This is a genomic window from Modicisalibacter muralis (genome assembly GCF_900102945.1).
Lineage (GTDB): Bacteria > Pseudomonadota > Gammaproteobacteria > Pseudomonadales > Halomonadaceae > Modicisalibacter > Modicisalibacter muralis.
Genome location: NZ_FNGI01000001.1, coordinates 461,374 through 519,044, shown reverse-complemented (window position 1 = coordinate 519,044; position 57,671 = coordinate 461,374). Strand labels below are relative to the sequence as shown.

The 57,671-nt window shown below is 61.7% G+C and carries 47 protein-coding genes and 4 tRNA genes (2 of these 51 only partly in view); 18 read left to right on the top strand and 33 right to left on the bottom strand.

From position 1 onward, the window contains the following. The 11 genes from BLR92_RS02440 to BLR92_RS02390 form a co-directional block, all read right to left on the bottom strand. Positions 1–827, bottom strand: the 5' portion of a protein-coding gene (locus BLR92_RS02440) for an NADP-dependent oxidoreductase (RefSeq protein ID WP_089725142.1). It extends 172 nt beyond the left edge of the window; the window shows 827 of its 999 coding nt (coding positions 1–827); the start codon lies at positions 825–827; its stop codon lies beyond the left edge, outside the window. 147 nt (positions 828–974) lie between these two features. Continuing rightward, positions 975–2,801, bottom strand: a complete 1,827-nt coding sequence (locus BLR92_RS02435) for a SurA N-terminal domain-containing protein (protein ID WP_089725140.1) — start codon at positions 2,799–2,801, stop codon at positions 975–977. Positions 2,802–3,022: 221 nt separating this feature from the next. Beyond that, entirely contained in the window at positions 3,023–3,295 is a 273-nt protein-coding gene (gene hupB, locus BLR92_RS02430; protein ID WP_089725138.1) for a nucleoid-associated protein HU-beta, read from the bottom strand. 177 nt (positions 3,296–3,472) lie between these two features. After that, on the bottom strand, positions 3,473–5,881 hold the full coding sequence (gene lon / locus BLR92_RS02425) for an endopeptidase La (RefSeq protein ID WP_089725137.1): 2,409 nt from the start codon (positions 5,879–5,881) through the stop codon (positions 3,473–3,475). A 189-nt stretch (positions 5,882–6,070) separates the two neighbouring features. Beyond that, positions 6,071–7,348 (bottom strand): ATP-dependent Clp protease ATP-binding subunit ClpX, encoded by a 1,278-nt coding sequence (clpX, locus tag BLR92_RS02420; protein ID WP_089725135.1) that lies wholly within the window; start codon positions 7,346–7,348, stop codon positions 6,071–6,073. A gap of 68 nt (positions 7,349–7,416) precedes the next feature. Further along, complete coding sequence (clpP, locus tag BLR92_RS02415; protein ID WP_089725132.1) at positions 7,417–8,037, bottom strand: ATP-dependent Clp endopeptidase proteolytic subunit ClpP; 621 nt, start codon at positions 8,035–8,037, stop codon at positions 7,417–7,419. A 112-nt stretch (positions 8,038–8,149) separates the two neighbouring features. Then, entirely contained in the window at positions 8,150–9,505 is a 1,356-nt protein-coding gene (gene tig / locus BLR92_RS02410; RefSeq protein ID WP_089725130.1) for a trigger factor, read from the bottom strand. A gap of 269 nt (positions 9,506–9,774) precedes the next feature. Beyond that, positions 9,775–9,849 (bottom strand) — tRNA-His (locus tag BLR92_RS02405). A gap of 34 nt (positions 9,850–9,883) precedes the next feature. Then, positions 9,884–9,958: transfer RNA gene (locus BLR92_RS02400), tRNA-His, on the bottom strand. Positions 9,959–10,032: 74 nt separating this feature from the next. After that, positions 10,033–10,109, bottom strand: a tRNA-Arg gene (locus BLR92_RS02395). 124 nt (positions 10,110–10,233) lie between these two features. Continuing rightward, a tRNA-Pro gene (locus BLR92_RS02390) sits at positions 10,234–10,310 on the bottom strand. 348 nt (positions 10,311–10,658) lie between these two features. Between BLR92_RS02390 and BLR92_RS02385 the strand changes: the two genes are divergently transcribed. Both BLR92_RS02385 and BLR92_RS19640 read left to right on the top strand, forming a co-directional pair. Continuing rightward, positions 10,659–12,050: an L-lactate MFS transporter gene (locus tag BLR92_RS02385; protein WP_089725128.1), complete on the top strand. Its 1,392-nt coding sequence runs from the start codon at positions 10,659–10,661 to the stop codon at positions 12,048–12,050. 3 nt (positions 12,051–12,053) lie between these two features. Next, positions 12,054–12,197, top strand: a complete 144-nt coding sequence (locus BLR92_RS19640; RefSeq protein ID WP_175488695.1) for an MFS transporter small subunit — start codon at positions 12,054–12,056, stop codon at positions 12,195–12,197. A 93-nt stretch (positions 12,198–12,290) separates the two neighbouring features. Here the strand turns inward: BLR92_RS19640 and BLR92_RS02380 are convergent, their stop codons facing one another. From BLR92_RS02380 to BLR92_RS02360, 5 genes are all read right to left on the bottom strand, one after another. Next, positions 12,291–13,055, bottom strand: coding sequence for an ABC transporter ATP-binding protein (locus BLR92_RS02380; RefSeq protein WP_089725127.1), 765 nt, complete (start codon positions 13,053–13,055; stop codon positions 12,291–12,293). Then, positions 13,045–13,806: an ABC transporter ATP-binding protein gene (locus BLR92_RS02375; RefSeq protein ID WP_175488694.1), complete on the bottom strand. Its 762-nt coding sequence runs from the start codon at positions 13,804–13,806 to the stop codon at positions 13,045–13,047. The genes BLR92_RS02380 and BLR92_RS02375 overlap by 11 nt, the downstream gene beginning before the upstream one ends. Before the next feature lie 2 nt (positions 13,807–13,808). Then, a complete protein-coding gene (locus BLR92_RS02370) occupies positions 13,809–14,807 on the bottom strand; it encodes a branched-chain amino acid ABC transporter permease (protein ID WP_089725123.1) in 999 nt (332 codons plus the stop codon). Then, the gene (locus BLR92_RS02365) at positions 14,804–15,670 is read right to left on the bottom strand and encodes a branched-chain amino acid ABC transporter permease (RefSeq protein ID WP_089725122.1); all 867 of its coding nucleotides are present in this window, start codon (positions 15,668–15,670) and stop codon (positions 14,804–14,806) included. The genes BLR92_RS02370 and BLR92_RS02365 overlap by 4 nt, the downstream gene beginning before the upstream one ends. Positions 15,671–15,791: 121 nt before the next feature. Next, on the bottom strand, positions 15,792–17,084 hold the full coding sequence (locus tag BLR92_RS02360) for an amino acid ABC transporter substrate-binding protein (protein WP_089725120.1): 1,293 nt from the start codon (positions 17,082–17,084) through the stop codon (positions 15,792–15,794). A gap of 242 nt (positions 17,085–17,326) precedes the next feature. Between BLR92_RS02360 and folD the strand changes: the two genes are divergently transcribed. The 5 genes from folD to BLR92_RS02335 all read left to right on the top strand — a co-directional run bounded on the left by folD (position 17,327) and on the right by BLR92_RS02335 (position 22,209). After that, positions 17,327–18,190 (top strand): bifunctional methylenetetrahydrofolate dehydrogenase/methenyltetrahydrofolate cyclohydrolase FolD, encoded by an 864-nt coding sequence (folD, locus tag BLR92_RS02355; RefSeq protein ID WP_089725118.1) that lies wholly within the window; start codon positions 17,327–17,329, stop codon positions 18,188–18,190. Between the two features lie 58 nt (positions 18,191–18,248). Next, complete coding sequence (locus BLR92_RS02350; protein WP_089725116.1) at positions 18,249–18,719, top strand: S-ribosylhomocysteine lyase; 471 nt, start codon at positions 18,249–18,251, stop codon at positions 18,717–18,719. Then, positions 18,719–19,444, top strand: coding sequence for a 5'-methylthioadenosine/S-adenosylhomocysteine nucleosidase (gene mtnN / locus BLR92_RS02345; protein ID WP_089725114.1), 726 nt, complete (start codon positions 18,719–18,721; stop codon positions 19,442–19,444). The genes BLR92_RS02350 and mtnN overlap by 1 nt, the downstream gene beginning before the upstream one ends. Positions 19,445–19,625: 181 nt before the next feature. Then, a complete protein-coding gene (nosP, locus tag BLR92_RS02340) occupies positions 19,626–20,843 on the top strand; it encodes a nitric oxide-sensing protein NosP (RefSeq protein ID WP_089725952.1) in 1,218 nt (405 codons plus the stop codon). Further along, entirely contained in the window at positions 20,800–22,209 is a 1,410-nt protein-coding gene (locus BLR92_RS02335; RefSeq protein WP_245703907.1) for an ATP-binding response regulator, read from the top strand. Before nosP ends, BLR92_RS02335 begins: the two co-directional genes overlap by 44 nt. Here BLR92_RS02335 and BLR92_RS02330 read toward each other — a convergent pair. After that, the gene (locus BLR92_RS02330; RefSeq protein ID WP_089725111.1) at positions 22,183–22,872 is read right to left on the bottom strand and encodes a response regulator; all 690 of its coding nucleotides are present in this window, start codon (positions 22,870–22,872) and stop codon (positions 22,183–22,185) included. The genes BLR92_RS02335 and BLR92_RS02330 overlap by 27 nt on opposite strands. A gap of 135 nt (positions 22,873–23,007) precedes the next feature. Here BLR92_RS02330 and exaC point away from each other — a divergent pair, with 135 nt between their 5' ends. Next, a complete protein-coding gene (exaC, locus tag BLR92_RS02325) occupies positions 23,008–24,528 on the top strand; it encodes an acetaldehyde dehydrogenase ExaC (protein ID WP_089725109.1) in 1,521 nt (506 codons plus the stop codon). Between the two features lie 123 nt (positions 24,529–24,651). After that, the gene (gene adhP, locus BLR92_RS02320) at positions 24,652–25,680 is read left to right on the top strand and encodes an alcohol dehydrogenase AdhP (RefSeq protein WP_175488693.1); all 1,029 of its coding nucleotides are present in this window, start codon (positions 24,652–24,654) and stop codon (positions 25,678–25,680) included. Between the two features lie 102 nt (positions 25,681–25,782). On the opposite strand, the gene cysS is transcribed toward adhP, so the two are convergent. Together cysS and BLR92_RS02310 are read right to left on the bottom strand one after the other, a co-directional pair. After that, positions 25,783–27,168, bottom strand: coding sequence for a cysteine--tRNA ligase (gene cysS, locus BLR92_RS02315; protein ID WP_089725107.1), 1,386 nt, complete (start codon positions 27,166–27,168; stop codon positions 25,783–25,785). 4 nt (positions 27,169–27,172) lie between these two features. Next, positions 27,173–28,852, bottom strand: a complete 1,680-nt coding sequence (locus tag BLR92_RS02310) for a glutamine--tRNA ligase/YqeY domain fusion protein (protein ID WP_089725105.1) — start codon at positions 28,850–28,852, stop codon at positions 27,173–27,175. A 300-nt stretch (positions 28,853–29,152) separates the two neighbouring features. On the opposite strand from BLR92_RS02310, the gene BLR92_RS02305 reads away from it, so the two are divergent. Both BLR92_RS02305 and BLR92_RS02300 read left to right on the top strand, forming a co-directional pair. Then, a complete protein-coding gene (locus tag BLR92_RS02305; RefSeq protein ID WP_089725103.1) occupies positions 29,153–29,647 on the top strand; it encodes a peptidylprolyl isomerase in 495 nt (164 codons plus the stop codon). Between the two features lie 231 nt (positions 29,648–29,878). Then, a complete protein-coding gene (locus BLR92_RS02300; protein WP_089725101.1) occupies positions 29,879–30,607 on the top strand; it encodes a UDP-2,3-diacylglucosamine diphosphatase in 729 nt (242 codons plus the stop codon). Between the two features lie 82 nt (positions 30,608–30,689). Here the strand turns inward: BLR92_RS02300 and BLR92_RS02295 are convergent, their stop codons facing one another. The 3 genes from BLR92_RS02295 to BLR92_RS02285 form a co-directional block, all read right to left on the bottom strand. Continuing rightward, positions 30,690–34,586, bottom strand: coding sequence for an ATP-binding protein (locus BLR92_RS02295; protein WP_089725099.1), 3,897 nt, complete (start codon positions 34,584–34,586; stop codon positions 30,690–30,692). Positions 34,587–34,650: 64 nt separating this feature from the next. Continuing rightward, positions 34,651–35,277, bottom strand: coding sequence for a MiaE family protein (miaE, locus tag BLR92_RS02290; protein WP_370659215.1), 627 nt, complete (start codon positions 35,275–35,277; stop codon positions 34,651–34,653). Next, the gene (locus BLR92_RS02285; protein ID WP_089725095.1) at positions 35,270–35,734 is read right to left on the bottom strand and encodes a DUF1289 domain-containing protein; all 465 of its coding nucleotides are present in this window, start codon (positions 35,732–35,734) and stop codon (positions 35,270–35,272) included. Before BLR92_RS02285 ends, miaE begins: the two co-directional genes overlap by 8 nt. Before the next feature lie 255 nt (positions 35,735–35,989). On the opposite strand from BLR92_RS02285, the gene acnB reads away from it, so the two are divergent. The 4 genes from acnB (at position 35,990) to BLR92_RS02265 (ending at position 42,008) form a co-directional block, all read left to right on the top strand. Further along, positions 35,990–38,593 carry a bifunctional aconitate hydratase 2/2-methylisocitrate dehydratase gene (gene acnB / locus BLR92_RS02280; protein ID WP_089725949.1) on the top strand — a complete coding sequence of 868 codons (2,604 nt, stop codon included), beginning with the start codon at positions 35,990–35,992 and terminating at the stop codon, positions 38,591–38,593. A 283-nt stretch (positions 38,594–38,876) separates the two neighbouring features. Further along, complete coding sequence (locus BLR92_RS02275; RefSeq protein WP_089725094.1) at positions 38,877–39,482, top strand: porin family protein; 606 nt, start codon at positions 38,877–38,879, stop codon at positions 39,480–39,482. A gap of 139 nt (positions 39,483–39,621) precedes the next feature. After that, a complete protein-coding gene (gene rraA, locus BLR92_RS02270) occupies positions 39,622–40,110 on the top strand; it encodes a ribonuclease E activity regulator RraA (RefSeq protein ID WP_089725092.1) in 489 nt (162 codons plus the stop codon). Between the two features lie 71 nt (positions 40,111–40,181). Then, a complete protein-coding gene (locus tag BLR92_RS02265) occupies positions 40,182–42,008 on the top strand; it encodes a glycerophosphodiester phosphodiesterase family protein (RefSeq protein ID WP_089725090.1) in 1,827 nt (608 codons plus the stop codon). A gap of 79 nt (positions 42,009–42,087) precedes the next feature. On the opposite strand, the gene ppsA is transcribed toward BLR92_RS02265, so the two are convergent. Next, on the bottom strand, positions 42,088–44,460 hold the full coding sequence (gene ppsA / locus BLR92_RS02260; protein WP_089725088.1) for a phosphoenolpyruvate synthase: 2,373 nt from the start codon (positions 44,458–44,460) through the stop codon (positions 42,088–42,090). A 232-nt stretch (positions 44,461–44,692) separates the two neighbouring features. Between ppsA and ppsR the strand changes: the two genes are divergently transcribed. Continuing rightward, positions 44,693–45,526 carry a posphoenolpyruvate synthetase regulatory kinase/phosphorylase PpsR gene (ppsR, locus tag BLR92_RS02255; protein WP_089725086.1) on the top strand — a complete coding sequence of 278 codons (834 nt, stop codon included), beginning with the start codon at positions 44,693–44,695 and terminating at the stop codon, positions 45,524–45,526. Here the strand turns inward: ppsR and BLR92_RS02250 are convergent. The 7 genes from BLR92_RS02250 to BLR92_RS02220 all read right to left on the bottom strand — a co-directional run bounded on the left by BLR92_RS02250 (position 45,523) and on the right by BLR92_RS02220 (position 52,687). Continuing rightward, positions 45,523–46,734 carry a CaiB/BaiF CoA transferase family protein gene (locus tag BLR92_RS02250; RefSeq protein ID WP_089725084.1) on the bottom strand — a complete coding sequence of 404 codons (1,212 nt, stop codon included), beginning with the start codon at positions 46,732–46,734 and terminating at the stop codon, positions 45,523–45,525. The genes ppsR and BLR92_RS02250 overlap by 4 nt on opposite strands. A 156-nt stretch (positions 46,735–46,890) precedes the next feature. Beyond that, a complete protein-coding gene (locus tag BLR92_RS02245) occupies positions 46,891–48,075 on the bottom strand; it encodes an acyl-CoA dehydrogenase (RefSeq protein ID WP_089725082.1) in 1,185 nt (394 codons plus the stop codon). 137 nt (positions 48,076–48,212) lie between these two features. Further along, positions 48,213–48,602 carry a rhodanese-like domain-containing protein gene (locus BLR92_RS02240; protein ID WP_089725080.1) on the bottom strand — a complete coding sequence of 130 codons (390 nt, stop codon included), beginning with the start codon at positions 48,600–48,602 and terminating at the stop codon, positions 48,213–48,215. A gap of 5 nt (positions 48,603–48,607) precedes the next feature. Beyond that, on the bottom strand, positions 48,608–49,510 hold the full coding sequence (mmsB, locus tag BLR92_RS02235; RefSeq protein WP_089725079.1) for a 3-hydroxyisobutyrate dehydrogenase: 903 nt from the start codon (positions 49,508–49,510) through the stop codon (positions 48,608–48,610). 54 nt (positions 49,511–49,564) lie between these two features. Beyond that, positions 49,565–50,674 (bottom strand): enoyl-CoA hydratase/isomerase family protein, encoded by a 1,110-nt coding sequence (locus BLR92_RS02230; RefSeq protein ID WP_089725077.1) that lies wholly within the window; start codon positions 50,672–50,674, stop codon positions 49,565–49,567. Positions 50,675–50,676: 2 nt separating this feature from the next. Next, positions 50,677–51,474: an enoyl-CoA hydratase gene (locus BLR92_RS02225; RefSeq protein ID WP_089725075.1), complete on the bottom strand. Its 798-nt coding sequence runs from the start codon at positions 51,472–51,474 to the stop codon at positions 50,677–50,679. 43 nt (positions 51,475–51,517) lie between these two features. Further along, entirely contained in the window at positions 51,518–52,687 is a 1,170-nt protein-coding gene (locus BLR92_RS02220; RefSeq protein WP_089725073.1) for an acyl-CoA dehydrogenase family protein, read from the bottom strand. A 185-nt stretch (positions 52,688–52,872) separates the two neighbouring features. On the opposite strand from BLR92_RS02220, the gene BLR92_RS02215 reads away from it, so the two are divergent. Further along, positions 52,873–53,337 (top strand): MerR family transcriptional regulator, encoded by a 465-nt coding sequence (locus BLR92_RS02215; protein ID WP_089725071.1) that lies wholly within the window; start codon positions 52,873–52,875, stop codon positions 53,335–53,337. Between the two features lie 37 nt (positions 53,338–53,374). Then, the gene (locus BLR92_RS02210; protein ID WP_089725069.1) at positions 53,375–55,078 is read left to right on the top strand and encodes an AMP-binding protein; all 1,704 of its coding nucleotides are present in this window, start codon (positions 53,375–53,377) and stop codon (positions 55,076–55,078) included. Positions 55,079–55,140: 62 nt separating this feature from the next. Here the strand turns inward: BLR92_RS02210 and BLR92_RS02205 are convergent, their stop codons facing one another. The 3 genes from BLR92_RS02205 to nagZ all read right to left on the bottom strand — a co-directional run. Continuing rightward, a complete protein-coding gene (locus BLR92_RS02205) occupies positions 55,141–55,869 on the bottom strand; it encodes an S-methyl-5'-thioinosine phosphorylase (RefSeq protein WP_089725067.1) in 729 nt (242 codons plus the stop codon). Positions 55,870–55,920: 51 nt separating this feature from the next. Further along, positions 55,921–56,499, bottom strand: coding sequence for a hypoxanthine-guanine phosphoribosyltransferase (locus BLR92_RS02200; protein ID WP_089725065.1), 579 nt, complete (start codon positions 56,497–56,499; stop codon positions 55,921–55,923). A 217-nt stretch (positions 56,500–56,716) separates the two neighbouring features. Then, a protein-coding gene (gene nagZ / locus BLR92_RS02195; RefSeq protein ID WP_089725063.1) for a beta-N-acetylhexosaminidase crosses the window boundary here: on the bottom strand, positions 56,717–57,671 show its 3' portion. Its footprint extends 83 nt past the window's final position; only the last 955 of its 1,038 coding nucleotides appear in the window; its start codon lies off the right edge, out of view; its stop codon occupies positions 56,717–56,719.

Here is a 57,671-nt window from a genome sequence, read left to right as displayed (position 1 = left end):
ACGATGAAGCCTTCCATGCGCACCCGGTTGATCAGGATATTGGCGATATTACGCGGGCCTTCACTTTCTCCCTGATCGTTGTAGCGGGCGATCATGCCGCACACCGCGATACGCGCGTAAGTGCGCAAGCAATTGAGTGCGGCCTCCAGAATCACGCCCCCGACGTTCTCGTAGTAAACGTCGAAGCCCTCCGGGCAGGCGCGCTGTAAATCCTGAGTCAGTTCGTCGGCGCTCTTGTCGCGATAACCGACGGCTTCGATACCACGCGATTCGAGCCAATCGAGTTTATCCTGGCTGCCGGCGATCCCCACGACCGTGCCACCCTTGGTCTTGGCCAGCTGTACCGCCAGCGATCCCACCGCGCCGCTGGCCGCGCTGACCAGCACATTCGCTCCTGGCTGCATCTCGGCGATTCGATTGAGGCCGCTCCAGGCGGTCATGCCGGGCATACCCAGCACACCAAGGTAAGCCTGCTCAGGCACCTTGAACGCGGGAAGCGTTTCCGCGTCCTGTGCGGGAAGCTGAGCGATGTCGCGCCAGCCGGCCATATGTCGGACCTTGTCGCCGGGCTTTAGACGCGAATCGCGAGATTCCACAACCTCGCCAATCGCCGCCCCTTGCAGTGGAGCATTGAGCTCGAACGGATCGATGTAGGTACGTACGCCGCTCATTCGACCGCGCATGTAGGGATCGACCGAGAGCCAGGTATTACGCACGCGAACCTCGCCTTCGCGTAGGTCCGGTAGCGCTTCTTCGCATAGCGCGAAGATAGCTTCGCGAGGCAGGCCGGTTGGGTATTCGGTGATGGTGTAGTAACGCGATTGCATGGTTCGCTCCTCATTCCCTGGAAACGGTGATCGAGATTACAAACTAGCGGTACCGATCATCCAGAGACAACAGGCTCGCCTATGAATATCCTGAAAAGCACGAGGGCGCGGCAATGTCGCGCCCTCGAGAATACCCAAGCGTCGCTGTTACAGCCGTTCGATCTCGGCCTCTTCGCGCAGGTCGTCCAGCAGTCCTTGAATGGCTGCCTGCGCGCGCAGGCGCTGTGCCAGTTGAACGACGAAGGCATCGGTCTGGCCGTCCGAGGACGCTTTCCCGGCACTGACCTCATTCAAGGCGATGAGCGCCACGCCCTGCTCGGTCGTTGCGCGACCATACACGACGTCGTCCTGCTCCGGCTTCGGCAAGCGGAAGGCCTCGCGCATGATCGGCTCGGGCACGTCGTTGCTTTCCTGGCGGGATACGGATTGTGCCCGTTGCCATTCGAGCTCCAACGTCTCGCCGTTACGCAAGGCTTCGGCCAGTTGAGCCGCGCGCTGACGCAGTGCGTCCTGGGTCGCTTGCTTGACGACCCTCTCACGCACCTGCTGGCGCACTTCATCCAGCGGTAGCGTGGTTTCCTCGCGATGCTCGGCCACGCGCAATACCAGGCGGCGCTGAGCGTCGAGTTCGATCACCTCACTGTTGTAACCTTCCTTGAGGACATCGGGGGCAAAGGCGGCGTCCATCACGCCGGGCTCGGACAGTACACCGCTGGCGCCGCCGCGTGAGGTCCAATCACTCTGCTGCAATGTCAGCCCGAGGCTATCGGCGACGCTGGCAAGGTCATCGGCGGCAAAGCTTTCGTCGATCAAGCGCTGGGCACGCTCGTTGAATTCGTCCTCGGCCTGCGCCAATGCAGCCTCGTCGCGCAGTTCATCGCGTATTTCCTCGAAAGGCGGCACGTTCATCTCGGTCACCTTGAGCAGGTGCAAGCCATTATCGGTCTCGACAATGTTGGAAACCTCGCCCTGATCGAGGGAGAACGCGGCTTCTTCGAATTCCTCGCCAAAGAAGCCACGCGTGATAATGCCCAGATCGCCGCCACTCTCGGCGGTCGTGGCATCATCGGAGTACTCGGCCGCCAGCGCCGCGAAACTCTCGCCGGCCGCCAGGCGATCGCGCACTTCCTGCAGGCGCGCCTCGGCCTCGGCGCGGGAGCGCTCGTCGCCAAAGGTCGCCATGATATGGGAAACGCGCGGTTCGGCGCTGTTCTGGCGCTCAGCGTAGGCGTCGCGCAGCGCCTGCTCGTCGACGTCGATTTGCTCGGCTATCTTGGCCTGGTCGAGAACTACGTACTCCAGCCGTACCTGTTCGGGACGCTGGAATTGCTGCTGGTGTTCGTCGTAATAGGCCTGGAGTTGCTCTTGTGTCACCTCGACCGGAGACTGCAGGTCCTCGCCAGTCAACACGTGGTAACGGAACGAGCGGGTTTGACGCTGCAATTCGAGTAACCGTTGGCGTTCGCTATCGAGCATGAAGCTGCTGGCCGCCAGGCCCTGCTGCACTTGCTGGCGGACCATGTCGGACTTCAACTGGGCGCGGAACGATAGTGGCGTATACCCGGCACTCGCCAGACGGTTGCGAAACAGGTCGGTCGAAAAGGCGCCGCTCTGATCCTGAAACTCGGGGAGGTTGACGATCAGCCGATCGAGCTGAGCCTCGGAGGCATGCAGACCGCCCTCCTCGGCGTACTGATCCAGTAGCTGCTGGGTCACCAATTGATTGATAATCTGACTGCGCGCCGCGTCTTCCTGCTCCGGCGGCACCTGGCCAGAGCGAATGGCGCGCTGCACCTGTATTTCCACCTGCTGACGGGTGATCGGCTCACCGTTGACTTCGGCAATGTTATCGCTGCCACTGGTAAACAACCCCACCACGGATTCGATACCGAACAGGGCGAGAGTGACAATGACCGCGCCGACGATGACCTTGGCGACCATACTCTGGGAGCGATCCCGGATACTTTGCAGCATGCTGGCCTCGAATGCTGGTTGTCGAAATTAACGTAAAGAAAAAAGGCGCATCGCTTACGCGATGCGCCTGGCAACTTAGTCGTGAACGTCAGGACGTGAACGGTAAGACGTGAATGGCAGCTACCGGCAAGATGAAGATGCTCAACGCCATTGGGGTCGATCATCAGCGTCTTGGTGTCACTGCCCAAGCCCCCACGTTTACGCTCGGGACGCCTCGAAACTCAGTTGACCGAGTCCTTGAGTGCCTTGCCGGCCTTGAAACCAGGTACCTTCGCTGCGCTGATGTTGATCGGCTTTCCGGTCTGCGGGTTGCGACCGGTACGCGCTGCGCGCTCCTTGACGGCAAAGGTGCCAAAGCCCACCAGGGCAACGGAATCCCCTTTCTTCAGGCTATCGGTAACAGATTCAATCATCGCATCCAGTGCGCGGCCTGCCGCTGCCTTGGGAATATCGGCAGATGCTGCGATGGCTTCGATCAGCTCGGATTTATTCACACTTCACCCCTTGACTGTTTCGGAAATTACTGGAAATCGGCGTGTCTATTCTGATGGCTTACGCGATCACAGCAAAGCACAATTTATAGCAATGCAGTGAAACTTCTGTCAAGCGATCAGCAGCGCCAAGCCCCGTCATATCAGGGTTTCAACCCCGATATAAAACACAAAATCGTTTCAATGTGTACTGATCATTGTGCGCGAAGAAGCAGAGTCATCGGGACGATTATCGTCACCGTTGGCCCCCGGCATACCAGCCAGCGCCACATCGAGTACCTCATCGATCCAGCGCATGGGCCGGATATCCAGTGCGTCCTTGATATTGTCCGGAACCTCCTTGAGGTCACGGCGATTCTCTTCTGGAATTAGCACCGTCTTTATACCACCGCGCCGGGCGGCCAGCAATTTCTCCTTTAGGCCACCAATCGGCATGACCTCGCCACGCAGGTTGACCTCGCCGGTCATCGCCACGTCGCAGCGCACCGCTCGCTCAGTGTAAGCCGAGACCATGGCGGTGACCATGGCGATACCCGCGCTGGGGCCATCCTTTGGCGTGGCCCCCTCGGGCACGTGTATGTGCAGGTCTTCCTTTTCGAAACGCTCGGGGTCTATGCCCATCGCCACCGCGCGGGCACGCACCACGGTGTGCGCCGCATCGACCGATTCCTTCATCACGTCGCCCAGCGAGCCGGTCTTGTTGACCCGCCCTTTGCCCGGCGTGACCACCGACTCGATATTGAGCAACTCGCCGCCCACCGAGGTCCAGGCCAGACCGGTTACACGGCCCACCTGGTTCTCCTGGTCGGCCAGGCCATAGCTGTAGCGGCGCACGCCGGCATAGATCTCGATGTCATCGGCGGACAACTCGTTTGCGGCCTGTGCGCCTTCCTTGCTCTCGTTCTCGAGGCGCGTGCGCAGGACCTTGCGGCACACCTTGGCGATCTGGCGTTCCAGTTCACGCACGCCCGCTTCGCGAGTGTAGTAGCGAATCAGCTCGAGCACCGCTTCATCGGTCAGGCTCAGCTCGTCATCCTTGAGGCCGTTGGCCTTGAGCTGCTTGGGTACCAGGTAGCGATTGGCGATGGCCAGCTTCTCGTCTTCGGTGTAACCCGGCAGGCGAATGATTTCCATGCGATCGAGCAACGGCCCGGGGATGTTCATCGAGTTGGCGGTACAGATGAACATGACATCGGACAGGTCGTAATCCAGTTCCAGATAGTGATCGCTGAACTTGTCATTCTGCTCGGGATCGAGCACCTCGAGCAGTGCCGAGGCGGGATCGCCACGATGGTCCATGCCGATCTTGTCGACTTCATCGAGCAGAAACAGCGGGTTTCTGACACCCGCCCGGCTCATGCGTTGGATCAATTTGCCCGGCAACGAACCGATGTAGGTGCGACGGTGGCCGCGAATTTCCGATTCGTCGCGCACGCCGCCCAGCGCCAGACGCACGTACTTGCGATTGGTGGCGCGCGCCAGCGACTGGCCGAGCGAGGTCTTGCCGACCCCGGGCGGACCCACCAGGCACAACACCGGCCCCTTGAGTTTCTTGACGCGTTTCTGAACCGCCAGGTATTCGAGCACACGCTCCTTGACCTCTTCGAGGCCATAATGGTCCTCGTCGAGCACGCTTACCGCGTGCGCCAGGTCGTGCTTGACCCGCGTGCGCTTCTTCCAGGGCACCGCCACCAACCAATCGAGATAGGAGCGCACCACCGTGGCTTCGGCGGAAGTCGGCGCCATCATCTTGAGCTTGCCGAGCTCCTGATTGGCTTTCTCGGCAGCTTCGGTGGGCATACCCGATTCCTTGATCGCCTGCTCGTACTTCTCGGCCTCGTTGGGCACATTCTCGAGCTCGCCCATCTCCTTCTGGATGGCCTTCATCTGCTCATTGAGATAGTACTCGCGCTGGGATTTCTCCATCTGGTCCTTGACCCGCGAGCGGATGCGCTTTTCGACCTGCAGCAGATCGATCTCGGATTCGATCAATGCCATCAGGTGCTCGATGCGATCGCGCACCCGGTCCATCTCCAGCAACTCCTGCTTGTCGCCGATCTTCAGCGACAAGTGCGCGCAGATGGTATCCACCAGGCGGCTGGGGTCCTCGATGCCCTGTAGCGAATTGAGAACCTCGTTGGGCACCTTCTTCGACAGCTTGACGTACTGCTCGAACTGATTGAGCAGCACCCGCACCAGCGATTCCTGCTCGCGTTCGGAAAGCGGCTGGCTCTCGCGCAGCATGACCTCGGCCATGCTGTAGCCCGAGTCGGTGGCGCCAACTGTGCGCACATCGGCACGCGACGTGCCCTCGATAAGCACCTTCACGGTGCCATCGGGTAGCTTGAGCAACTGCATGATCTCGGCCACGGTGCCTACCGAGAATAAATCGCCAGCATCGGGATCATCCTGGCCGGCTTCGCGCTGGGCGACCAACAACACACGCTTGTCGGCGTCCATGGCGACTTCCAGTGCCTGAATGGATTTCTCGCGCCCGACGAACAGGGGAATGACCATCTGGGGGTAGACGACCACATCCCGCAATGGCAGGAGAGGCAGGCTCAAGGTTTGTTCGGCGTTCTGCTGCATCGCAGACAGTTCCTCAAAATCGAATGATTGCTCGGTGAATGGAGCGAGTGATGGGGGCAAAAATGGCGCATTGCAACCGCCGTGACCGGTTGGCCCGGCTCTTTGCAACGCTCCTCGCAAATCGACTTGCAAGCCAGCGATGCAGATATGAAAAGGGGGCCTTGCGGCCCCCGCTGAACCGGGAAAGGATTACCCGCCCTTGTTCGCTACCTTGCTTTCCTGCTGTTTGGAGTAAATGAGCAACGGCTCGCTTTCGCCGGAAATCACCGATTCGTCGATCACCACCTTGCTGACGCCATCGAGCGAGGGAATCTCGTACATGGTGTCGAGCAGCACCGATTCGAGTATCGAGCGCAGCCCGCGCGCCCCGGTCTTGCGGGCCATGGCCTTGCGCGCCACCGCACGCAGCGCATCCTCGCGAAAATCGAGTTCGACGCTTTCCATCTCGAACAGCTTGGCGTACTGCTTGACCAGCGAGTTCTTGGGCTCGGTGAGTATCTGGACCAGCGCATCCTCGCTGAGCTCGGTGAGCGTGGCGATCACCGGCAGACGACCGACGAACTCGGGAATAAGGCCGAACTTGACCAGATCTTCCGGCTCGACGTCGGCCAGGATGTCGCCCACGCCCTTCTCCGAGTCCTTGCTCTTGACGGTGGCATTGAAGCCGATTCCACCCTTCTCGGCGCGATCGCGGATCACCTTGTCCAGGCCGGCGAAGGCCCCACCGACGATGAACAGGATGTTGCCGGTATCGACTTGCAAGAACTCCTGCTGCGGATGCTTGCGACCGCCCTGGGGCGGGACCGACGCCGTGGTGCCCTCGATCAGCTTGAGCAGCGCCTGCTGCACGCCCTCGCCCGAGACGTCACGGGTGATCGAAGGATTGTCGGACTTGCGCGAGATCTTGTCGATCTCGTCGATATAGACAATGCCCTTCTGGGCCTTTTCCACATCGTAATCGCACTTCTGCAACAGCTTCTGGATGATGTTCTCGACGTCCTCGCCCACATACCCGGCTTCGGTCAGGGTGGTGGCGTCGGCGATCGTGAACGGCACATTCAGCAGGCGCGCCAGTGTCTCGGCGAGCAGCGTCTTGCCGCTACCGGTCGGACCGATCAACAGAATGTTCGACTTGCCCAGCTCGACATCGTCGGCCTTTACGCCGGCACGAAGTCGCTTGTAGTGATTGTAGACCGCTACCGACAGGACCATCTTGGCGCGGTCCTGCCCGATCACGTAGTCGTCGAGGGTATGACGAATCTCACGCGGAACCGGCAAGCGATCCTCATCGCCCTCGGCGTCGGCCTCGAGGACTTCCTCGCGAATGATGTCGTTACACAGGTCGACACATTCATCGCAGATATAGACGGAAGGACCCGCGATCAGCTTGCGTACTTCGTTCTGGTTCTTACCGCAGAACGAACAGTACAGTAGCTTGCCCTCGTCTTTGCCTTTGCCGTCGGCCATTCGCGTACCTCTTTACGGCGGCGGCCGGTAACGACCGCCAGGATATGCATGGGTTATGAATTACGCTATCAGGATACCGGACGCTTATCCAGCACGGCATCGATCAAGCCGTACTCCGCGGCCTGGCCGCCTTCCATGAAGTTATCACGGTCGGTGTCCTTGGCGATGGTCTCGATATCCTGCCCGGTATGTTCGGCCAGAATCCTGTTCAGCTTATGGCGGATATTGAGAATTTCCTTGGTATGGATCTCGATATCCGATGCCTGACCTTGGTAGCCGCCCAGCGGCTGATGAATCATCATCCGCGAGTTGGGCAGGCAGAAGCGCTTGCCCTTGGCGCCGCCGGCCAGCAGGAACGCGCCCATGCTGGCCGCCTGACCGATGCACACGGTGGAAACGTCCGGCTTGATGAACTGCATGGTGTCGTAGATCGACATGCCCGCGGTCACCGAGCCGCCCGGTGAATTGATGTACAGGTGAACGTCCTTGTCGGGGTTCTCGGATTCAAGGAACAGTAACTGTGCCACCACCAGATTGGCCATGTAGTCTTCCACCGGCCCCACCAGGAAGATCACACGCTCTTTGAGCAGGCGCGAGTAAATATCATAGGCCCGCTCGCCGCGCGCATTCTGCTCGACCACCATCGGCACCAGGCCGCCGGCGTTTTGAATATCGAACTCGTTGCCCATTGTATGCCTACCTTTAATCCGGTGACTTGGTAACTCGTGCCCGCACAGTCCCACGAAGGGGCAGTGACCAGAGACCCGGCCGTAGCCGGGTCATGTTAAACGACAGCGACGATCAGGTCTTGTCGGAAGCGGTCTCGTCGTCGCTGTCTTCTTCACCGTCCTGCTGCTGTTGCGCGGCTTGCAGCGCCTGCTCGTAGGACATCTCTACATCCTTAACCTGTGCCTGCTCGAGCAGCTTGTCAACCGCCTTCTCTTCGAGAATGGCAGACTTGACCTGGTTCTTCATCTTCTCGTCCTTGAGGTAATACTCGATGACCTCCTCAGGCTGCTGATACTGCTGCGCGAGCTCCTCGACCTTGGCCTTGATCTCATCGTCGCTGGCATCGATCTCATGAACCTTGATCACCTCGGCCAGCAACAGACCGACCTGCACGCGACTCTTGGCCTGCTCGGCAAACAGCTCATTGGGTAGCTGGGAGACGTCGAAATCGTCACCGAGGCCGAACTGCTGTGCCGCCTGGCGCTTGAGCCCATCGGTTTCCTGCTCGATCAGCGAAGTCGGCACCGGAATATCATTGGCGGTCTTCAGAGCTTCGAGCGCCTGCTGCTTGACGCGGTTGTCGACGGCTTGCTGAACTTCGCGTTCCATGTTCTTGCGCACTTCACCATGGAACTTCTCGATGTCGCCATCCTCGACACCGAACTGCTTGATGAATTCGGCATCGACTTCTGGCAGTTTCTGGGCGCTGACCTGATGGACCTTGACCTGGAAGGTGGCCTCCTGACCGGCGAGATGCTCGGCCTGGTAGTCTTCGGGGAAGGTGACCTTGATCTCGGTTTCGTCATTCGCCTTCACGCCGGCAAGCTGTTCCTCGAAGCCGGGAATGAAGCTATTGGAACCCAGCACCAGCTCGTGCCCCTCGGCCTCGCCGCCTTCGAATGGCTCGTCACCGAGGAAGCCCTTGAAATCGACCTTGACCTGGTCGCCCTCGGCGGCCGCACGGTCCACCGCTTCCCAGGCCGCGTTCTGCTTGCGCAGGGTCTCGATCATCTGTTCGATATCGGCGTCGTTGACTGTCGCCACGGGGCGCTCGATTTCACTACCTTCGATGGAAGCCAGCTCGATCTCCGGATAAACCTCGAGCGTGGCAACGAACTCAAGATCCTTGCCCGACTCGTTGACGGTCGGCTCAATGGACGGATAACCGGCCGGGTTGAGGCTTTGCTCGGTGATCGCTGTAACGTAATGCTGACGCATCAGTTCGCCCACCACCTCGTTACGCACGTCACGACCATAGCGCTGCTTCACCACAGCCATCGGCACCCTGCCCTGACGAAAGCCGTTCAGGCGAACGTTCTTGGCGGTATCCTGAAGACGAGCGGCAACGGCCTGATCGACCTCGGCGGCCGGCACCTGCACCGTGACGCGGCGTGCGATCTGTGAAGTCGTTTCGACGGAAGCTTGCATGAATGGTCCTCTACCGACTGGGGGCGTTTGAGAGTGCGTTCAAAAGGAGGGATTTTAAGAACCCCGGCTCGCGCTGGCAAGCGCATCATGCCGCAATGAGTGGGGGCAGGTGACATTGCTTACAAGGGGCAGCGCTGAAAAATGCCATACCCGACGTACAATGTCCGTCAAGCAGGCGACCAAGTGGCAACAATAGCTTTGCAAACGTGAAGAAAAGGAAAGAGGTGTGAAACGCAGATAGGCAGATGGCGATACGGCGAAAACAGAAATGGGGTGGATGATGGGGATCGAACCCACGACCACCGGAGCCACAATCCGGGGCTCTACCACTGAGCTACACCCACCACTTCAACAGCAGCTTGATCGATCATCGCGATATGGGGTGGATGATGGGGATCGAACCCACGACCACCGGAGCCACAATCCGGAGCTCTACCACTGAGCTACACCCACCATATCGAAGCTATCGATCACCACGCTCCAGGCGCACGGGCCTGTCACTGTTGCCAGGCTCGCCCTGTCGGAACTGGCGCGCCCAGCAGGACTCGAACCTGCAACCTACGGCTTAGAAGGCCGTTGCTCTATCCGGTTGAGCTATGAGCGCGTATTCCCAACGAAAGAGACACTCCCCCGATGAAGGAAACCTCTTCGAGCAGAAGAGATATTACGGCCTCAAGGCGCCAACTGACAACCCCGTCGATCGATTTTACTCAACACAATCAACGAGTTGGTCGGGGTAGAGGGATTCGAACCCCCGACATCCTGCTCCCAAAGCAGGCGCGCTACCAGACTGCGCTATACCCCGTCGGACTATTGCCACGACCTCGATGGGCCCCCTCGGGGCCTCGTCAAGCGCTGCGTATTCTACGCAAGATTCCCCGCCGGTCAAGCATTAGCCTTACTCAAGGCTCCTGGAACCCGAACGAGAGACGCAAGAGGAATGGAGCCATGATATTGCTTGACTCGACTAGACATTAGCATGACTGACGCGAAAAACGCTTGCCGCTTGGACCGTGGCCTACTAAGCACAATACACGGGTACGCTCTACGCTCATTCACGCGTGGCACACCGACAGCACATTGCCTCGTACCTATTTTTCCGAGCCGAGCAGCCGCCAAATCCCACCCCTGTGCCTGCCTCGGGAGAGAGCCCATGTCGTTTCTAGATAAGAACAATATTATCGCCAAACCTGGTCACAGCCGCTGGCTGGTACCGCCGGCGGCGCTATGCGTACACCTATGCATCGGTCAAGCCTACGCCTTCAGCGTATTCAATTTGCCATTGACGCGGGTTCTCGGCGTAACAGAGTCGCTACCTGCCGATTGGGAACTTACCACCCTGGGCTGGATATTCAGCCTATCGATGGTTTTTCTCGGTCTATCCGCGGCATTCTGTGGAAGCTGGCTAGAACGAGTCGGGCCGCGCAAGGCCATGTTCACGGCGGCCTGCTGTTTCGGTAGCGGCTTTCTGCTATCGGCGATAGGCGTCTGGACGCACCTCGTCTGGCTAATCTATCTCGGCTACGGGGTGCTTGGCGGCATCGGCCTCGGCATTGGCTATATCTCGCCGGTCAAGACGCTGATCACGTGGTTCCCCGACCGCCCAGGCATGGCGACCGGCATGGCCATCATGGGCTTCGGTGGCGGCGCCATGATCGGCGCCCCCCTTGCCGTTGGCCTGATGAAATATTACTCCTCGCCGGAATCCGTCGGCGTGGCGGCCACGTTCGTCACCATGGGCATCATTTATTTCATCTTCATGTGTATCGGGGCAACCATCGTGCGCATACCGCGCAAGGGCTGGAAGCCCGCCGGTTTCGTCGAGGAAAAACAGCCGCAGAAGCTGGTTACCCGCAACCACGTGGATGTAAACCAGGCGATGAAGACGCCGCAGTTCTATCTACTCTGGTTCGTGCTGTTCCTGAACGTTACCGCCGGCATCGGCGTGCTCGGCCAGGCCTCGGCGATGTCGCAGGAAATGATGCCGGGTGCGATCGAGGCGGCAGCCGCCGCCGGTTTCGTCGGCCTGCTCAGCCTGTTCAACATGGGCGGACGCTTCGCCTGGGCATCGGTGTCCGATTACATCGGGCGCAAGAACACCTACATCATTTTCTTCGTTCTCGGCATGGCGCTGTACGCACTGGTACCGGGCACGGCGGCGATCGGCAGCGTGTTCCTGTACGTGCTGTGCTACTGCGTGATCATCAGCATGTATGGCGGGGGATTTTCGACCATACCGGCGTATCTCAAGGACATTTTCGGCACCATGCACGTGGGCGCCATCCATGGCCGCCTGCTGACCGCCTGGTCGGCCGCCGGCATCATGGGCCCGGTGCTGGTCAATTACATCCGCGCGGCGCAGATCGATGCCGGGGTAGATCCGGCGCAGGCCTATACCGTCACCATGTACATCATGGTGGGACTGCTGCTGATCGGCTTGATCTGCAACCTGTGCGTCAAGGCGGTAGATGCCAAACACCATTACGAGGATGCCTCCGATCGCGACCGGGGCAATACCGAAACCGCCAAACCAATGGAGGGCTGAGTCATGCACGATCAAAGAGATGAGAATGCAGTCGAACACGGCACATCGTCACCGATACTGATCGCGGCGGCTTGGGCGCTGGTCATGATCCCGCTGGCATGGGGCCTGTTATCCACGCTGCAAAAGGCGCTGCTGCTGTTTCCTTAGGCTTTTATCATGCATGCGATGTAATAACGGCGAGGCGCGTCCACGGTGGACGCGCCTCGCCGTTTAGGCCCCACCCTTACTCTCTTTTACCGCTCAACCACCCAAATAGGCGCGCCGGACACGTTCGTCGCGCAGCAGCTCGGCGCTTTCGCCCTGGTATTTGTTGTTGCCCATCTCGAGAACGTAACCACGGTGTGAGTTCTCGAGCGCCACGGCCGCGTTCTGCTCGACCATGAGAATCGCCACGCCGAGCCGGCGATTGACTTCAAGGATCGTCTCGAAAGTCAGATCGACGAGCTTCGGCGACAACCCGAGCGTCGGTTCGTCGAGGATCAACAGCTCCGGCGCGGTCATCAGGGCGCGAGCGATGGAAAGCATCTGCTGCTCGCCGCCACTCATCGTCTTGGCGGCTTGGCGTTTGCGCTCGGCGAGACGCGGAATGAGCTCGTAGGCACGCTCCCGCGCCGTGCGTTTTTTCTGCTCGTCGGTCAGAATCCAGGCGCCCATGTCGAGATGCTCGTCGACCGTCATGTCCGGGAATACCGCGTGCCCTTGCGGGACGAAGGAAATGCCACGGCGCACGGTCTTGTCCGGGCTCAGCGGCGTCAGGTCCGCGCCCTGGAAGCGAATACTGCCCTGCCATGCCGGCAGGAAACGCATGACTGCCTTCAGAAAGGTGGACTTGCCGCAACCGTTCGGGCCGATGATGGCGACGATCTCGCCGGCACGCACCTCCAGTGAAATACCGTGCAGAATTTCCTGGCGGCCATAGCCCGAGACGATATCCTCGACCATGAGGAAGTCGCCGTGAGCGTCGTCACCCGAACGCGGCGCGACGCGATCCGCTTCAAGCGCCATGACCGGCACGCCCCAGCGGGTGGGTGGATTTACCGAAATAGGCTTCGAGCACCTCCTCGTTCGCTTGAATCTCCTCCCCCGAACCCTCGGCGATCACGCTTCCAGCGCTCATGACCACGACCTTGTCGCAGTGGCCCATGACCAGGTTCATGTTGTGCTCGATGATCAGAAACGTCTTGCCCCAGGTGTCGCGAAGTTCATGGATGAACGCCAGCAGGCTCTTGAGCAGGGTCGGGTTGACGCCGGCGGCCGGCTCGTCCAGCAGGATCAACTCGGGATCGAGCATCAGGATGCGCGCGAGTTCCAGAAGTTTCTGCTGGCCATAGGATAGATCGCTCGCGTACTCATGGCGGCGGTCGACGAGATTCACCAGCTCCAGATACTCGCGGGCCCGCTCATGCAGCCGATGATCGCCGGGCGAAGCGACGAACATGTTTTCCATCAGCGTCATCTTGGGAAACACGCGAGTGAGCTGAAAGGTGCGCCCCAGTCCCTTGAGCGCTCGCTGATGCGGCTTCAGGGCGCTGATGTCCTCGCCTCTGAAGACGATCTGCCCCGAGTCCAACCGGGTCGCGCCGCTGGCAATGTCGAACAGCGTCGTCTTGCCGGCCCCATTGGGGCCGATCAGCCCCACGATCGCGCCTTTCTCGACCGCAAATGAGCAGTCATCTACGGCGCGCAGGCTGGCGAACGACTTGGTGACCGCGCGCGCCTCGAAAACCGGCGCTTGCATCATGTCGGCCTCGGGCACGGCTATATCCTCCGTGTCTTGGGCAGGAAACCGCGATCCTTGAGCCATTCGAGAAGCCCCTGCGGCATGAACAGGATCAGCGCCACCAGCACGACGCCGAACGTCGCCAGGTTGAGTCGCAGCACATGCGCCCAGATGTAGTCATTGAATAGCTCCAGCACCGTGCCACCGAGCACCGGACCCAGCACGGTGCCGATGCCGCCGAAGAAGGTCATGATGATCGGTATCACGGTGTACTTGATATGAAACGCATTGAACGGATCGATATAGCTTAGATACATGGCATGCAGCCCACCACCGAGACCGGCGAAGAAGGCACTCAGTACGAAGGCGCCGATCTTGAGGCGTGTGGTGTTGACACCCAGGTTCTCGGCGGCGCGCTCGTCTTCGCGAATCGACAGCAGGCGCAGACCGATTCGCGAATTGGCCAGGACATAGGTCACGACAACCACGGCAACCACCAACGCCAGCATGGCGAAGTACTTGGTCTCGAAGCCGATCTGCACAAACAGTGGAATGCCGGAACCGGCCCGGGTCAGCGGCTCCATGAAGGCGCTACTCATGATCACGCGCGTCCCCTCGGCGACCGCCAGCGTGGTGATGGTGAAATAGGGTCCCTTGATGCGCAGTAGCGGAACGCTAAGCACGGCCGCGTATGCGGCAGCGACGCAGCCACCCAGCGCGACGGCCAGGAACCATGGCGCGCCAAGATCGGCGATGGCGATCGCCGAGGCGTACATCCCGACACCGATAAAGGCCACGTGGGCGAAGTTGATATAGCCGGTAAAGCCGGACATCAAATTCCAACTCGCCGCCAGCAGCACGAAATACAACACCAGATAGAGCAGTGACAGCGTTCCCCGATTCACCAGCCAGGGCGCCGCCAGCATGAACGCGACGTAGACGGCGAAGATCGCCACGCCCAGCCATGAAAGCCACGCGACCCAGCTACTCCCTCCGCCGTGAACACTGCTATCCGCTCGCTCGCGCCGCGTACTCATCGGTCGGCCACGCTGGTGCCGAATAGCCCCGAGGGCCGGAAAATCATGATCGCGATCAGTAGCACGAAAGGCAGCGCCGGCGCGATGCGCGGCGAGAGCATGGCGGTACCGAAGCTCTCCAGAAGGCCGTAGGCAAAGGCGGCGACGAGGGCCCCGGCAACGCTGCCGAGCCCGCCAAGCACGACGATGGTGAAGGTCTTGGCCAGATACTCGAATCCCATGTAGGGATATATGAAGCCGGTCATGCTGATGAGCGTTCCGGCTGCGGCGGCGAGCGCGGCGCCAATGCCAAAAGCCAGGGTGCGCGCACGACGCACATCTATCCCGCAAGCGAGGGCAACGTCCTGATTCTGGGAGGTCGCGCGGATCGCCTTGCCCGGCGCGGTGAACTTGAGGAACGCGAACAGCGCACCGGTAAGAATGAGCGCCAGCACGAAACCGACGATATACGACTGCGACATCGTCACACCCAGGAATGTCACCGGCTCCGTCAGATAGGAAATGCCACGCAGCTTGGTGGTAAAGGCCACTTGGCTCGAATTCCAGATGATCAGCGACAGCCCGAAGGTCAGCATCAACGAGGCCAGCAGCGGCCGACCAACCACTCGTTCGATGACCAGCCTCTGCAGCCCGGCACCGAACAGGAAGAGGATCGCCATCGCCGGCAGCAGCGAGACGAGCGGGCTGAGGCCGAGCCAATCCCAGGCGAAGAAGGCGACATAGGCGCCGAGCATGGCGAAGTCGCCATGCGCGATGTTGATCACCCGCATGACGCCGAATACCAGACTCAGCCCGACCGCAACCAGGCTATAGATGGCACCGACCACCAGGCCGTTTGCCAGCAGTTGAAGAGGATGATCCACCGAGCCTCCTTAGCCGGCCGGCATGCGGAAAGAACCAAGCGAAAGCCCGAAAACCGCTCCCATGCCGACCGCCCTTTGTTATTGCCGGGGATCGATAACGGCCCCGGCTCTGTCGTGGCGCTCACTGGAAGGGATATATCCATTGGGCGTTGGCTGCCTCGTCCGGGTAGACGACCGCGTTTTCGAGCTTGCCGTCCGCCTCCTGTACCTGCAGCATGACGCGGTTCGCGGCTAGCTGTAGCCCGGAGTCCGGGGAGTCGAGTGGAGCAACCTCATAGAGGTTGAAGACGGTCGTGGTCTTCAGCTCGAACATGATGTCGCGGATCTTCTCGAAATCGTCGACGGTTCCGGCACGTCGCACCGCCTCCTCGAGAATTTGCGCGGCGCCATAACCGCCTGCGGAGTGGTACTCGGGCACCCCGCCATATTCGCTGCGGTAGGCCTCGACGTATTTCTGCGCGCCGGGGTAATTGACGTTTGGCGTCCAGTCGGCATCGCCGGTCACGGTCAATGCGGCCTTGCCCAACGTATCGCGATAATCGGGTAATGCCACCCCGACCAGCAGCGACAGAATATTGGGTTGGTAGCCCAGCGAGCGCGTGGCTCGAGTGATGCCGATGGCATCGGGCAGGTAGCCGCCGCCGGCGAGCACCGTGGCGCCCGAGTTCATCACCTGCTGAACGATAGGCGTCCAGTCGGTGATCTTTACCGGGTAAGCGGTGTCGAGAACGATCTGCAGCCCGTCCTCTTTCGCGCGTGCGCGCAGGGCCTTGGCCGCGTTGCGCGGAAACTCGCTGTCTTCGTAGATAATGGCGATCTTTTCGTCGCCGTGCTCCATCGCAACCTGGGTCAGCCCCGGCAGACGCCGACTACCCGGCGGCTGGACCTGAACCTGCCACTGTAGATTGCGGCCTTCCCAGATTGCCGTGCTTGAGGCCATCGGGTTCGGCGTCGGGATCTGCGCGTTCTCGATGATCGGAGCGACCGCATTGGTCACGGCACTCGAGTAGGGACCCAGCAGTAAGTCCACCTGACGGCTATGGATGAGTTCGTTGTAGAGCCGCACGCCCGTGGTCGGATCGCTACGGTCGTCAAGCACGATGAGTTCCACCGGCCGGCCCAACAAGCCGGGTTCGCCGCTGTTGGGCAAGTCCGCCTTGCCATAGCTGTGACCCAGTTCGTTGACGTGTTTGGCCCAGAGCATATAGCCCTTGTGCTGCTCCTCGCCGGAACGCGCGTACTTGCCCGTAAGCGAGATGGAGGCACCGATCCTGAGAGGTTTCTTCTGCTGGGCGAAGATGGTGGGTATATGGCCAGCGATGGCCGTGCCGATTGCGACGACACCAGTGGTCTTGATGAAGTTACGCCGGGTCAATCCGGTATCGTTCGATGGGACGTACTTGCGTGAGCACATGACTTCCCTCCCGAGGCCGGCGTTCGATGCACTGCCGACGCTTTATTGTTGTTACAGCTATGTCGAGCATCACGACAATTCACTCACTGCGTTAAAAAAACGTAGTTTGGCACCCCCGACTTGGTCAAGGTTCGGCCCAGCTTCGCGCCAGTGGGTCCCTAAAGCCGCTTTGACTGTAGCCGCTGCCATGCGAAAATCAGCGCCTCGTTTTCCGCTGCCGCCAAGTACGCAAGGATCTCTCGATGACCGCCCAACTGATCGACGGCAAGGCGATTGCCGCGCATGTACGCCAACAGGTCGCTCGCCAGGTAGCGGCTCGCCGCGAAGCCGGCGCCCGCATTCCCGGTCTTGCCGTGGTGCTGGTCGGCGAGGATCCGGCATCCGAAGTCTATGTGCGCAACAAGCACCGCGCCTGCGAGCAGGCCGGTATCCAATCCTTTCGCCATCAGTTGCCGACCGACACCACCCAGGCGGATCTCGAAGCGCTGGTCGATGAGTTGAATGCCGACCCGGTGATCGACGGCATCCTGGTACAGCTACCGCTGCCCGAGCATCTCGATGCGCGACCGATACTCGAGCGCATCCGTCCGGACAAGGACATCGACGGCTTCCACCCCTACAATCTCGGGCGACTCGCCCAGCGCCTGCCGGTGCTGCGCCCCTGCACGCCCAAGGGCATCATGACCCTGCTTCAGGAGAGCGATCTGGCGGTACGTGGCCTGAACGCCACGGTCGTCGGCGCTTCCAATATCGTCGGTCGTCCCATGGCGCTGGAGCTGATGCTGGCCGGCGCGACGACGACCGTTTGCCACCGTTTTACCCGCGATCTCGAGGCCCAGGTGCGGCGCGCCGAGCTGCTGGTGGTCGCGGTGGGCACGCCGGGCCTGGTCAAGGGAGAATGGGTCAAACAGGGCGCCATCGTCATCGACGTCGGCATCAACCGCCAGGACAGCGGCCAATTGATCGGTGACGTCGAATTCGCCCCCGCCGCCGAGCGCGCCAGCCATATCACCCCGGTACCCGGCGGCGTCGGCCCGATGACCGTGGCCTCGTTACTCGAAAACACCCTGTTCGCCGCCGAACTCCACGACGCCATGCAGGATTGAGTAGCAGAAGGTATAATCCCGCTCCCGATTTCCCATCTCAGCAAACACGGAGCGCCGGATGAGCGAACAGCAACCCATGAACGTCGAGAGCTTCAACCTGGATCATACCCAGGTGAAAGCCCCCTACGTGCGCCTCGCCGGCATCAAGACCGGGGTTCGTGGCGACGCGATTCACAAATACGACATGCGTTTTTGCCAACCCAACCAGGCGCACATGGAAATGCCCGCACTGCACTCCCTTGAGCACCTGATGGCCGAGCTGTCGCGCAACCACAGCGACAAGGTCGTCGATATCAGCCCGATGGGCTGCCAGACCGGTTTCTATGTGGCCATGATCAACCACGACGATTACGACGACGTGTTGAATCTGTTGGCCAAAACGCTGGAAGACGTGCTCGTGGCCGACGCCGTACCCGCCTGCAACGAGATGCAGTGCGGCTGGGCCGCCAGCCACAGCCTGGAAGGCGCTAAGGTTCTCGCTCGCGACTTTCTGGCCAAGCGCAGCGAATGGAATCAGGTGTTCGCCTGATGCAGAAAATCGGAATCATCGGCGCCATGGCCGAAGAGGTTGCCCTGCTCGCCTCGCATCTGGAAGATCGCCAGACTCGCCAGTACGTCGGCTCGACCTTCCATACCGGCCGCCTGCATGGCGTCGAGGTGGTCATTCTGCAATCCGGCATCGGCAAGGTGAACGCCGCCATCGGCACCACCCTGCTGCTCGACATGTACCATCCCGAAGTGATCATCAATACCGGCTCGGCCGGCGGTTTCGGTAGCGAGCTCGAAGTCGGCGACGTGGTGATCTCCAGCGAGGTTCGTCATCACGATGTCGATGCCGTGGTGTTCGGCTACGAGCATGGTCAGGTACCCAAAATGCCGGCCGCCTATCGTCCTGACGAGCGCCTGGTGCGCGTCGCCCGCGAGTGCATCGAAAGCCTTGGGCATCTGCGCGTCTTCGAGGGGCTGATCGCCACCGGCGATGCCTTCATGGCCTGCCCGGATGCCGTGGAGCGCACCCGCGAGCGCTTCCCGACCATGCTCGCCGCCGAGATGGAAGCCGCCGCCATCGCCCAGACCTGCCATCTCTACGGCTGTCCGTTCGTGGTAATTCGCGCGCTGTCGGATATCGCCGGCAAGCAATCCAACCTCTCCTTCACGGCATTCATCGACCAGGCGGCGACCCACTCCGCCGAGATGGTCGAGGCCATGGTCAAGCGCCTGGGCACGCCGCGCTACGCGCCCCAGCAGACCTGAGCCAATCGATCACCATTCCTGCCAACGTCGCCGCGCCTACTGCCACCCTGGCTGAATACGCCGGCGGATCGCGCACCAGCACAGGGCAAAAGCACCATGAGGCGCCTCATCCAGAGGTGTCGTTGTGAAGGGCCTGGCCCGGGAATACACTGCCAGAAACGACAACGACACGATGGCCGCCATGCTCGATACCTTCCCGAACGCTAGCGCGCAGCGTCCGCCGCCCCAGGCGGCTGGACCGGTGCGCACGGCCCATTCCCTACAACGCGATCCAAAGTTGGCCGCTCTGGAGTTGGCCGCCGAACTGTGCCATGCCCACTTGGGCACGGTGCTGTTCTTCTGTAGTGCCGAGTATCCGCTGGATGCGCTGGGGCATGCACTCGATGAGGCATTCCCGAATGTTCCGGTGAGTGGCTGTACCACGGCGGGGGAGATCACTCCGGCCGGGTACGGGCGGGGCTGCGTGGTCGCCATTGGCTTCGACCGTCGCGCCTTCACCGCTGCCCCGGCACTGATCGACAATCTGGAATCCTTCGACCTGTTACGGGCGCAATGCCTGGTGGATACGCTGCTCGGCGAGTGCCGGCGGCAGTCGACGGTATCTGTCTCCGATCACAGCTTCGCACTGACATTGCTCGACGGACTATCGAGCAGCGAGGAGCAGGTACTGGCGACACTGGATGCCGCACTCGGCAGCATTCCCAGTTTCGGCGGGTCGGCGGGCGACGACAATCGCCTCGCCCATACCTACGTCTATCATCAGGGGCGTTTCCACAGTCAGGCGGCGGTCGTGGTGATGATCACCACCCCGCTGCCGTTCGAAGTCTTCAGCACCCACCACCTGCGCCCGCGTGACGAGAAACTGGTGGTAACCGCCGCGGACCGGCACCAACGTACCGTGTTCGAGCTCAATGCCGCACCGGCGGCCAGGGAATACGCCCGGTTGGTCGGGCGCGAGGTAACGGGGCTGGGTGAGGCCGATTTCGCCCGACATCCCCTGGCGGTACGTATCGGGGAGCAGTTCTACGTACGCTCGATCCAGCGGGTCAATACTGACGACAGCCTGACCTTCTACTGCGCGGTGGAGAACGGCATCGTCCTGACCGCCATGCAGCCGGCACCGATCCTGGCCGACCTCGAACAGGTACTCACCGGTCTCGAGTCACGTCTCGGGCCACCGGCGTTGATTGTCGGCTGTGACTGCTTCCTGCGGCGCCTGGCCATCGAAGCGCTCGGCGAAGCGCAATCGGCCTCCCGCCTATTGCGTCGGTGGCGTGCGATCGGCTTCAACACCTACGGGGAACAGCACCATGGCATGCACATCAACCAGACCTTTACCGGGGTCGCTATTGGCCATGCCCGACCCGACGCAGCAGGTGGCACCCACCACGGCGCGTGAGCAGACGCTGATCGACGAGAATCGGCGCCTGCGCAAGGTGTGTGCGGCACTGATCGAACGCGTCGAGTCGAGCGGCCTCGCAGAGGGTGCGCCCTATGCCGCCTTCGAGCACGCCGTGCTACTGGCCGAACAGGTGCGCGAGCGAACCGAGACACTGCATCGCACCCTCGATGAGCTAGGCCAGGTGAATGCCCAGCTGCGCGAGGAGATTCACAGCCGTGCCTCGGCGGAGCAGCGGCTGATCGAAGCCAAGCAGGAAGCCGAGGCGGCCAACCTGTCCAAGACCAAGTTTCTCGCTGCCGTCAGCCATGACCTGCTGCAGCCATTGAACGCCGCCCGGCTGTTCGCCAGTGCCCTGGGCGAACACCACGTACCCAACTCCTCTCGACGCCTGGTCAAACATATCGGCCGCTCGCTCGAGGATGTCGAGACTCTGCTGGGAACATTAGTGGATATCTCGCGGCTGGATGCCGGGGTGCTCAAACCCGATGTGGCGCCCTTCGGCGCCGCCGACCTGCTCGATACGCTGGCCCAGGAATACCATCAGGTCGCCGTCTCGCAGGGGCTGACATTGCACTATGTGCGCAGTGGGGCCGTGATCGACTCCGACCTGCAGCTACTGGCGCGGGTGGTGCGCAATTTTCTCACCAATGCTATCCGCTATACCGCGCGGGGCCATGTCCTGCTGGGGTGTCGCCGTCGGGCCGAGGGCCTGGAGATCTGCGTCGGCGATACCGGCCCGGGCATTCCCGAAGACCAGCGCGAAGCGATCTTCCTGGAGTTTCGACGCGCCGAAAGCCGCCGTGACGACAAAGATCGTGGCTTGGGGCTTGGCTTGGCCATCGTCGACCGAATCACGTCGATGCTCGACCATCCCGTGGGGTTGGCCTCCAGGCACGGACGAGGCTCGCTGTTCTCGGTACTGGTTCCCTACGGTCGACTGCCCGAGGGAAAGCGTGTCCAGGCAGTGACCGAAGCCATGCCGGGTAACGAACCGCTATCCGGCCGGGTGATATGGGTCATCGATAACGACCTGGCCATTCGCGAGGGCATGCAGGCGCTATTGGGAAGCTGGGGGTGTCGGGTCATGGCTGCGGCCGGTCCCGGCGTACTGGACAGCGAGACTACCTCACCGCCGGATGCGCTGGTCGTCGACTATCACCTGGAGGAAGGCGACCCGGATGGACTGGAGGCGGCGAGTCGGCTGCGCGAGCGTTGGCCCGGCCTGCCGGTGCTGGTGATTACGGCCAATCATGATGCCACGCTCAAGCGCCGTGCCCGCATGCTGGGATTTGGATGGCTGCTCAAGCCGGTCAAACCGTTGCGCCTGAAGATGCAGCTACTCAGCCTGCTCGAGAGGACGTGAGTCGAGTCGAACCGGCGATTCGTCCGAAGGGGCAAGATGCTGCTCACGGGCGGCCAGAATCGCCTGGACCCGACTGCTCACGCCAAGCTTGCCGAAGATCGCAGAAACATGAGTCTTGACCGTAGTTTCGGCAATCATCAACTCGCGGGCGATATGCTTGTTGGATTTCCCCTGCGACATCCGCACCAGAACCTCGCGCTGCTTGGCGGTCAATGGCGTCAGGTCGGGCGTTTCCGTCGCCTCTGGCCGGGGAGCCAACGATGGCCGGCGCAGCAGTCCGGCCGGTAGATAAACCCGCCCTTCCAAGACCTGTTGCAGAGCGGCCAGCAATTCCTGACGTGGTGTCGACTTGGGAATATAGCCGACGGCACCGAGATTGAGCGCTTCCAGCACCGTCTCGCGGGCCTGTTCGGCGGAAATAATCGCGACCGGCAACCAAGGCAACTGCTCACGCAGTCGGGCCAGACCATCGAGACCGGCGCTGTCGGGCAAGCTCAGGTCGAGCAGCAGCAGATCGATCTCTTCGTGCGCGGCGGCATCCTGTAATGTCTGGGCCAGGGTCGCGGCCTGGAGAATGGTGGTGCCGGGCAAGGCGGCAGCAATGGCATCGGCCATGGCTTCGCGGAACATGGGATGATCATCGGCGATCAGCAATGTATGCATGGCGCTCGCTCCGTTTCGCCTCCTACCAACGAAGGAGGCGCTCTCCTGCCTCGGAAGGATGTCCTACGTCGGACGCGTGACCAAGACTTAACCAGAGTCACTCATAACGACAACATCCGCAATAGGAGCCATGCCATGATCTACGCCAATCCCGGCAGTACGGACGCCGTCGTCAGCTTCGAGAAACGCTATGGCAACTACATCGGCGGCGAGTTCGTCGCCCCGGTCAAGGGCCAGTACTTCGACAACGTCACACCGATCACCGGCGAGGTGTTCTGCGAGATCCCCCGCTCGGGCACCGAGGACATCGACCTGGCACTGGACGCCGCGCACAAGGCGGCGCCGGCCTGGGGCAAGAGCTCGGCTGCCGAGCGCGGCAACATCCTGTTGAAGATCGCCGATCGCATCGAACAGAACCTGGAGATGCTCGCCGTCGCCGAAAGCTGGGACAACGGCAAGGCGGTGCGCGAGACGCTCAATGCCGACATCCCACTGGCGGTGGATCACTTCCGCTACTTCGCCGGCTGTATTCGCGCCCAGGAAGGAACCGCTGCGGATATCGACGGTAATACCGTAGCCTATCACTTCCATGAGCCGCTGGGCGTGGTGGGCCAGATCATTCCGTGGAACTTCCCGATCCTGATGGCGACCTGGAAGCTGGCGCCGGCGCTGGCGGCAGGCAACTGCGTGGTGTTGAAACCCGCCGAGCAGACCCCAGCCTCGATCCTCAAGCTGATGGAGTTGATCGGCGATCTGCTACCGCCTGGCGTGGTCAACATCGTCAACGGACTTGGCGAGGAAGCCGGCCAGGCACTGGCCACCAACAAGCGCATCGCCAAGATCGCCTTCACCGGCTCGACCCCGGTGGGTTCGCACATTCTCAAGTGCGCCGCCGACAACATCATCCCCTCGACGGTCGAACTGGGCGGCAAGTCGCCCAACATCTACTTCGCCGACATCATGAACGCCGAGCCGGAATTCATCGACAAGGCGGCCGAGGGCCTGGTGCTGGCCTTCTTCAACCAGGGCGAAGTGTGCACCTGCCCGTCGCGGGCACTGATCCAGGAGGAGATGTACGAAAGCTTCATGGCCAAGGTGATGGAGCGCACCCGGGCGATCAAGCGCGGCAACCCGCTGGATACCGAGGTCCAGGTCGGCGCCCAGGCCAGCCAGGAGCAGTTCGACAAGATCATGAGCTACATGGACGTGGCCCGCGAGGAGGGCGCGGAATTTCTCGCCGGCGGCGAGAAGGAAAGCCTCGACCCGGCGCTGTCGCGCGGCTATTACATTCAACCGACCTTGCTCAAGGGCGATAACAGGATGCGTGTGTTCCAGGAGGAAATCTTCGGCCCGGTAGTCGCCGTGACGACGTTCAAGGACGAAGCGGAGGCGCTGGCGATTGCCAACGACACCGAGTTCGGCCTCGGCGCCGGGGTGTGGTCCCGCGACATCAATGTCGCCTTCCGCATGGGGCGGGGCATTCAGGCCGGCCGCGTGTGGACCAACTGTTATCACCAATACCCGGCGCACGCCGCCTTCGGCGGTTACAAGAAGTCCGGCGTGGGCCGCGAAACTCATAAAATGGCGTTAGAACATTACCAGCAGACCAAGAACCTGCTGGTCAGCTATGACATCAACCCGATGGGCTTCTTCTAGGCTGGGCCATTCCCACATAACAACCGTTCGGCCTTCGGGCCGAGCGGGTTGTTCCTTGTCCCTGCCGGCGATAAGAGCCGCCGCCCCTTTTTAGAGTTTGGAGATCCGATAATGGATAAGACAATGGATAAGACGATGCAGGCCGCCGTGGTTCGCCAGTTCGGCCAGCCCCTGGTGATGGAAGAAGTCGAGGTGCCGCGCCCGCAGCGCGGCGAGGTGCTGATGAAAGTGGCCGCGTCGGGGGTGTGCCATACCGATCTCCATGCCGCTCATGGCGACTGGCCGGTCAAGCCGAGCCCACCGTTTATTCCTGGACACGAGGGGGTCGGTCACGTGGTGGCGTTAGGCGAAGGGGTGACCCACCTCAAGGAGGGCGATCGCATCGGCGTGCCCTGGCTCTACTCCGCCTGTGGCCACTGCGAACACTGCCTGGGGGGCTGGGAGACGCTGTGCGAGTCCCAGCAGAATACCGGTTACTCGGTCAATGGCGGCTTTGCCGACTATACCCTGGCGGACGCCGGTTATGTGGGGCGGCTTCCCGACGCCGTCGATTTCGTGGAAATCGCGCCGGTATTGTGCGCGGGAGTCACGGTCTACAAAGGGCTCAAGATGACCGATACCCGCCCCGGCCAGTGGGTGGTGATCTCGGGTGTCGGCGGTTTGGGCCATATGGCTGTGCAGTACGCCAAGACGATGGGGCTGAACGTGGCGGCGGTGGATATCGATGACGGCAAGTTGGCCCTGGCCGAGCAACTGGGTGCCACGGTGACCATCAACGCCATGAAAACCGATCCGGCGGACTACTTGAAGAAAGTCATCGGTGGCGCTCATGGCGTGCTGGTGACGGCGGTGTCTCCCAAGGCCTTCGACCAGGCACAGAACATGCTGCGCCGAGGCGGAACGCTGGTGCTCAACGGGCTGCCGCCGGGTGATATCCCGCTGCCTATCTTCAATACCGTGCTCAACGGCATCACGGTGCGGGGGTCCATCGTGGGCACGCGCATGGACCTGCAGGAAGCGCTGGATTTCGCCGCTGAAGGCAAGGTCAAGGCGACGGTGGCGACCGATAAGCTGGAAAATATCAACGATGTCTTCCAGCGCATGATCGACGGCAAGATAGAGGGGCGGGTCGTCATTGATATGGCCGGCTGACGGCGACCGTTGGGCTGATCCTCGCGGGGCGCGACATCGATCGCGCCCCGTTCATTCCTGTTATCGATGCCGAAGCGGTTATGAATTACAGGCAGACCACGCTTAGCCCTGCTCCAGCACCCAGGTCGTCCCCTCTCGGGAATCCTTGAGCACGATACCCAGCGCCGCCAGTTCGTCGCGAATGCGATCGGCCTCGGCGAAGTCACGCGCCTTCTTGGCCTCGGCCCGCGCGGCGATGCGCGCCTGTATTTCATCCTCGGAGATCGGCAGCGCCTCCGCCCCGGCCTTGAGAAAAGCCGTCGGGTTCTGGGCGAACAAGCCCAGGATCGCCCCCAGCCGCTTGAGCTCGAAGGCCAGTGCCGGCGCCAGTTCAGGCGTTTCCTTCTTGGCCCGATTGAGTTCGCGTGCCAGTTCGAACAGCCCCGCCAGCGCCTCGGCGGTGTTGAAATCGTCATCCATCGCCGCGACGAAACGCTCGTTGAAGCGCGCATCGATCTCGCCCCTGGCGGCATCGACGCCCTCCAGTGCATTGTAGAAGCGCGACAGCGTATGCCGCGCCTCGTCGAGCGCATCCGGCGCATAGTTGATCGGGCTGCGGTAATGGCTGGCCAATAGCAGGTAACGCACCACTTCCGGGTCGTGAACTTCGAGCACATCGCGAATGGTGAAGAAATTGCCCAGCGACTTGGACATCTTCTGCTGGTCGACGCGCACCGCCCCGGCGTGCATCCAGGTATTGACGTAGGGTTTGCCGGTGGCCGCCTCGCTCTGGGCGATCTCGTTTTCGTGATGCGGGAAGGTCAAGTCCGGCCCACCACCATGAATGTCGAAGGTATCGCCCAGGCAGCAGGTCGACATCGCCGAACATTCGATATGCCAGCCGGGACGCCCCGCGCTCCATGGCGATGACCAACTGGCCTCGCCCGGCTTGGCAGCCTTCCACAACACGAAATCCAGCGGGTCCTCTTTATGCTCATCGATCTCGACCCGCGCGCCGGCACGCATGTCGTCGAGATCGCGGTTGTTGAGCTTGCCGTAGCCCTCGAACTTTCGCACCCGGTAGTAGACGTCGCCGTTATCGGCCGCGTAGGCGAAGCCCTTGTCGATCAGGGTCGCGATCATCGCCACGATGTCATCGATATGCGCCGTCGCGCGCGGCTCGCGGTCGGGACGCAGCACGCCGAGGCGGTCCTCGTCCTCGTGCATGGCATCGATCATGCGCTCGGTCAGGCTGGCGATGGTTTCGCCGTTCTCGTCGGCGCGCTTCAATATCTTGTCGTCGATATCGGTGATATTGCGCACGTAGTTGACGTCGAAGCCGCGTGCGCGGAGGTAGCGGGTAATCACGTCGAAGGCGACCATCACCCGGGCATGGCCGATGTGGCAGTAGTCGTAGACGGTAATGCCGCACACGTACATGCGGATCTTGCCCGGTTCGATGGGCGTGAACGTCTCCTTGCGCCGGGTCAGGGTGTTGTAGATCTGCATCCGCTCACCCCTTCTTCTGGATTTTCGCCCAGGTATCCTTGAGCCCGACGGTGCGGTTGAACACGCGCTTGCCCTCGGCCGTGGCGTGGCGGTCGGCGCAGAAATAACCCACCCGCTCGAACTGGAAGCGCGTCTCGGGCGCGACCTCGGCGAGACTCGGTTCGCCAAAGCCCTGAACGATGGTCAGCGAATCGCCGCTGAGGTGATCGAGAAAATCGACGTCGCGATCCTTGTCCGGCGCCTCGACCTGGAACAGGTTGTCATAAAGGCGCACCTCGACCGGCACCGCATGCGCGGCGCTGACCCAATGGATCACGCCCTTGACCTTGCGCCCTTCGGGGTTCTTGCCCAGAGTGTCGAAATCCACCGAGCAGCGCAGTTCATCGATCCCGCCGTCGGCGTTCTTGATCACCTCGTCGCAGCGAATCACGTAGGCGTTGCGCAGGCGCACTTCCTGGCCCGGCGCCAGGCGGAAGAATTTCTTCGGCGGCTCTTCCATGAAGTCGTCGGAGTCGATCCAGATTTCGCGCGTCAACGGCAGCTTACGCATGCCCATGTCATCGCGTGCCGGATGCCCCGGCACCTCGATAACCTCGTCGTGATCCTCCGCCACATTGGTCAGCACCACCTTGAGCGGCTTCAACACGCACATCGCACGCAGCGCCGTGTCTTCCAGCTCCGAGCGAATGGCGTGATAGAGCATGGCGATATCGACCATGCCGCCATCGGCGCGGGTGACGCCGATCATCTCGCAGAACTTGCGAATCGAGCCGGGCGTGTAGCCGCGCCGACGCATGCCCGAGATGGTCGGCATGCGCGGGTCGTCCCAGCCATCGACGATGTCTTGATCCACCAGCAGCTTGAGCTTGCGCTTGGAGGTCACCGTGTAATTGAGATTGAGCCGCGCGAATTCGATCTGGCGCGGCGTCGTCGGCACCGGCAGATTGGCCAGGAACCATTCATAAAGCGGGCGATGGTCTTCGAATTCCAGCGTGCAGATCGAGTGAGTCACGCCCTCAATGGCATCCGACTGGCCGTGAGTGAAATCGTAGGACGGGTAGATCTTCCACTTGTCGCCGGTCTGGTGATGACTGGCGTGACGAATGCGATAGAGAATCGGGTCGCGCAGGTTGATATTCGGCGATGCCATGTCGATCTTCGCGCGCAGCACTTTTTCGCCTTCGGCGAATTCGCCCTTGCGCATGCGTTCGAGCAGGTCAAGATTCTCCTCCACCGAACGGTCGCGATAAGGGCTCGGCCGGCCGGGCTCGGTCAGCGTGCCGCGGTACTCACGAATCTCATCGGGCGAGAGATCGTCGACATACGCCTTGTCCTCATGCACGAGGTGCTGCGCCCAGCTATAAAGCTGGTCGAAATAATCCGAGGCAAAGCGCACCTTGCCCGCCCAATGAAAGCCCAACCACTCGACATCGGCCTTGATGCCGTCGATATACGCCTGCTCTTCCTTGGCCGGATTGGTGTCGTCGAAACGCAAGTGGCAATCGCCATCGAATTGCTCGGCGAGACCGAAGTTCAGGCAGATCGACTTGGCATGACCGATATGCAAAAAACCGTTGGGCTCCGGTGGGAAGCGAGTCACGAGCTTGTCGACGCGACCCGCGTCGGCGTCTTCGCGAATCTGGTTGCGGATGAAGTTCGGGGCGCTGGTACTCTCGGTGCTCATGGGGCGTCAGGAACCTGTTGTAGGCGCGAATGGCGGAACGACGCGACAATGCTTAATTCATGGAGAATTGCTGAATAAATTGCCGAGCGAGATGAAGCGCAAGGCGCACGGAACGCAGAAAACGAGACATAACATGTAGTTAGGTGAGTTTTCGAGTACCGCGTAACACAGCGATTCGCTCGTGCAGGCATTTATACAGTGATTCCCTTGGTTTCGCGCATCGTTCCAAAGCCGCTATTATAGCGTGACGCCGAAGCGCTACGCCAAGGCGTGCCATTCAGATAGCCTGGGAAAACCTCAATGATCGTCCTGCATACCAACTACGGCGAGATTCGTCTCGAGCTCGACCACGACAATGCGCCCAAGACCGCGGCCAACTTCGAACAGTACGTGCGCGACGGGCATTTCAACGACACCCTCTTTCACCGCGTGATCGATGGCTTCATGGTTCAGGGCGGCGGCTTCGGTCTCGACTTCGAGCAGAAACCCACCCGTGCGCCGATCGACAACGAGGCCGACAATGGCTTGAAGAACCGCAAGGGCAGCGTGGCCATGGCGCGCACTCAGGATCCACACTCGGCCACCGCGCAATTCTTCATCAATATCGCCGACAACGACTTTCTCGATCATCGCGGCAAGAACCTGCAGGGTTGGGGGTATTGCGTGTTCGGCAATGTCGTCGAAGGCATGGACGTCGTCGATAAAATCAGGGAAGTGGCGACGACGCGCCGTGGCGGACACGCCGATGTTCCCGTCGAGGACGTGATCATCCAGCGCGCCGAAATCACCGAATGATCCTGAGGAATCGCTGAATAAATCGCCGAGCGGAATGAAGCGGGCGCCGCTGCGTGGCAAGGCGCACGGAACACAGAAGGCGAGACATAACATGGGGTTAGGTGAGCCTTCGCGTACCGCGCAACGCAGTCATTCGTCCGAGCAGGCATTTATGCAGTGGTTCCTATCGGCCCGCCGTCGCGGGTCACGAGCGCCATATACCTTCTCCACCGCTGGCGACGTAGCTATTTCATGACCACATTGCTGATTTCCGACTTGCATCTACACGCGGGCGCGCCCGAAATCGCCGAGGGGTTTCTCGCATATCTGGAGCGCCAGGCGCGCCATGCCGGTGCCCTGTACATTCTCGGCGACTTCTTCGAGGCCTGGATCGGCGACGATTACCAGGGCGCGTTCGAAACGCGAATTCTCGAAGCGCTTGCGCAACTGACCCAGGGCGGAACCCGGCTTTATTTCATGCACGGCAATCGCGACTTCCTCATCGGCGACGGCTTCGCCCAGGCCACCGGCGCCACCCTACTTCCCGATCCCAGCATCGTCGATCTGGACGGCGAGCGCGTGCTACTGATGCATGGCGACAGCCTGTGCACCCGCGACGAGGCCTACATGAAGTTTCGTGCCATGGCCCGCGACCCGCAGTGGCAGGCGCAAATCCTGGCGCTGCCAGTGGAGCAACGCCTCGAACTTGCCAAAAACCTGCGCAGCCAATCCGGCGAGGCCAATTCCAACAAGGCCGAAGACATCATGGACGTGACGCCCGACGAGGTGATCGCCACGATGGCCACGCACGGCGTACGCACACTCATCCATGGCCATACCCACCGCCCCGCCGTGCACGAGCTAGAAGTAGACGGTGAGGTGGCCAGGCGCATGGTGCTGGGCGACTGGCAGCCCAATCAAGGCTGGGAGATTCGCGCCGAGGACGGAGGTGGACTCGAGTTGCGGCGTTTCGCGCTTTGAGTACCAAATAAATTATGAACATCACCAGATAATGCACACGGGGCGCAAATAAGCGCCCCGTGTGCTTCCCAGCGCCTGGCGATTACGACTCGAAGACTGCCGGGCTCGGCAAACGCTGATCGAGCAGCGTGCGCCAGCGCACCAGCACCGGCGCATCGGTCTGGGCGACCTCACCGAGCAGGCGACGCATCGCCTCGCGGGCCTGCGTATCGCCAGGGTCCACTTCCAGCCACAACGCCAAGGCATGCAACTGATAGTGAACGTTTTCATGCTCGCGGGCCTTGTCCAGCGCCTGCTCGGCCAATGAACGCACCGATTCGCTAGCGCGCCCCAGGCGTCGATACACCCGTGCCAGGTGGATCGATAACTCAGGAACGTAAAGCGAGCTACGCTCACGCGCTATCAACAGGCACTGATCCAGATAGTCCTCGGCCAATTCCAACTCACCCAATGCCATGCAGGCATCGATATACCACAACATCGGCCGCTGGTAGCGATCGCGGCCGACCAGCTCGGCAAACTCTTCCAGCCCGGCTTCGATCAACGCCAGGCCGGCGCGATCGCCGGCCAGCGCCTTATGCCAGCCCAGCGCGCACTGCGCGGTTATGTGCCACAGGTGCAGATCGGGCGTGCACGTCATCTCGAAGGCACGCTCGGCGCGCGCGCCCGCCAGGTGCACATGGCCCAACTGGCGATACATGGTCGCCGCGAACACCAGCGCCAGCGCCAGCGATCCGGGGTGATTGAAACTCTCGGCCAGGCGAATCGCCGCCTCGACCTGCTGCTCGGCACGCCGATAATCGCCGCGCAAGCACAGCGCCCAGCCCTGATAACAGGCCGCCGCTACCTGAGGGTGATCGGAGAACGGTAGCCATTCAAGCATCATCGGCTGATGAAGGGGATCGATTTCCTCCAAGTGGTCGTGCGCCTGGCGCACTCGGCCCGCCCAATATTCGCAATGCGCGCGGGCATACTCGGCGAGGCGGCGATAGCGTGGGTCGGGTAGCTGCTGGGCGAGCGATGCCATGCTCGATGCCAGCGAAAAGGCATCGGCGTGCGCATAGCGCTGACTGCAACCGACCCATAGACCCCATTTGACGAGAAACTTCTGCTCCAGCTCGGTTTCTTCGTCGGCGCACGCCGTGCAATCGAGCAGTTCACGGGCGCGCACGAAGCTCTCGTGAGCGATGGGCGAACCGTGCCCCTCCAAGGCAAACGCCGCCTGCCCCTTGACCGTCAGCAAGCTGATCTCGCGCTCGGTCTGCCCTTCCACTTGACGCAAACTGACCAAGCCGAAGTCGGCCATGCGCAACGCGGTGCGATTGGCGCTTACCTTGAGCGCCTCGCGCGCGGCAAGCTCGAAGTAACGAGCACCACGAGCGAAGTGACCACTACGCCGCAGGTGCGTGGCGAAATCGCCAGGATGACGACTGATCCACATCGGGAAACGCTCTTCGATCAACCCTACCACCTGCTGATGAATGCGCGTCCTGACGTCGCGTGGACAGGAAAGATAGGCCGCTTCCTGAAGCAGCGGATGCGTGAACTGGAATTCGAACTCGCTGTCGGCGTCGCAGGCTTCGACGATTTCAAGCCGGCGCATGTGTTCCAATGCGTGCTTGAGATGCGCTTCGTCCATGTCGCTACATTCGTTCAGGAAATCGAGGCGGAACTGGCGCCCCAGCGTAGCGGCGATGTGCGCGACTCGGCGATCGCTATCGAGCTGGTCGATACGGCTGGCCAACAACCCCAACAACCCGCGTGGCAGTTCGTCGATCTGCACACCACGACCCTCGCGGCGATCCATGTCCAGGCGCCGGCAGATTTCTTGCAAATACAGCGGTACACCATCGCAGCGCTCGATCAACTGACTGCGCATGCGCGGACTGAGGTGCAACCGATAGCGTCGCGCCAACTGCGACAGCAGTCGCGACGACTGCATGGCATCGAGCTTGCCGAGTACCAGTTGCTGGTCCCAGTGCAGCTTGACCGGTAGCGGTTCGCGGCCATGGTGGCTGGCCACCAGCAGAAAAGCGCTGTTGATCGGCAATCGCGCCTGGAGCCCCGAGAGCACCTTGAGCGAGAGCTCGTCGATCCATTGCAAGTCGTCGACCATCAGTACCAGCGGCTTGTCGACGGTAACTCGTTCGATCAACCGATGCAGAACCTTCACGACCAGCTCGACCGCTTCGCCGTTCTGGGCGAGCAAGATACCTTCTTCGGGCGCCTCGATCCCCAACGCCTGATGCAACAACCGGCAGCGTGCATCATCAAGCAAGATATTGGCGTCGCCGTGACCGGCCAGCAGTTCCTGCAAAGTCTGGCCGTCGAGATCCTCGCCACAATTCCAGCGCAGCAACATACGCGCCACGCCGTAGGGCTCCTGCATCGACATGCGCGTGGTCGGTTGCCAGCAAAGCGCGGCGTCCTGGCTCTGTTCCAGGTAGCGGAAACCGACCATCAGCGCCGACTTGCCCATGCCCGAGGCGCCTTGCACCAGCACGCTCTGGCGCAGGCCGATACCGGCCCGAGCCAAGGCGTCGCGCAGCTTGCGCAACGCGCTTTCACGGCCGATCAGACTCGGCGGCAGGGCGTTGCGCCCACCTTCGTTGATACCCAACACCAGCGCCCGCAAACGCACCTTGCCGTCGCTGGCCACCAGCCTCGACGATAGCCTCGGCTGCAGATCGAGCGCCGGCGGCATGTGCTGGCTGGCGTCTTGCGAGATCACCAGTTCACTGCCCTCGGCCGCACCCATCAGTTCCAGCGAACGCTGGGTCACCTGCCCCAGCGGGTCGACCAACTGGCGCTCGGGCAGATAGATCACGCAGCCACTGTCCAGTCCGGCAGCGAGTTCGAAGCTCGGGGTCGGCGATGATTGTGACCAATGTCGAGCAATCTCATCGGGCAAGGCACGTCGGCAATGTTCGTAGAGCGCCACCAGTTCGGCCAGTTGATGGGCGGGACCATGAGTACCGAAGCAGGCCAGCCCCATCCCGCCGGTAGCGCCGGGCAGCCAGAAACCGCCCAGGTGGTGGCATTGCTGTTCGAGCCAGCGCATCAATTCGATCTGCAATGTCAGGCAAGCGCGTATCTCACCGCGCTCGTCCCACTCGCCACGCAGGCGTAAGCGAATGGCCATGACAGACAACTGGCGATGCTCGATCTCATCGTCGCGAAGTGGCTGGCTATCGGCAGCCAACGTCCGAGAAAAAGCACCTTGTGGTGACACGCTCGGGGACTCGCTACCCGTATCGGACCAGTAGCGCGCCAACTGCAGAATGCTCGGCTCGGGCTGTTGACCGGACAATGCAAGCATCTGCAGGTAGGCATTGTATTCTTCATGCGCCGCCGCCGACTGGCCGTGGTCGATTAGTTGGCGCACCAGGCGCTCATGAAAGGGGCCATAGCCGGAGAAACGGCTGACCAGGGTTCGCAGCAGGCTATCGGGAACATCATCCTGCGCGCCGAGCACTTCTTCAGCGTAGGCGATGACCCGCTGGCGCCATTCGCCACGGATGCGCACCAGCCAGCGTTGATAATCGGAACATTGCGTTAGTTGCAGCTCTTCGGCCAGTTCGCCACGATAAAGCGCGAGTAGCTGCTCCAGGTGCTCGACATTGGCTGGCTCGGCCAACAGTCGCTCGACATCGTCCAGATCGAACGCCCAGGAGCGCGGCAACTGGAAGGCGATGGTCTGGCGCGACACCACCAGCGCCTGCTCGGCGTCATCGCCCAGGCTCTGGCGCAGGCAATGCAGTGCATGACGCAGATTGGTGCGCCCGGAAGACAGCCCTTGATCGGGCCATAACAGCTCGGCCAGCGCGGCGCGATTGACCGACTGGCCATGTAGCAGCAGGTAAACCAGCAGTGCCTTGACTTTGTCGTAACTGAACTGGGTCAGGACATCGTCGCCCAGTGTCAGCGAGAAATGACCGAACAGTGTTAACTGCGTATTGACGGATGGTTTCCGCATCATTGTTATCGTTCCCTGCGTTGCTCTGTCGGCGATTCAAGGTCATGCCAGGCCAGCCATCTCGGACTCATGCGGCGACAGGCATGCCACTGTGAAAACGAAAGACCGGATCGGGCGCTTCAATCAACTCACGCTCACGATCCGCAAAGAAGGCGATACGCTCTTCGATGGATTGCGTCGCGAAATGTCGTGCCAACATCAGGTAGTCCTCATAGTGCCGCCCTTCCGACTTGACCAGCGTGCGATAGAACTTGGCCAGTTCGTCGTCGAGGCGCGGAATCAACCGGGCGAAGCGTTCACAACTGCGTGCCTCGATGAAAGCGCCAACGATCAGAACATCCACCAGCCGCTGCGGATCGTCTCGACTAACGTGCCCACGCAACCCTTCGGCGTAACGTGAGGCACCAATGTGCCGATAGTCGATACCACGCGCCTCCATCAGCTTTACCACTTGTTCGAAATGCAGCAGTTCCTCACGGGCCAACTGTGACATCTTGGTCAACAATAACGGATGATCGACGTAGCGATACATCAAACTCATGGCGGTAGAGGCCGCTTTTCTCTCGCATTGCGCATGATCGATTAGCAGCAATGACTGGTTTTCCAGCGCTGCCATGATCCATTCATCGGGTGTGGCACAGGGCAGAAAGCCCAACAGATCGGCGGGCAGTAGCGCCTCTACGGAATCATGCATGGCGTTCATCGTGTTGAGTTAATGGGTCTGAAGCGAGACGGCGAGCCTCGCCGCGCTCCAACAGCGTTTTCATGATCGCCTCATGAAGTTCATCGGCAGAAAGTCCGCTTCCTTTACCGTGAGGTTGCAATCCGTAACGCGCGAGATCGCGGATACGCGAACGACCGACACGCAACAGCTCCACCGCGCGTGAAAGCGGCGGCTGATCGGCACGAAAACGAATTCGATGGCGTTCGAGTTGTGCCTGGAGCATTTGGGCATCGCTCACTCGCAGGTACTCAGCCGCCACCTCGGCACGCAGGGCATCCAGTTCATGCATGCGGCTACGCCGTTCGGCATCGCTATAGGCGAACCAGTCGCGAATCTCATCGTCGTTGCGTTGGCAACCCCGGCATACCCGGTCGCCCACCGTCGTGGAACACAGCCCGACGCAGGGCGAGGCGATACGTTGCGTCATGATGCCCCCTTCGTTGAAACACCATGGTAACGCGCTGGGCATCCAACATCGACAGGTCGGGCTGCCGACCAAAGTCCCATGTCGCCAGCCAGCCGCTCGCTTAACATTGTCGACAGTTTCGCGTAGAATGCGCGGCGGCCAAGAAGCAGGCGAAGGATGCAACCAAAGAGCGATTTTCGCCGACGTTCGCGCATCTTTATGGTTTCGATACCTCCACCTGCTCATGGATTCCGAAAATTGATGAGGGTCCCCACCGTGCTTGAAGCCTACCGCCAACATGTCGAGGAACGCGCAGCCGAGGGCGTACCACCGAAGCCGCTGAATAGTGAACAGACCGCCACTCTGGTCGAGCTGCTCAAGAATCCGCCGACCGGTGAAGAACAGGCACTACTCGAACTGATCACCGACCGCGTTCCACCGGGTGTCGACGAGGCCGCTTACGTCAAGGCCGGCTTTCTTACCGCCATCGTCAAGGGCGAAGCCGAGTCACCGCTGATCGATGCGACACATGCGGTCAAGCTGTTGGGCACCATGCAGGGCGGCTACAACATCGCCACCCTGGTCGAGCTGCTCGACGACGCGAACCTGGCCAAGGATGCCGGCGAACAGCTCAAGCACACCCTGCTGATGTTCGATGCTTTCCACGACGTCGCCGAGCGCGCCAAGGCCGGCAACGCCGTGGCCAAGGGCGTCCTGCAATCCTGGGCCGACGCCGAGTGGTTCCTGGCCAAGCCGGCGCTGGCCGAGAAGATCACCCTGACGGTGTTCAAGGTGCCCGGCGAGACCAACACCGACGACCTTTCTCCGGCACCCGATGCCTGGTCACGCCCGGATATTCCGCTGCATGCCAACGCCATGCTCAAGAACGCCCGTGAAGGCATCGAGCCCGAAGCGCCCGGCACCAAGGGGCCGCTAGCCCAGATCGAGGCGGTCAAGGCCAAGGGCTTCCCGGTCGCCTACGTCGGCGACGTGGTCGGCACCGGCTCCTCGCGCAAGTCCGCCACCAACTCGGTGCTGTGGTTCTTCGGTGACGACATCCCCTTCGTGCCCAACAAGCGCGCCGGCGGCTTCTGCTTCGGCAACAAGATCGCGCCGATCTTCTTCAACACCATGGAAGACGCTGGCGCCCTGCCCGTCGAGATGGACGTCTCGAAGATGGCCATGGGCGACGTGATCGACGTCTACCCGTACGAGGGTAAGGTCTGCCGGCATGGCAGCGATGAAGTGGTCAGCACCTTCGAGCTCAAGACTCGGGTGATTCTCGACGAAGTCCGTGCCGGCGGCCGTATTCCGTTAATCGTCGGCCGTGGCCTGACCGACAAGGCGCGTACCGAACTCGGCCTGGGCGCCTCCGACGTGTTCAAGACCCCGGAGCAGCCGAGCGATACCGGCAAGGGCTTCACCCTGGCACAGAAGATGGTCGGCAAGGCCTGCGGCATGGACGGGGTACGCCCTGGCACCTACTGCGAGCCGAAGATGACCACCGTCGGCTCCCAGGACACCACCGGGCCGATGACCCGTGACGAACTCAAGGATCTGGCTTGCCTGGGCTTCCAGGCCGACCTGGTGATGCAGTCGTTCTGCCACACCTCCGCCTATCCCAAGCCGGTCGATGTGGAAACTCATCACACCCTGCCCGACTTCATCATGAATCGCGGCGGCGTCTCGCTACGTCCCGGCGACGGCATCATCCATTCGTGGCTGAACCGCATGCTGCTGCCCGACACCGTGGGCACCGGCGGCGATTCCCATACGCGCTTCCCAATGGGCATCTCCTTTCCCGCGGGCTCCGGCCTGGTGGCTTTCGCCGCCGCGACCGGCGTGATGCCGCTGGATATGCCGGAGTCGGTACTGGTGCGTTTCAAGGGCGAGCGCCAGCCGGGCGTGACGCTGCGCGACCTGGTCCATGCGATCCCGCTCTATGCCATCAAGCAAGGCCTGCTGACCGTCGATAAATCCAACAAGCAGAACGCCTTCTCGGGCCGCGTGCTGGAGATCGAGGGTCTCGAGGATCTCACCGTCGAGCAGGCCTTCGAGCTCTCCGACGCCTCCGCCGAGCGTAGCGCCGCAGGCTGCACCATCACGCTCTCCGAAGAGAGCATGAGCGAGTACCTGAAATCCAACATCACCCTGCTCAAGTGGATGATCGGCAATGGCTATGGCGACGTGCGCACCATCGAGCGACGCATCCAGGGCATGCAGGAGTGGCTGGCCAATCCCAGCCTGATGCGCGCCGATAGCGATGCCGAGTATGCCGAGGTCATCGAGATCGACCTCTCCGAGATTACCGAACCGGTACTCTGCGCGCCCAACGACCCGGACGACGCGCGCCTGCTCTCCGACGTCGCCGGCGAGACCATCGACGAAGTGTTCATCGGCTCGTGCATGACCAACATCGGCCACTTCCGCGCCGCCGGTAAGCTACTCGAGAAACAGCCCGCCGGCAGCCTGAAGACCAAGCTGTGGCTGGCGCCGCCGACCAAGATGGACCAGCACCAGCTCACCGAGGAAGGCTATTACGGCATCTACGGTCGCGCCGGCGCACGCATGGAAATGCCCGGCTGCTCGCTGTGCATGGGCAACCAGGCCCGCGTGGCGCCCAAGGCCACCGTGGTATCGACCTCGACGCGTAACTTCCCCAACCGCCTGGGCGATGGCGCCGACGTCTATCTGGCCTCCGCCGAGCTGGCCGCGGTGGCCGCGGTCGTCGGCCGCCTGCCCAGCGTCGAAGAGTACCAAGCCTATATGGGTGAGTTCGATGCCATGGCCGGTGAAATCTACCGTTACATGAACTTCCATGAAATCGAAGAATTCCAGAAAGTCGCTTCCAACGTGATTCCGGTCGCCCAGGAAGCCTGAACCCTCGATTCCGATGCTCGCAACATTGATGGAGCCATCTAGCAGGCTCCCGAATCGATGACCGAAGCGTCCTGCCTTACCGGGTAGGACGCTTTTTATTGCAACAAATATTTACCCTTCGTAACCGACGATTCCTTGTCGTCGAACAGTGTTTTGCTTACATTTGAAAAGTCTCAATCAAACGACTGACACACTGCGTGAAGCAAGGCAGGATGCCCCCTCACGAACACCACGGCGAACTATCTGAATCGCCCACTTGCAAGTCGTCACAAGGAGAACACACGTGAAACTCAAGACTCTGCTTACCGCCTCATTCGCTTCCACCGCGCTCTGCGCCATGGCACCGAGCGCGCTCGCCGCGCCCAACACCGAAAACCTGTATATCGGTATCGGTACCGGCTTCAGCTCGCTGGAAAACGACAGTGAAGACGTCGACGATTTCGTCTCGGACGGCGCTGACGATTTCGATATCGACGACGATGAAGACAACGTCTTCAAGGGCTTCGTCGGCTACGAATTCAACCCGTACTTCGCCACCGAGCTATTCTATGCCGATCTTGGCCGTACGCGCCTGGAAGGCAACGATGACGCCAACACCGATCTGGAATCCAATGCCTACGGTGTCAGCCTGGTCGGCAAGCTGCCACTCGCCGATTGGTTCGAGTTGTTCGCCAAGGCCGGTATGGCCAAGTGGGAAACCGATGTCGATGGTAACCTCGGTAACGCCAGCGTAGACCTCGAAGACAACGACGGCATCGACCCGGTTTACGGCGTCGGCGCCCAGTTCAATTTCGAGCCCGTTCTGGTTCGCGCCGAGTACGAGCGCTACGACTTCGATAGCGATTACAAGATCGACACCTTCACCGCCTCGGTCGGTTTCCTCTTCTAACAGGGCCGAACATCGCGAAATATCAACGCCGGGGCTTGCCCCGGCGTTGCCGTTTTATCGCGTCCAAACCCGCATACGGGCTTTTCTCGCTGCCCGGCTGTGGCATGATCGAAGGCTACCGATTGTCAGGAACCCCATCATGAATCCTATCGTTACCCCCGATATCTGCGATGCCCATCCCGAGGTTCGCGTTCTCGACCCGTTGTTCGTCAACTTCGGCGCCATCGAAGCCTTTTGCGGCCCGGTGCGCACCGTCAAATGTTTCGAGGATAATTCATTGGTCAAGGAAGCCGTATCCGAGCCCGGCGACGGTGCTGTGCTGGTGGTCGATGCCGGCGGTTCGCAGCGCTGCGCCCTGCTCGGCGACATGCTCGCAGAGAAAGCCGCCGACAATGGTTGGGCCGGCGTGGTCATGTACGGCTGCGTAAGGGATGTCGACGCGCTGGCCGACATCGAGCTGGGTGTTCAGGCGCTCGGCGCTCACCCGCGTCGCAGCGAAAAACACGGCGCTGGGCAACGCGACATCAACGTGACCTTCGCCGGCGTCACCATCGAACCCGGCCAATGGCTGTACGCCGATAACAACGGCATCCTGATCGCCGAACGGCAGCTTGCGCTGGATAGTTAGACCGGGGCTGGTAAAGGAGAGCCCATCGCGGCGTCATTGCCTCGCGAAAGCCACAATGCGACGCTCAGCCCATGCCTAACGAGATGTCTCTGTCACCACACTCCCTGCTGGCGGCCGTAGCCAGTTCATTGCGCGAGCACTGGCGGCCCTTGGTCGCCTACCACCTGTTCTTCACGCTACTCGCCGCAACGGTGCTCCTGCCGGCCTCGGCAAACGCGCTGGCAGCGCTTCTCAAGCGCATCGGCCGTCCGGTACTCACCAATAGCCAATTGCTCGACGTGGTGCTATCGCCCTCTGGGTTGCTGTGGCTGCTGGCGGCAACCGGCCTGACCTTCCTGCTGCTGTTCCTGCAGCAGGCCGGCATGATTCTGATGGCGGTAAGACCGGGTGGCCATCGCTATCGCGTCGCCCTGGAAGCGCTATGGGCCGTCGCACGGCGATTCCCCGGAGTGGCTCTGCTGACGCTGTTTCAAGTCGGCGCTCATCTGTTGCTGGCCCTACCGCTGTTGTTAGCGTTGATGGGTCTCTACGAAGCGCTACTCGGTGACCTGCCAAGCTATTACGTCTGGCAAGTACGACCGACCGAACTGTGGCTCTTCTTCGCCAGTGGACTGCTGCCGGTGCTGATATGGCTATGGCTGGCGGCCAGGCTCTATTTGCGCTGGTCGCTGGCACTGCCAGTGCTGATTCTCGAGGACCTGTCGCCACGTCGCTCGTTGGCGCGCAGCCATGCATTGACGCTTGGCGCCAAACGTTATCTGGCACTGCCGATCGCCGTGCCGGTAGGCGTCATCATCGTCCTGCCGATATTGGTCACCGCCCTATTCGATGTCCTGATCACGCCGCTGCTGCTATGGCTACCGGAAAACAGCGCGGTGCTGATTCCCGCCATGCTGGGGTATCTCACCACCTACGGCGTGTTGACGCTGGCCGTCACCTTCATTGGCGTAGCCGCCAATAGCCTGTTGGTCGGTTGCCTCTACCTGCGCCTGGCCCATCGACAGCCCAGGCTGCCCACGCCACCAGCGAACGCCCACCCTGGCTGGGTAGCCTGGGGCGCCGAGCTTCTGGTACTGGCTTTTGCCATCGTTCAAGCCACTCAGGCTCTCAACAGCTTCGAGATCCGCGACCGGGTGGTCATCACCGCGCATCGCGGCAGCTCATGGACGGCGCCTGAAAACACCCTGGCTGCCATCGAACAAGCCATCGATGACGGCGCCGATTACGTCGAGTTCGATGTTCGCCTGACCGGCGACGGTGCCGTCGTCGTCTCGCATGACGATAGCCTGCGCCGGCTGACCGGGCTGGATCGATCGCTGAGCGAGATGACTCTAGTGCAGGCCCGCCGGATCGACGTCGGAAGCTGGTTCGACGATGCCTATGCCGGCCAGCGCATTCCCACCTTCAAGGAAGTGTTGGATATTACTCAGGGCCGTGCCGGCCTGTATATCGAGCTCAAGCCAGGCCCGGATGAAGCGCAGGAACTGGTTACTGCCGTGCTCGAAAAACTGCCCGAGGCACGCCGCGACGAGGCGATCATGGCCTCGCTGTCGCCGGTGGTGATCAACGAAGTGAATCGCCAGGCGCCACAAATGCGTACCACGCTGTTCGCCCAGTTCGTGCTGCGCGGCGGGTTGAACATGACCACCATCGATGCGCTGGGATTACGCCACGACCGGGTCACCGCGGAAGCGGTCAAAGCGGCACATCATTACGGCTACCAGCTACACGCCTGGACGGTAAACGGCCGAGGCCAGATGTCGCGATTGATCGACCTTGGCGTCGACAACATTATTACAGACCGCCCCGCCCTGCTCAGCGAGGTACTCGCCGAGCGCGAGGCGCTCAGCGACGGTGAGTTGTTGCTGGTGAAACTCCGCAACTGGCTGCACTCCTAGCGCTGGAGGCCCTCCCAAACGACGATGCCCGGCACTCACTGAAGAGTGCCGGGCATCGCGTACCGAGAAAAGCGCTCTGTCAGGCCAGGGTTTCGCCGGCCAGCATGAACCAGGTTTCGAGCACCGCATCGGGGTTCAGCGATACCGAATCGATGCCTTGCTCCATCAGCCACTTGGCCAGGTCGGGGTGATCCGAGGGCCCCTGGCCACAGATACCCACGTATTTACCCTGCGCCTTGCAGGCCTGGATGGCCATCGCCAGCAGTTTCTTGACTGCCGGGTCGCGCTCGTCGAACAGGTGGGCGACGATGCCGGAATCGCGGTCCAACCCCAGAGTCAGCTGGGTCAGGTCGTTGGAGCCGATCGAGAAACCATCGAAGTGCTCGAGGAACTCGTCGGCCAGCAGCGCATTGGTCGGCAGCTCGCACATCATGATGACCTTGAGGCCACGCTCGCCACGCTTCAGGCCGTTGGCGTCGAGCAGTTCGACCACCTCACGGCCTTCGTCCGGCGTGCGCACGAAGGGAATCATGATCTCGACGTTATCCAGCCCCATCTCGTCGCGCACCCGCTTGAGCGCCTGGCATTCCAGCTCAAAGCACGGGCGGAACGACTCGGAAACATAGCGCGAGGCACCACGGAAGCCGAGCATCGGGTTTTCTTCGCCCGGCTCGTAGAGCTTGCCACCGATCAGGTTCTCGTACTCGTTGGACTTGAAGTCCGACATCCGCACGATGACCCGCTTGGGATAGAACGCCGCCGCCAGCGTCGAGATGCCTTCCACCAGCTTGTCGACATAGAAGCTCACCGGGTCGGCGTAACCGGCGGTGCGCACGTCGATGACCTGTTGCAGGTCGGCGGGTAGCGTGGCGTACTCGAGCAGCGCCTTGGGATGCACGCCGATCATGCGATTGATGATGAACTCCAGGCGCGCCAGGCCGACACCGGCGTTGGGCAGCCCGGCGAAGCTGAAGGCGCGATCGGGGTTGCCGATGTTCATCATGATCTTGAACGGCAACTCGGGCATGGCATCGACGCTGGAGGTCTTGCAGTCGAAATCGAGCAGCCCCTCGTAGACATGCCCGGTATCGCCCTCGGCGCAGGATACCGTGACCTCATGGCCATCCTTGAGCACCTCGGTGGCATCGCCGCAGCCGACCACGGCGGGGATGCCCAGCTCGCGGGCGATGATCGCCGCGTGACAGGTCCGCCCGCCACGGTTGGTGACGATCGCCGAGGCACGCTTCATCACCGGCTCCCAATCGGGGTCGGTCATGTCGGTGACCAGCACATCGCCGACTTCGACCTTGTCCATCTGCTCCGGTGTCTGGATGACCTTGACCGCGCCCTTGCCGATACGCTGACCGATCGCCCGGCCCGATACCACCAGGCGGCCCTTCTCACGCAGTTGAAAGCGCTCGAGCTTGCCACCCTGCTGATTGGACACCACGGTCTCGGGACGCGCCTGAACGATGTACAACTTGCCGTCGTCGCCATCGCGGGCCCATTCGATGTCCATCGGGCGGCCATAATGCTGCTCGATGGTTACCGCCTGACGGGCCAACGCCATGACATCGTCGTCGCCGAGACAGAAACGCGCGCGATCGGCCAGCGGCACATCGATGGTCTGTACCGAGCGCCCGGCAGAGGCGTCATCGGTGTAGGTCATCTTGATCAGCTTGGAGCCCAGTGTACGGCGCAGAACAGCCGGCTTGCCGGCGGCCAGCGTCGACTTGTGAACATAGAATTCGTCGGGATTGACCGCGCCCTGCACGACCGTCTCGCCCAGACCCCAGGAGCCGGTGACGAACACCGCGTCGCGATAGCCGGATTCGGTGTCGAGGGTGAACATCACCCCAGAGGCGGCGGTTTCCGAGCGGACCATCTTCTGCACCCCGGCGGACAATGCCACCTGGGCATGATCGAAGCCTTGATGCACGCGATAGGAAATCGCCCGGTCATTGAACAGCGAGGCGAATACCTCGTGCACCGCACGCTTGATATTGTCGAAGCCCTCGATATTGAGGAAGGTCTCCTGCTGACCGGCGAAAGACGCGTCGGGCAGGTCCTCGGCGGTCGCCGAGGAGCGCACCGCCACTTTCAGATTGGGGTGGCGCGATTCGAGTTCGCGATAGGCTTCGCCCAACGCGGTTTCGAATTCGGCGGGCAGCGGCGTTTCGATGACCCACTGGCGAATCTCGGCACCGACGCGCACCAACTCGTTGACATCGTCGACATCGAGTCGTGCCAGGGCGTCGTTGATGCGCTCGTTGAGGCCTTCATGAGCGAGGAACTGGCGGTAGGCATGCGCAGTCGTCGCGAAGCCGCCGGGTACGGTGACACCGGCATCGGCCAGGTTGGAGATCATTTCGCCAAGCGAGGCATTCTTGCCGCCAACGCGCTCGACGTCGGCCATGCCGAGACGATCGAACCATTCGATGTACTGTTCCAAGAGACCCCCTAGTTCGTATGCGGCGTTTGACGTCGGACGCGTCACGCTTGGCAGATGAACGTCACCCTACCAAGCGGGGGTCGTATTCGCCATTAGTCTAATAGCGAAGTCACTGGAGTATTTTTACAACAATCCGGCTTTTGGGCCGATTCGTGTAGTCGAGTTGCTGCGCTACCGGCGAATCGGGACAATACTCGCACTACCGTCAAACCATCACAGCGAGAGCCCCGGCATGCCCCGCACCGCCTTCTTCATCTCCGACGGCACCGGCATTACCGCCGAGTCCCTGGGGCGCAGCCTGCTCGCCCAGTTCGCCAGCGTCGATATTCGTATGGTCACCAAGCCCTACATCGATTCCCTCGAAAAGGCTCATGACCTGGCCGCGGTCATCGAAGCCACGGCGGTTCGCGATGGCGAGACACCGATCATCATCGACACCATCGTCGATCAGTCGATTCGCCAGATCATCACCCAGACGCCGGGCTTCAAGGTGGATATCTTCACCACCTTTCTCGCCCCGCTGGAAGAAGAGCTGAAGACGCACTCGTCGTATAGCGTCGGCCATACCCACGCCATCGGTCGCGACGATATCTACATGCAGCGTATCGACTCGGTACACTTCGCTCTCGATAACGACGATGGCGCACGCGTTCATCAGTACGACAAGGCCGATATCATCCTGGTCGGCGTGTCGCGCTGCGGCAAGACACCGACCTCGCTGTACCTGGCCCTGCAGTTCGGGATTCGTGCCGCCAATTATCCGCTCACCGAGGACGATCTCGATGAGGATGGCACGCTCAAGATGCCCAAGGCGCTGGCGCCCCACCGCCACAAGCTGTTCGGGCTGACCATCGATGCGCGCCGCCTGAAGGCGATTCGTAGCGAACGACGCCCCAACAGTCGCTATTGCTCGATCGACCAGTGCCTGATGGAAGTCCAGCAGGCCGAGGCGCTCTATCGCCGTTATCACGTGCCGTTCATCGACACCACGCGTTTCTCGATCGAGGAAATTTCCACGCGGATGATTGCCGAGACGGGGTTACAGCGGCGTTTCAGCCCCCGTTAAATGACGCCCTGGGCACGCAGCGCCGCGAGGCGCTCGTCGTCCAATCCCAGCCGCTCGCCGAGCACCCGCGCGGTATCCTCACCCAGGCGTGGCGGCGGGCGGTCGCTGACCTGCGGCTGGCTGTCGAAGCGTAGCGGATTGGCGACCTGGGGAATGCGCGCGCCTTCGCGTATGAAGTCGAACGCCATGCCGCGATGGCGCACCTGCGGGTCGTCGAATACCTCGCTGACGGTGTTGATCGGCCCAGCGGGAATGCCGTCGGCCTCGAAATCCGCAAGCCATTCGTCGCGAGTACGACGCCGCAATAGCGTGGCGATCATCGGCACCAGTTGCTGGCGATGTGCGACCCGTGCGGCATTGGTAGCGTAGGCCGGATCGCTCGCCCATTCCGGCTGTCCGAGGCGCTTGGCCAACCTGGCGAACTGGCTATCGTTGCCTACCGTCAGCACCAGATGACCATCGGCGCAAGGGAATGCCTCGTAGGGCACGATATTGGGATGGGCGTTGCCGTGGCGACTGGGCGATGCCCCACTCACCAGCGCGTTCAGCGACTGGTTGGCCAGCGTGGCGACCTGGACGTCGAGCAGGCTGACGTCGATCTGCCGGCCGCGCCCGGTGCGTTGGCGTTCGTTCAGTGCCGCCAGGATCCCCACCGTGGCGTACAGGCCGGTCATCACGTCGGTGATCGCCACCCCGGTCTTCATCGGCTGGCCGTCGGGTTCGCCGGTCAGACTCATCAACCCGCCCATGGCCTGGATCATGAAATCGTAGCCGGCGCGATGGGCATAAGGGCCATCCTGGCCGAAGCCGGTGATCGAGCAACCGATCAACCGCGGATTGCTGGCCGTCAGGCTGGCGTAGTCCAGCCCGTAGCGGGCCAGCCCACCGACCTTGAAATTCTCGATCAGGATATCGGCCTGCGCCGCCAACTCGCGAATCAGCGCCTGCCCTTGCGGGTGGCTGATATCCACCGTCACCGATGCCTTGCCGCGATTGGCGCAAAGATAATACGCCGCTTCGCGAGGGCCGCCCTGCTCGAGTGAATCCTCCAGCCAGGGCGGCCCCCAACCGCGCGTATCGTCGCCGCCTTGCGGTCTTTCTATCTTGATCACCTGGGCGCCGAGATCGGCGAGCAACTGGCCGGACCAGGGCCCAGCCAGTACCCGCGACATATCCAGCACCACAACGCCTTGCAGCGGACTCGCCATGCGTGCTCCTTGACTTAAAACCCCTTGGAGAATCACGAAATAAATCGCCGAACGGAATGAAGCGCAAGAAGCCCGGAGCACAGTAAAATTGACATAACTTGTCGTTAGGCAATTTTACGAGCACCGCGTGACACAGCGATTCGTCCGTGCTGGCATTTATTCGGCGCTAAAGGCCTGGATACCGGTCTGCGCGCGGCCGAGAATCAGTGCATGCACGTCGTGGGTACCCTCGTAGGTGTTGACCGCTTCGAGATTCATCACATGACGAATCACGTGATACTCGTCGGAAATACCGTTGCCGCCGTGCATGTCACGCGCCTGGCGGGCAATATCCAGTGCCTTGCCGACGTTGTTGCGCTTGATCAGCGAGATGGTCTCGGGCACCAGTTGCCCGGCGTCGATCATGCGCCCCACCCGCAGGGCGGCCTGCAAGCCCAGCGTGACCTCGGTCTGCATGTCGGCGAGTTTCTTCTGAATCAACTGATTGGCGGCCAATGGACGACCGAACTGCTTGCGATCCAGGGTGTACTGGCGCGCCGCATGCCAGCAGAACTCGGCGGAACCCATGCTGCCCCAGGCGATACCGTAGCGTGCGCGGTTGAGGCAACTGAACGGGCCCTTGAGGCCGGTGACATTGGGCAGGCACTGCTCGTCGCCGACGACCACGTCATCGAGCACGATTTCGCCGGTGGTCGATGCGCGCAGGCTGAACTTGCCCTCGATCTTCGGTGCGCTCAGCCCGGCCATGCCCTTCTCGAGAATGAAGCCGCGCAGCACGCCCTCGTCGTCCTTGGCCCAGACCACGAACACGTCGGCGATCGGCGAGTTGGTGATCCAGGTCTTGGCGCCGTTGAGCTTCCAGCCATCCGCCACGCGAGTCGCACGGGTGCTCATGCCGTTGGGGTCGGAACCATGGTCGGGTTCGGTCAAACCGAAGCAGCCGACCCATTCGCCGCTGGCGAGCTTGGGCAGGTATTTGTCGCGTTGCGCCTCGCTGCCGAAGGCATGGATCGGGTGCATCACCAGGCTCGACTGCACGCTCATCGCGCTGCGGTAGCCGGAATCGATGCACTCGACTTCACGCGCGATCAGGCCATAGCTGACGTAATTGAGCCCGGCGCCACCGTAGCCGTCGAGCGTCGCACCAAGCAGGCCCAGCTCGCCCATCTCGGTCATGATCTCGCGATCGAAGCGCTCGTGCCGGTTGGCTTCGAGTACGCGCGGCATGAGTTTTTCCTGACAATAATCCTGCGCGGTGCGCTGCACCATGCGCTCGTCTTCATCGAGTTGATCGATCAGGCGGAACGGGTCGTCCCAGGTCAACGGGGTAATCTGGCTCATGAGGCGGTCTCCAGGCTGCAAATCGCAGATAGATAGAATAGCGTTGTTTTGCGAATAATTTCTACATTTTCACTGAATGCAGACTATTAAAAATCGCCGCGGCCCGCCAGCCTTTTCTTTCGGCGCTATCGTCAATCTCAATCGTCGATTGGTCCGCCGGCCTCCTTCCAGCCGCTAAAGCCGCCGCCGATATGACAGATCGGGCCGAAGCCCATGCGCTGAAGTTGCTGCGTGGCCAGCGCCGAGCGCTGGCCCTTGGCGCAGAACAACACGTAGCGGTCGTCGCGGGCGAAATCCTCGCGGTGATAGGGCGATTCGGGGTCGATCCAGAACTCGAGCATGCCGCGCGGCGCATGCAGCGCGCCGGGAACGCGCCCCTCGCGCTCGAGTTCGCGCACATCGCGAATATCGACGAAGGTCACGCCGGGCTGGTCGTGCAGCGCCAGCGCCTCGTCGACCGTCAGGGTATCGATTTCCGCCTCGGCCTCTGCGACCAGCTCGGCCACGCTCCTTTGCAGTCGTTGCATGGCCGTCACTCCTTCTCGCCGGCACGATAAAGCCACTGGATGCTCGAAAAATCGAGTCGCCCGTTGCCTTGGGCGGCATGCAGCGCGAACAGGTTGCGCGCTTGAGAACCCATCGGCACCGCGGATTTCGAACCTAGCGCCAACTCCCAGGCCAACCCCAGGTCCTTGGCCATCAGGTCGACCAGAAAGCCGCCCTGATAGTCGTTGGATGCCGGGGCATTTTCCATGACCCCTGGCCATGGATTATAGACGTTGAGCGCCCAGTTGCCGCCGGAGCTCTGCTTCATGATCTCGGACAACACCGCCGGGTCGAGCCCGTTCTTGACGCCCAGCGCCAGCGCTTCGGCGGTGCCGCTCATCAGCACGCCCAACAGCATGTTGTTGCACAGCTTGGCGACCTGCCCGGCGCCGATATCGCCGGCATGAAAGATGTTCTTGCCCATGTCTGCCAATACCGGTTTGGCCTGGGCGAAGCCTTCGCTCGAGCCGCCGACGATGAACGTCAGCGTGCCGGCCTTGGCGCCTCCCACACCGCCCGAGACCGGCGCATCGAGATAGCTCAGGCCGCGCTCGCGGGCCGCTTCGCCGACCACCCGCGCGTCATCGGGGGCGATGGTCGAGGCATCAATGATCAGCGGCTTGCCATCGAGCGCATCGAGCAATCCCGGCTGGTCGTCCTGGCCGAGATAGAGGCTGCGCACATGCGCGCCCGCAGGTAGCATCGAAATCACCACCTCGGCGCCCCGCGTTGCCTCGATGGCGGAGTCGGCGCTTCCAGCGCCGGCGGTTTTCAAGGTCTGAATGGCCGCCTCGACCAGATCGAAGACGACCACATCGTGGCCGGCTTCCAGCAGATTGCTGGCCATGGGCGCGCCCATGTTGCCCAGGCCGATGAATGCGATATGCATGGCATGCTCCTCCGTGACTCGTTGTTGTTCGGTAGTACGACTCGATGCTACGGCTCAAAGATCCTTCAGCGGATGCTCACCAGACGACCACAGCGGCGTCAGAAAATCCTCGACATCGCGCTTCGGCACGCTGGCAACGTCGGCATGCGACCAGCGCGGGGTCTTGTCCTTGTCGATCAGCAAGGCGCGAACGCCCTCGGCGAGTTCACCATGGCGGCAACATTGCACCGACAGGTTGAGTTCGTCGCGAAAGGCATCGGCCAGGCTGGCATGGCGATGTCGCGCGAGCATGCGCCAGACCAGGTGCGCGCTCATCGGGCAGCCCACCTCGAGGCGGGTGCGATTGGCCGCCAGCCAGTCATCGTCGCGCTTATCATTGAGAATCCGCGCCACCGCTCCACTGACATCGGCGGCATCGACCAGTGACTGAATCACATCGAGACGTGGCATGACCTGTGCCGGCGGCGCTTGATCGCGATCCTCGAATTCATGCAGCACATTACGCACCGTGTCATGCGGCGAGGCGAAATCGGCTTCTCGCAGCGCATCGAGCACGACTTGACGCTGGGCATGCGGGATCAAGCGGTCGGCCAGCCCGAGATCGAGCGCATCGCGGGCGTTGAGTTGCGCGCCGGTCAGGCCCAGGTAAGCGCCGACACCGGGTGGCATGCGGTTGAGGAACCAGCTCGCGCCGATATCCGGATACAGGCCGATGGTGATCTCGGGCATGGCGATGCGCGTGGTCTCGGTGGCGACGCGCTGACCGCCGCCGGCCATCAGGCCCAGGCCGCCGCCCATGACGATACCGCTGCCCCACACGATCAACGGCTTGGGAAAGGTATGAATGCGATGATCGAGGCGATATTCACTAGTGAAATAACGCTCGGCAAAATCGCTCGCCTGATGGCCGTGGGTGTCGTCGGTCATCGCGCGGTACAACGCAACGACATCACCACCGGCACACAGCGCTTTATCGCCCGCGCCTTCGAGCCATACCGCGACCACGGCACGATCCGAGGCCCAGGCATCGAGCTTGGCGGTCAACTGGCGAATCATCTCCAGCGACAGCGCATTCAGCGACTTCGGGGCGTTGAGCGTGGCAACACCGATTCGACCGCCGTCGCGGGTCTCTAATTCATCGAACAGCACAGGCAGATCGGACATGCTCAATGGCCTCCCGACTCGGTCGAACCAGTGACCCAGTTGGGCTTGCGCTTTTCGAGGAAGGCACTGACGCCTTCGCGCTGATTGGGGTCGTCGAACAGCTCGATGAACAGCTCGCGCTCGAGCCGGAAGCCATCCGAGATGCCGCGTTCGCGGGCACTCATGATCAAGGTCTTGCAGTGCTTGAGCGCCGTCGGGCTCTGGTTGGCGACGCTCTCGGCCATGGCCAGCGCGCGCTCGAGTGACTCACCGGTCTCGACGACTTCCTCGGCAAGGCCAATGCGTCCGGCGGTCTCGGCGTCGATCTGTTCGCCGCACAGGATGATGCGCTTGGCCCAACCCTCGCCGACCAGCCAGGTCAGATGCTGGGTACCACCGGCGCAGGGCAGCAGGCCGACCTTGGCTTCGGGCAATGCCAGCTTGGCCTGACGCTCGACGATGCGGATATCGCAGGCCAGTGCGCATTCCAGGCCGCCGCCCATGGCGTAGCCATTGACCGCGGCAATACTCACGCCGCGAAAATGCGTCAGCCGCTCGAAGGCACGACCGAAGCGCACCGCCATGGTTGCCGCGGTGGCCTTGTCGCCATCTGCGAAGGTCTTGAGATCGGCCCCCGCCGAGAAGAACTTGTCACCTTCGCCGGTGATCACCAGCGCGGTGATGTCGGCATCCGCCTCCAGATCGTCGACCAGCGCCTCGAGTTCGAGCAACGAGTCGCGTGTCCAGGTATTGGCCGGGGGATTGGCGATCGTCACCCGGGCGATGTGGCGGTCCTTTTCGAGCTTCAAGTATTGATTCATCGATGCCTCTCTTTAAATAAGAATCCTTCGGCGTTGATGGGAGCTATTGCTGCAACGCTTCGACCACGCCGTCCGCGAACAACCGGCGAGCGATGATCACGCGCATGATCTCGTTGGTGCCCTCGAGGATTTGATGCACGCGTGTGTCGCGCACCAGTCGCTCGAGCGGAAACTCTCTGAGATAACCGTAGCCGCCGTGCAGTTGCAGCGCCTCGTTGCAAATATTGAAGCCGATATCGGTCGCCATGCGCTTGGCCATGGCGCAATGCACGGTGGCTTCGGGATCGTTCTGGTCGAGCCGCCAGGCGGCGTGGCGCACCATCAGCCGTGCGCCGACCAATTCAGTCGCCATATCGGCAAGCTTGAACTGCAAGGCCTGGAAAGCTGACAGTTCGCGGCCGAACTGTTTACGCTCGCCCAGGTAGTTTCTCGCCAGCGTCAGGGCATGCTGGGCGGCACCCAGCGAGCAACTGGCGATGTTCAAGCGCCCGCCATCGAGGCCCTTCATGGCCAGCTTGAAGCCCTCGCCTTCCGCGCCGAGACGGTTGCCGACCGGCACGCGCACGCCATCAAAGCTGACCAGGCGGGTCGGCTGACTCTTCCAGCCCATCTTGTCCTCGTTCTTGCCGTACTCGATACCCTCGGCGTCGGCGGGCACGAGAATCGCGGAAATCCCACCGGCGCCGGAATCCGCCGCACCGGTACGCGCCATCACCACTAGCACATCGTTGGCGCCGGCTCCGGAAATGAACATCTTGCTGCCGGTGATCAGGTAATCGTCACCGTCGCGCACCGCCTTGGTGCGCAGGCTGGCAGCATCCGAACCCGAGCCGGGCTCGGTCAGGCAGTAGCAGCCCAGGCGCTCGCCACTCACCAGACTCGCCACCCACTCTTCACGTAACGCTTCGCTGCCCCAGTTGGCGACCATCCAGGCGACCATGTTGTGGATGGTCAGGTAGGCGGTCGTCGAAACGCAGCCCTGGGAAAGTTGCTCGAAGATCAGCGCCGCGTCGAGGCGCGACAAGCCCAGCCCACCGCGTTCCTCGTCGATATAAATGCCCAGAAAACCGGCGTCGCCCGCTCGCTTGATGACATCCACCGGGAAATGCGAGGTGGCGTCCCACTCGGCGGCGTGGGGAGCGAGTTCGATGCGCGAGAAATCGGCTGCGGCCTGTTGTAACGCACGTTGATCGTCGCTTGGGGCGAAATCCATGGCGGCCCTCCTTCAGGCTCTATCTGCCATTGTTAATCTGCATGTCTGGCATGATGTCCGACACTAAACCTAGCATTTGCTAGGGTGCACGCAAGCTATCGCTTGGTCTACTTTACGTAAACGTCAAGCTGATCTAGCCTAGGGCGACACACAGACGATCGATGCGATGACTTGAGGATAGCACCATGCCCGACGCGACCCAGCCCACTGCCGATGTTGCTCATTCGGCTGCCGCGCCAGGCGAAGGCAGACCGCGACGGCGCTATACGATTGGCGAATTGGCCAAGGTTTTCGAAGTCACGCCACGCACCATCCGCTTCTATGAACAGGAAGGCTTGCTGCAGCCGGAACGCCGTGGCCAGACGCGCATCTATCATGAGAAGGATCGCGTCCGACTGAAGCTGACCCTACGCGGCAAGCGCCTGGGATTTTCGCTGGCCGAGATCCGCGAAGTCATCCAACTTTATGACAACGCCCCGGATGGCGATGAACGCCAGTTGCGGCTGATGCTGGATATCCTTGCCGACAAGCGCGCCGCCATGCAGCAGCAACTCGAGGACATTCGCATCCTCCAGAACGAGCTCGACGACGTCGAGGCGCGCTGCCAGGAATCGCTCGCCGCGCTGACGCGGCAACGCAACAAGGACTAGCCGCAGTATCTTTTGACAACAACAAGCAGGAAGCACGATGACAGCCAACCCTTCGACTCCTTCCCAAGCGATGCAAAGCTATGTCAGCGGTGTCAGCGAACTGCCGCTCATGGGCCAGACCATCGGCGACTGCTTCGACGCTACCGTGGCCCGCTACCCGCAGCGCGACGCGCTGATCAGCCGTCATCAGGGGCTGCGCTACACCTGGCGCGAATTGCAGGCGGTGGTCGATCGTACAGCGCGTGCCTTACTTGCCATCGGCGTGACCAAGGGCGAACGGGTCGGCATTTGGGCGCCCAACTGCGCCGAGTGGGCGATTACCCAGTTCGCTACCGCCAAGATCGGCGCCGTGCTGGTCAATATCAACCCGAGCTACCGCACCCACGAGCTCGAATATGCGCTCAATCAATCCGGCGCCTCGACGCTGGTTCTACAGGGCGCTTTCAAGGCGTCGAACTACGTCGATATGCTCAGCGAGCTGGCGCCGGAAATCGCCACCGCCTCGCCCACCAATTTCTCCAGCAAGCGTCTGGCCAACCTCAGCCGGGTGATCTGCCTCGATGCCCAGCGCGCCCAGCCGGGCATGCTGACCTGGGATGCGCTGCTCGAGCGCGCCGGCGAAGTCGATGCCGCAAGCCTTGCCGAGCTACAGGCCACGCTGCAATTCGATGAGCCGATCAACATTCAGTACACCTCGGGCACCACCGGCACGCCCAAGGGCGCCACGCTGTCGCATCACAATATTCTCAATAACGGCCTGTTCGTCGCCGAGCGCATCAACTTGACCTGCGAGGATCGCATGGTGATTCCGGTGCCGCTCTATCACTGCTTCGGCATGGTGATGGGCAACCTGGGCTGCATGACCCACGGCGCGGCGATGATCTATCCCGGCGACGGCTTCGACCCGCTGGCGACATTGCAGGCGGTCAGCGAAGAACGCGCCACCGCACTGTATGGCGTGCCGACGATGTTCATCGCCGAACTCGAACACCCCGAATTCGAGAGCTTCGATCTCGGCTCGCTGCGCACCGGTATCATGGCGGGTTCGATCTGCCCCATCGAGGTGATGCGCCAGGTCATCGACAAGATGCACATGAAGGAAGTCAGCATCTGCTACGGCATGACCGAGACCAGCCCGGTCAGTCTGCAGACCCAGACCGACGCGCCGCTCGACAAGCGCGTAACCACCGTCGGCACCATTCACCCGCATACCGAGGTCAAGCTGATCGACCCCGGTACCGGCGCCGTAGTGCCGCGCGGCGAGAAAGGCGAGCTATGCACGCGCGGCTATAGCGTGATGCTGGGTTACTGGGAGAATCCCGAGGCCACCAACAAGTCCATCGACGACGCGGGCTGGATGCACACCGGCGACCTGGCGGTCATGGATGAAGAAGGCTACGTGGCGATCGTCGGGCGCATCAAGGACATGATCATTCGTGGCGGCGAGAACATCTATCCGCGCGAAATCGAGGACTTCCTGTATACCCATCCGGCGATTTCCGACGTGCAGGTAATCGGCGTACCTGACGAGAAATACGGCGAGGCGGTGATGGCCTGGGTCAAGCTCATCGATGGCGAAACCCTGGACGAAGAAGGCCTGCGCGATTTCTGCCAAGACAAGATCGCGCACTTCAAGGTGCCGCGTTACGTGAAGTTCGTCGATGTCTTCCCGATGACAGTCACCGGCAAGATCCAGAAGTACAAGATGCGCGAGGAAGCGACGCACGAATTGGGCTTATAAAACTAGCTTCGAGCTTCGAAAAGCACAGCCGTTACACGCTATTCGTTGCTTGTTGCCCGTTGCTAGCCGAACATCGCGCCGATCACCCGCTTGACTCGCTCGATGCCATCGCTAAGCGCCGCCTCGATCTCGGCCATGCTGATCTCACGCTCGACCACGCCGGCCGCGGGATTGACCACCAATGCCAGGCAGGCATAGGGGATTTCCAATTCACGCGCCAGTACGGCCTCGGGCATGCCGGTCATGCCCACCAGGCGGCAGCCATCGCGGGCCATGCAGGCTATCTCGGCGGCGGTCTCGAGACGTGGCCCTTGCGTACAACCATAAACGCCGCCTTCATCGATTGCTTCATTAACGCGTTGTCCGGCCACCAGCAGCTCGGCGCGTAGCGCTTCACTGTACGGCCATGAGAAGTCGATGTGTTTGAGTGGCTTGTAGCGGCCATCGAAATAGGTCGCCTCACGCCCGGTGGTGTAATCGATCAGTTGATCGGGCACCACCAGCGCGCCGGGCTCGAGCGATGGATCGATACCGCCGACCGCATTGATACCGACAATACGCGTTGCCCCGGCCTGCTTGAGCGCCCACAGGTTGGCCCGGTAGTTAACGCGATGTGGCGGCAGCTTGTGCGGGTGGCCGTGGCGCGCCAGAAACAGGATGTCATGGCCCTCCAGCGTGCCCTGCACCACACCGGCCGATGCCGCGCCCAGCGGGGTCTCGGCGGAGTGGCGCTTGATCACATCCAGCCTCGCCATCTCGGTCAGGCCGGTCCCACCGATAATCGCCAGCATTGCGCTTCTCTCCTGCCGCTTCTCATTACCAGCCTTGGGTGCGTCTCTGGATTACAGGCCCTTGGGGGCGAAAATTCCCGGCGCATTCCGCCAGTAGCCCTTGTAATCCATGCCGAAGCCGAACACGTAGCGATCCTCGACCTCGAGGCTGCAATAGTCAGCCTTGAGATCGGGCACGGCCTTGCGTTCGTGACGTTTGTCGACCAGCACCGCCGTGGAGATACTCGCGGCTCCAGCCTCGCGGCAATAGCCGAGAATGGCTGCCAGGGTGGTTCCTTCATCGAGGATGTCATCGACGATCACTACGTGGCGGTCGGCCATGGGCACTTCCGGCGAGACCCGCCAGAACAGCTCGCCACCGCGAACGCCGCCGCGATAACGGGTCGCGTGAAGGTAATCGACCTCGAGCGGAAAACCCAGCCGGGTCAGCAAATGGCCGGTGGTGATCAGGCCGCCATTCATCACGCAGTAAAATACCGGCAACTTATCGCCCAGGCTGGCGGTAATCTCCTCGGCCATGCGATCGAGAGCGCGCTCGACTTCATGCTGAGTGATCAGGCAGTCGGCGTTGTCCATCAGATCGCGCATGGTGGCGATGGAAGCGTGGTGATCGGTATCGATTCTAGGCATCGGTTTCCTGCTTGTCTCACTACGGGTGGGCTGAGGGTGTGTTAGGAACTGCTGAATAAATTGACGAACGGAATGATGCGGGCGCCGTTGCGTCGCAAGGAGCCCGGAGCACAGAAGAATTGACATAACATGCAGTTAGGCGATTCTCGACCGGGCTGGCGCACCAGTACCGCGTGACACAGCGATTCGTCCGTGCAGGCATTTATGCAGTAGTTCCTCAGCTTTTGGAAGCCGCGTCATAGGGGGCATCATGCAGCGCCTCGAGACGCGCATGCACGCGTCGCCAGCGGCTCAACGCCGGTAGGGTCTCGAGACTCGGCCGCGCGCGACCGTAGCGCAATTTGGCCGGACGCTTGGAAGCGCGGCCCTGGCAGGCATCCAGTATCGTCAGCGCCGCGTCGCGATCGTTGCATACCAGCAGCATGTCGCACCCGGCATCCAGTGCCGCCCTGGCGCGCTCGGCTGGGCCTCCGGCCACATGCGCGCCAGCCATGGACAGATCGTCGGAGAAGATCGCGCCCTTGAAACCCAACTCCTCGCGCAGCATTCCCAGCCAACTGGGAGAGAAGCCTGCCGGGCGAGTATCGAAGGTACTGTAAACCACGTGTGCCGGCATGACCCCGCCGAGGCGTGGCGCCAGCGCCGTGAAAGGCATCAGGTCATGCTCACGCAATGCCTGGAGGGGGCGGTCGTCCACCGGCAGTTCCAGATGGGAATCGGCGGTGACCCCGCCATGGCCGGGAAAGTGCTTGCCTACCGCCGCCATGCCGGCTTCGCTCAAGCCATCGATGAATGCGCTCGCCATGGCGGTGACCGCTTGCGGGTCGGCGGAAAAGCTGCGGTCGCCGATCACGCTCGAGCGACCGGTATCGACATCGAGTACCGGCGCGAAGGACAAATCCAGCCCGCAGGCGGCCATTTCCATGGCCAGCAGCCATCCCGCGTCCTGGCACAGTTGCAGGCAGCCCTGGGGATCGTCGCCATAGCAGCGGCCCAGCCGCGCCATGGAAGGCAGGCGGGTCACGCCTTCGCGCAGGCGCTGCACGCGACCGCCTTCCTGATCGATACCGAGCAGCAGCTCGGGACGCAGTCGCCGAATCGCCGCGCATAGCTCAATCACCTGACCGGCATCCTCGACGTTACGCCCAAACAGAATCACGCCGCCCACTTCG

Coding starts and splice junctions, on each gene's coding strand:
- BLR92_RS02435 (WP_089725140.1), bottom strand. CDS start 2,801: ATGCTGCAAAGTATCCGGGATCGCTCCCAGAGTATGGTCGCCAAGGTC.
- lon (WP_089725137.1), bottom strand. CDS start 5,881: ATGCAGCAGAACGCCGAACAAACCTTGAGCCTGCCTCTCCTGCCATTG.
- clpX (WP_089725135.1), bottom strand. CDS start 7,348: ATGGCCGACGGCAAAGGCAAAGACGAGGGCAAGCTACTGTACTGTTCG.
- clpP (WP_089725132.1), bottom strand. CDS start 8,037: ATGGGCAACGAGTTCGATATTCAAAACGCCGGCGGCCTGGTGCCGATG.
- tig (WP_089725130.1), bottom strand. CDS start 9,505: ATGCAAGCTTCCGTCGAAACGACTTCACAGATCGCACGCCGCGTCACG.
- BLR92_RS02385 (WP_089725128.1), top strand. CDS start 10,659: ATGTCGTTTCTAGATAAGAACAATATTATCGCCAAACCTGGTCACAGC.
- BLR92_RS19640 (WP_175488695.1), top strand. CDS start 12,054: ATGCACGATCAAAGAGATGAGAATGCAGTCGAACACGGCACATCGTCA.
- BLR92_RS02380 (WP_089725127.1), bottom strand. CDS start 13,055: ATGGCGCTTGAAGCGGATCGCGTCGCGCCGCGTTCGGGTGACGACGCT.
- BLR92_RS02370 (WP_089725123.1), bottom strand. CDS start 14,807: ATGAGTACGCGGCGCGAGCGAGCGGATAGCAGTGTTCACGGCGGAGGG.
- BLR92_RS02360 (WP_089725120.1), bottom strand. CDS start 17,084: ATGTGCTCACGCAAGTACGTCCCATCGAACGATACCGGATTGACCCGG.
- folD (WP_089725118.1), top strand. CDS start 17,327: ATGACCGCCCAACTGATCGACGGCAAGGCGATTGCCGCGCATGTACGC.
- BLR92_RS02350 (WP_089725116.1), top strand. CDS start 18,249: ATGAGCGAACAGCAACCCATGAACGTCGAGAGCTTCAACCTGGATCAT.
- mtnN (WP_089725114.1), top strand. CDS start 18,719: ATGCAGAAAATCGGAATCATCGGCGCCATGGCCGAAGAGGTTGCCCTG.
- nosP (WP_089725952.1), top strand. CDS start 19,626: ATGCTCGATACCTTCCCGAACGCTAGCGCGCAGCGTCCGCCGCCCCAG.
- BLR92_RS02335 (WP_245703907.1), top strand. CDS start 20,800: ATGCCCGACCCGACGCAGCAGGTGGCACCCACCACGGCGCGTGAGCAG.
- BLR92_RS02330 (WP_089725111.1), bottom strand. CDS start 22,872: ATGCATACATTGCTGATCGCCGATGATCATCCCATGTTCCGCGAAGCC.
- exaC (WP_089725109.1), top strand. CDS start 23,008: ATGATCTACGCCAATCCCGGCAGTACGGACGCCGTCGTCAGCTTCGAG.
- adhP (WP_175488693.1), top strand. CDS start 24,652: ATGGATAAGACGATGCAGGCCGCCGTGGTTCGCCAGTTCGGCCAGCCC.
- cysS (WP_089725107.1), bottom strand. CDS start 27,168: ATGCAGATCTACAACACCCTGACCCGGCGCAAGGAGACGTTCACGCCC.
- BLR92_RS02310 (WP_089725105.1), bottom strand. CDS start 28,852: ATGAGCACCGAGAGTACCAGCGCCCCGAACTTCATCCGCAACCAGATT.
- BLR92_RS02305 (WP_089725103.1), top strand. CDS start 29,153: ATGATCGTCCTGCATACCAACTACGGCGAGATTCGTCTCGAGCTCGAC.
- BLR92_RS02300 (WP_089725101.1), top strand. CDS start 29,879: ATGACCACATTGCTGATTTCCGACTTGCATCTACACGCGGGCGCGCCC.
- BLR92_RS02295 (WP_089725099.1), bottom strand. CDS start 34,586: ATGATGCGGAAACCATCCGTCAATACGCAGTTAACACTGTTCGGTCAT.
- miaE (WP_370659215.1), bottom strand. CDS start 35,277: ATGCATGATTCCGTAGAGGCGCTACTGCCCGCCGATCTGTTGGGCTTT.
- BLR92_RS02285 (WP_089725095.1), bottom strand. CDS start 35,734: ATGACGCAACGTATCGCCTCGCCCTGCGTCGGGCTGTGTTCCACGACG.
- rraA (WP_089725092.1), top strand. CDS start 39,622: ATGAATCCTATCGTTACCCCCGATATCTGCGATGCCCATCCCGAGGTT.
- BLR92_RS02265 (WP_089725090.1), top strand. CDS start 40,182: ATGCCTAACGAGATGTCTCTGTCACCACACTCCCTGCTGGCGGCCGTA.
- ppsR (WP_089725086.1), top strand. CDS start 44,693: ATGCCCCGCACCGCCTTCTTCATCTCCGACGGCACCGGCATTACCGCC.
- BLR92_RS02250 (WP_089725084.1), bottom strand. CDS start 46,734: ATGGCGAGTCCGCTGCAAGGCGTTGTGGTGCTGGATATGTCGCGGGTA.
- BLR92_RS02245 (WP_089725082.1), bottom strand. CDS start 48,075: ATGAGCCAGATTACCCCGTTGACCTGGGACGACCCGTTCCGCCTGATC.
- BLR92_RS02240 (WP_089725080.1), bottom strand. CDS start 48,602: ATGCAACGACTGCAAAGGAGCGTGGCCGAGCTGGTCGCAGAGGCCGAG.
- mmsB (WP_089725079.1), bottom strand. CDS start 49,510: ATGCATATCGCATTCATCGGCCTGGGCAACATGGGCGCGCCCATGGCC.
- BLR92_RS02230 (WP_089725077.1), bottom strand. CDS start 50,674: ATGTCCGATCTGCCTGTGCTGTTCGATGAATTAGAGACCCGCGACGGC.
- BLR92_RS02225 (WP_089725075.1), bottom strand. CDS start 51,474: ATGAATCAATACTTGAAGCTCGAAAAGGACCGCCACATCGCCCGGGTG.
- BLR92_RS02220 (WP_089725073.1), bottom strand. CDS start 52,687: ATGGATTTCGCCCCAAGCGACGATCAACGTGCGTTACAACAGGCCGCA.
- BLR92_RS02215 (WP_089725071.1), top strand. CDS start 52,873: ATGCCCGACGCGACCCAGCCCACTGCCGATGTTGCTCATTCGGCTGCC.
- BLR92_RS02210 (WP_089725069.1), top strand. CDS start 53,375: ATGACAGCCAACCCTTCGACTCCTTCCCAAGCGATGCAAAGCTATGTC.
- BLR92_RS02205 (WP_089725067.1), bottom strand. CDS start 55,869: ATGCTGGCGATTATCGGTGGGACCGGCCTGACCGAGATGGCGAGGCTG.
- BLR92_RS02200 (WP_089725065.1), bottom strand. CDS start 56,499: ATGCCTAGAATCGATACCGATCACCACGCTTCCATCGCCACCATGCGC.